This window comes from Chryseosolibacter histidinae, assembly GCF_018598225.1.
In the GTDB taxonomy this organism is placed as follows: Bacteria; Bacteroidota; Bacteroidia; order Cytophagales; family Cyclobacteriaceae; genus Chryseosolibacter; species Chryseosolibacter histidini.
In genome coordinates, this window is sequence record NZ_JAHESF010000005.1 from 57,672 (window position 1) to 114,389 (window position 56,718).

Here is a 56,718-nt window from a genome sequence, read left to right on the forward strand (position 1 = left end):
CCTGTGCTGCTCAACCGTGCTCCTACACTTCACAGGCTCGGTATCCAGGCATTCCAGCCCAAGCTGATCGAAGGAAAAGCTATCCAGCTGCACCCGCTCGTTTGTACCGCGTTCAACGCTGACTTCGACGGTGACCAGATGGCGGTTCACGTTCCGCTCGGCCAGGAAGCGATCCTCGAAGCATCCATGCTGATGCTTTCATCGCACAACATCCTGAACCCTGCTAACGGCGCGCCTATCACCGTACCTTCTCAGGACATGGTGTTGGGACTGTACTACCTGACCAAAGGCCGCAAAGGCACTCCTGAAGTGGCTGTGAAAGGAGAAGGAAAACGTTTCTACTCTGCCGAAGAGGTGATCGTAGCCTTCAACGAAGGCAAGCTCTCCAAGCATGCCATCGTTAAAGTAAGGGTGAATGTAAAAGACAAGAAGACCGGTGCAATTGCTTATAAGCCCGTTGAGACCGTAGTAGGTCGCGTGCTCTTCAACCAATATGTTCCGGAAGAAGTAGGCTTTGTGGATGAGCTCCTCACTAAGAAGAAGCTTCAGACCATCATTGCCGACGTATTCAAATATGCAGGCCTTTCGAAGACCGCCAAGTTCCTCGATGATATCAAAGAGCTCGGTTTCCAGATGGCTTACAAAGGAGGTCTTTCCATGGGTCTTAACGACGTGAAAGTACCTGCCGAAAAAGAGAAGCTCGTGGCCAATGCCCAGGAAGAAGTTGATGCCGTTTGGAACAACTACATGATGGGTCTGATCACAGACAACGAACGTTACAACCAGGTGATCGATATCTGGACGAGGACCAACACGTTGCTGACCAACACGCTGATGAAGCAGTTGGAAGAAGACAACCAGGGCTTCAACTCGATCTACATGATGATGCACTCCGGTGCACGGGGTTCGAGGGAACAGATCCGTCAGCTGGGCGGTATGCGCGGTCTGATGGCCAAGCCTCAGAAAAACCTTGCCGGATCAGTAGGTTCCATCATCGAGAACCCGATCCTTTCAAACTTCAAGGAAGGTCTGGACGTACTCGAGTACTTCATCTCTACGCACGGTGCACGTAAAGGTCTTGCCGATACAGCGTTGAAAACCGCTGACGCAGGTTACCTGACCCGCCGTCTTGTAGACGTGGCACACGACCTCGTGATCACGGAAGAGGACTGCGGAACACTGCGTGGTCTGAAAGTAACAGCGCTGAAAGACAACGAAGATATCGTGGAGCCGCTGTCTGAAAGGATCGTAGGCCGTGTAACTGTACATGCTGTGTATGATCCGTTGACCGACGAGCTGATCGTTGATGCCAACGAGGAGATCACAGACGAGATCGCCAAACGCGTTGAAGAAACTGCAATTGAAGAAGTGGAGATCCGTTCGCTGCTCACCTGCGAATCGAAGATCGGTGGATGTGCAAAATGCTACGGCCGTAACCTGGCTACTGGCAAGATGGTACAGACCGGTGAAGCAGTAGGTGTTATCGCTGCACAGTCGATCGGTGAACCTGGAACCCAGCTGACGCTGCGTACCTTCCACGTGGGTGGTACTGCATCGAACATCGCGGTGGAAGCCAACATCAAGGCCAAGTTCCCCGGTGTTGTTGAGTTCGAAGGTATCCGTATCATCGAGACCACAGACAATGAGAACAATCCTGTACGTGTCGTAATGGGCCGTACCGGTGAAATTAGAATTACAGATAAAGAGAAGGGCAGAGTGCTGATCACCAACAACGTGCCTTATGGCGCTTTCCTGAAAGTGAAAGATGGCGAGAAAGTTGAAAAAGGTGATGAGCTTTGCTTCTGGGATCCTTACAATGCGGTGATCCTTTCAGAGTTCGACGGTACCATCGAGTACGAGTCGATCATCGAAGGTGTTACTTTCAAGGAAGAATCTGACGAACAGACCGGTCACCGTGAAAAAGTGATCACTGAAACCAGAGATAAGACCAAGAACCCGGCCATCGTTGTAAAAGGTAAGACCGATACCAAGGGATACAACATCCCGGTAGGCGCTCACCTTGCGGTGGATGAAGGCGAGAAGATCAAGGCTGGCCAGGTGCTGGCGAAGATCCCTCGTACAATGGGTAAATCAAGGGATATCACCGGTGGTCTGCCCCGTGTAACAGAATTGTTCGAGGCACGTAACCCGTCTAACCCGGCCGTGGTAAGTGAGATCGATGGTGTTGTAACCTATGGCGGTATCAAACGTGGTAACCGTGAGATCTTCATCGAATCACGCGACGGTGTTCAGAAACGTTACCTCGTACCGTTGTCGAAGCACATCCTTGTTCAGGATAACGACTTTGTGAAGGCTGGTCAGCCGTTGTCTGATGGCTCGATCACACCTTCTGACATCCTGCTCATCAAAGGACCTACAGCCGTACAGGAATACCTGGTGAACGAGATCCAGGAAGTGTACCGTCTGCAGGGTGTGAAGATCAACGATAAGCACATCGAAGCCATCGTAAGCCAGATGATGCAGAAGGTAGAGATCATCGATCCGGGTGATACTAACTTCCTGCCTGGTGAATATGTAGACAAGTTTGCTTTCCGCGAGGAGAACGACTCGGTGATCGATAAGAAAGTGGTAGTGGATGCAGGTGATTCTGCAACGATGAAGCCTGGCCAGATCATCACAGCACGTGAGTTCCGCGACGAGAACTCGCTGTTGAGAAGAAAAGACCAGAAACTTGTTGAAGTTCGCGATGCACTGGCTGCCGTTTCAAGGCCTACGCTGCAGGGTATTACCCAGGCGTCTTTGAAAACTGAAAGCTGGTTGTCAGCCGCTTCCTTCCAGGAGACTACCAAAGTACTGAGCGAAGCTGCTATCCGCGGTAAAACTGACTGGTTGATGGGTATGAAGGAGAACGTGATCGTAGGTCACCTGATCCCTGCCGGTACAGGCCAGCGTAAGTTCAACGACATCATTGTTACTCATAAAGATGAGTACAATGCCCTGACCGCCGGTGCCGAAGCAAGGGCCAGAGACAGGGAGAAAGAGCTTCAGGACTAATCACCTGATGTGACAATACAGGTGCGGATGAGCTGATCAAAAGGCCATCCGCACTTTTTGCTTATAAAAACAACATTTATGGCAGAGGACAAGAACAAGCAACAGCAGGCCCAAAACCAGATCAACATTGAGCTGACGGAGGAGATTGCGGAAGGGATCTATTCGAACCTGGCCATGATCGCCCATTCCAACAGTGAATTTGTGATCGATTTTATCCGGCTGATGCCGGGTGTTCCCAAAGCGAAGGTCAAATCCAGGATCGTGATCACTCCGGAGCATGCCAAACGCTTTTTGCTGGCCCTGAAAGACAATATTGACAAGTATGAAGCTTCCTTTGGCCAGATCAAAAGAACGGAGGATATGCCCAAATTCCCCATGAATTTCGGGGGTACGATGGGAGAAGCTTAGGGCTTCGGAACCTCAGAAAAGGGCATTGTAAGCCGATAACGGTACAAAAATCTTGCTAAAAGGCTTTGTATCCTTTATTACTTATAATACCTTTGCAGTCCTAATTTCAGAGAGGTCTTTTTCTAATTAGAAAATCTTCCAATTGGAAGGACTTGTAATTCGAAAGACCAATAACGAGAGAGATTTATAAATTAAGTATATAAATGCCTACCATTCAGCAACTTGTAAGAAAAGGACGGAAGAAGCTGACCTTCAAGTCTAAGTCTCCTGCCCTTGATTCCTGCCCTCAGCGCAGGGGCGTATGTACACGTGTGTACACTACTACGCCTAAGAAACCCAATTCAGCCATGCGGAAAGTGGCGAGGGTTCGTCTTACCAACGGAAAAGAAGTCAACGCTTATATCCCCGGCGAAGGTCACAACCTTCAGGAGCACTCAATTGTTCTCATCCGTGGTGGCAGGGTGAAAGATCTTCCGGGTGTTCGTTACCACATCATCCGTGGTGCACTGGATACTGCAGGCGTGAATGGTCGCAAGCAGGCCAGGTCAAAATATGGTGCTAAAAGGCCGAAAGCCGGTGCAGCAGCTGCAGCGCCAGCAAAAGGCGGTAAAAAATAATCAGATAAAGTCATGAGAAAGACAAAACCTAAAAAGAGATACTTACTTCCCGATCCTAAATTCCAGGATACGCTGGTAACGAAGTTTGTAAACTATCTGATGGAACAAGGCAAGAAGAGCGTGGCTTATAACATCTTCTATGATGCCGTAGCACAAGTTGAGAAGAAGACCAACGAGCCCGGTATCGAAGTATGGAAACGCGCCATGAACAACCTCATGCCTGCTGTAGAAGTAAAAAGCCGCAGGGTAGGTGGTGCTACATTCCAGGTGCCTGTAGAGATCAGGCCTGAAAGAAAGATCAACCTGAGCATCAAGTGGCTTATCGAATATTCAAGGATGCGTGGTGAAAAGACCATGATGGATAAACTGGCGGCTGAGATCATCGCAGCCTCAAAAGGTGAAGGTGCTGCTATCAAGAAGAAAGACGATACACACAGAATGGCCGAAGCCAACAAGGCATTCTCACATTTCAGATTCTAATAAAGCATTAAGTAATGGCAAGAGATTTAAGATTCACCAGGAATATAGGTATTGCGGCCCACATCGATGCCGGTAAGACTACTACCACTGAACGTATTCTTTACTACGCTGGTGTAAACCACAAGATCGGTGAAGTGCACGAAGGCGCTGCAACCATGGACTGGATGGAGCAGGAACAGGAGAGGGGTATTACCATTACTTCTGCCGCTACCACTGTACACTGGAAATACCGCAATAACGACTATCATATCAACATCATCGATACACCCGGTCACGTGGATTTCACTGTTGAAGTGAACCGCTCACTGCGTGTGTTGGACGGGCTGGTGTTCCTTTTCAGCTCTGTTGACGGTGTTGAACCTCAATCTGAGACCAACTGGCGTCTTGCCGACAACTATAAAGTTGCCCGCATCGGTTTCGTGAACAAGATGGACCGTGCCGGTGCAGACTTCCTCGACGTTTGTAAACAAGTGAGAGAGAAGCTGGGAAGCAAAGCAGTTGCCCTGCAGCTGCCCATCGGTGCTGAAGATAATTTCAAAGGCGTTGTTGACCTCGTTAACAACCGTGGCATTATCTGGAACGAGCACGATAAAGGTATGACCTACGAGGTTGTGCCGATCCCTGAAGAAATGAAGGCTGACGTTGCTGAATACAGGGAGAAACTCCTGGAAGCAGTAGCTGATTACGACGAAACTTTGATGGAGAAATTCTTCGATGATCCGAACTCCATCTCTGAAAAAGAAATATTGACGGCCCTTCGCAAGGCTACCATCGATATGAAGATCGTGCCGATGGTTTGCGGTTCATCTTTCAAAAACAAAGGTGTGCAAACCATGCTCGACTACGTGATGGAGCTGTTGCCTTCTCCTATGGACAAGGACAACATCATCGGTACCGATCCTGACACCGATGCAGAAGTGACCATCAGACCTGATGAAAAAGAGCCATTTGCAGCTTTGGCTTTCAAGATCGCTACCGACCCGTTCGTAGGCCGTCTTTGCTTCATCCGCGCTTATTCAGGCGTGCTTGAATCAGGTTCTTACATCTACAATACCCGTTCAGAAAATAAAGAACGTATCTCCCGTGTGTTCCAGATGCACGCCAACAAGCAGAACCAGATCGAAAGACTGTCTGCCGGTGACATCGGTGCCGTGGTAGGTTTTAAAGACATTAAAACAGGTGATACCCTTTGCGACGAAAAACGCAAAGTGGTGCTGGAATCAATGATATTCCCTGAGCCTGTGATCGGTTATGCCATCGAGCCCAAGAAACAAGCTGATGCCGATAAGCTCGGTATGGCTATCGGTAAGCTCGTGGAAGAAGATCCCACGCTGCGTGTTAACACAGACCAGGAAACAGGCCAGACCATCCTCCGTGGTATGGGCGAGCTTCACCTGGAGATCATCATCGATCGCCTGAGACGCGAATTCAAAGTAGAGATCAACCAGGGTGCACCCCAGGTGGCTTACAAAGAAGCGCTTACCAAGTCGGTTGAGCACAAAGAGGTTTACAAGAAGCAGACCGGTGGTCGCGGTAAGTTTGCCGATATTGTGTTCGAGCTTTCACCTCGTGGTCCCGAAGAAAATGGCATCGTAAAAGACGGACTGGAATTCGTGAACGATATCGTAGGTGGTGTGATCCCCCGCGAATTCATCCCCGCGATCCAGAAAGGTTTCGAATCAGCGATGGTAAACGGTCCGCTGGCTGGCTACCCTATCGATTCAATGAAAGTAAGGCTGTTCCATGGTTCTTACCACGATGTTGACTCTGATGCGTTGTCATTCGAATTGGCAGCCCGCATCGGCTTCAAAGAAGCTGCTAAGAAAGCTGCTCCTCAGTTGCTCGAGCCTATCATGTCGGTTGAAGTAATGTCACCCGATGAATATACAGGTTCAGTAACAGGTGACCTGAACAGAAGAAGGGGTTCATTGAAAGGTATGGACACCAGGGCAGGTGCTCAGATCATCAAGGCTGATGTGCCGCTGGCCGAGCTGTTCGGTTACGTGACTGACCTGCGTACCATTACTTCAGGACGTGCTTCTGCATCACTTACCTTCTCTCACTACGCTCCGGTTCCTAAGAACTTGGCTGATAAAGTGATCGAAGACGTGAAAGGTGCAGCAGTTGCCAAATAAGACCTGAATTAAAGGATTTATAGGATTAACAGGATTTTTAACATAGAATAGGATTTAGACGATCTCCTAACCAAGACAACATGAACCAGAAAATCAGAATAAAACTTAAATCTTACGACCACAACCTGGTTGATAAATCTTCTGAGAAGATTGTAAGAGCTGTAAAGGCAACAGGTGCCGTTGTGAGCGGTCCCATTCCGCTTCCTACTGAAAAGGAGAAATTCACTGTACTCCGTTCGCCCCACGTGAACAAGAAGTCACGTGAGCAATTCCAGCTCTGCACTTACAAGCGTCTTGTAGACATCTACAGCAACAGCGCTAAAACCGTAGATGCACTTATGAAGCTTGAGCTTCCCAGTGGTGTGGATGTTGAGATCAAAGTGTAGTTAGAGAGATATCAAAAAAATAAAAGAAGCCGCTTGTTATCAAGTGGCTTTTTTGTTTTTAACCGGAAAATCCAATGATCAGGCTTGCGCGGCAACCGGGGCCTGGTTCACGGCTGAGATGATCTCACCGGTAACATTCTTTCCGCCCCGCAGGTTGTGATAAAGACTTCCGATGCTGTAGATCGGACCCCAGGGAATACCCCACCAGCCGAAGACAAGTGTTATCAGGGTGAAGGGCAGTCCTTTCAATACCCCGCTCTCGCCCGCGCGCACAAAATATATGTCAGACGATCTTCTGAAAGTCATGACAATAATGGAGAAGGTGAATTGATAGATCACAAATTTGGCTCCATGTGCCAGCTCGCGGTTGATCTGTTCGGTGGTTAGACCTTCGGTGTTTTTGATAGGTGTCATAAAGGAATTTTTTTTACTTACCCGAATTTACCTTTTACAGGCAGCGAAGCGGCTTTATTCCGGCAGGCCCGATACACGTGTAAGAAAAGCGCGATTTTTGAAAGTTGCGAGCCGCTAGCCGTAAACTTCTGGGAAAATCCCCATCCTGTCTCGTAGCTCGTAGCTTAAGGCTCGCAGCTTATGATCACTTTGATCGCTTAAAACGCTCATAGTCTTCAGGTGTGTCCAGGTCGATCTCGCCTTGGGGAAAAGGCTGCAGTGTAACATCCCCTGAATTTTGCTGGATCACCTTTTTGGCGCCCTGTTCGTCTTTGAGCTTCATCAGCTTCCCGAAATATACCTTGTGAAAAAATACCGGTACACCCGAAGTGGCAGCGTACCCGGAGGCAACGATGGGTTTGGAAGTTTCTGTGTGTTTTGTGACCAGTTGCCGAATATGATCAGCAGTAAGCAGTGGCTGATCGCAGACGAGCACCACAATGCCTTCCAGGGAAGGATTTAGATCAAGCAATGCGCGCAACCCCGTTTTAATGGAGCTACCCATTCCTGTCTCCCACCGTTCGTTGAAAACGATCTCTACTTTCAGATCGCGGATAAGGTCGCGGTGTGCTTTTTCATTCGCACCCAACACCACAACGATCTTCTGTGCTCCTGAAAGGATGGCAGCGTTAACGGATCTTAAAAGCAAAGGTTCTCCCTTTACCGGGAGCAGTTGCTTGGATTGCCCCATGCGGGTAGAGGCGCCAGCAGCGAGCATGACAATCCCAAACTCTTTCATGATGTCGGGTGAGTTAGAGAGACGATGCAGCCAGAAAATCCTTTTCGGAGACCGATCCACCTTCGGAGGAGTCGGTGTCGACCAGTATTTTCCAGACTCCATTCTCTTTTCGGAGCACCACATGGAATCGGCCATAGAAACTGCGGGCTATTCCATCGGGGCTGATATTGGTGGTCTTGTAGATGCCTACTTCAACGGCCTTGTCTTTGCCGGCAATACGTTCGGCGAACCTGAGCTCCAGCGTACGTTTGGCGCCGGATGATTTTGCACGCTGATCTCCACGCTCCATCTGCTGATTGTATTCATCCCAGCTCAGTACTGATTTTCCATCGCGGGGCGAACGCACTACGTCTTTTGAATGAACAGCCATAAAACCTTTTGTGTCGTGATCGTTGAACGATTGGATAAAAGGTTTCCATACCTGGTCATTGATCTCCTGTTGTGAAGTCTGTGCGAACACGTTGATCACGCAACAGGTCATAAAAAAGACGAAGATATTTTTCATACCAGTTACCGGTTGGCGGATTTGGACTCGTGAGGTGATGCGAGATACACCTGTTTGAAGACCTGGTCGCTCTTCTGATCACGCTGGTGGATAGGAGCATTCCTGTATTTCAAAAAACCTCCGGAGCGGTTGGCGAACTTGCCCTGGATCTCGGCGATGATGCTCACAGCGATCTCGTCAGGGGCTTCGGCACCAATATCCAGGCCGATGGGTGAGTGAATTCGATGCAGGTCGTGATGTGTCAATGTTATTCCTTGCGTGCCGAACTCTTCGGTCATCTTGTCGAATCTTTTCCGCGGACCCAGGATCCCAATGTACGGTGTGGGAGAGCCCAGTAATTTTTTCAACACATCAAGATCATACTCGTAGTTGTGAGACATGAGCACACAAGCGGTGTATGGCGTGATGTCGAAGTCGCGGTCTATGAAGTCCCGCTGGCATAACGATAGCTTGTCGGCGGTAGGAAAGAACACGGGGGCGATATGCGCCACACACTCATCGGTGACCATCACCTGCCATCCCAGCGATTTCGCCAGCTGGCTCACGGGGCGCGCATCAAAACCTCCCCCGAAAATGATCAGTGACACGGCGGGTTGTATGAGCTCGATAAAAACCTCGAAGCGTTTATCGCCTACCACATATTCTTTCGCTTCTGACCTTTGTGTTTCAAAGACCTTCAGCAGGTCGGAGGTGACGAGCTCATTCAATCCGGCTTCTGAGAATGTCGCGCGTTTCTCCTTGTCTGCGGTGATCAGCAGCTTTTCTCCCGTCAGGTGAGGAGAGGAGAATACGGTTGCCAGGGCGAGTGGTTCTTTGATGTGAAGCAGGTTTTCGAAAAGACGAACCGCGTTGCTTTCATCCGCGGGATCGGCAGGCTCGATCAGCACATCGATCACACCGTTGCATCCCAGGCCGATGCCCAGGTTCTGATTACTTTCTTCACGCGTATCGTACGTAACCGTCAATGGTTTTTTATCCTGCATTACCTGGCGGGCTTTTCGCAGGGCATCTCCTTCCAGGCAGCCGCCACTGATAGAGCCTATCCACTTTCCGTCGTCAGTGATCAGCATGCGGGCACCGGGACTGCGGTAAGACGATCCTCTTACTTTTACAACGGTAGCCAGCGCAGCTTTCCGAAGTGGGAATTCCACATTTTTAAAGGCCTCGACAATTGCTCTCTGCTCCTTCATGTCAGTGAATTAAGCGCTCATTAAATTAGAAAAAAATCGGCAATTTATTTCCCCCGGGCAGCCGCTGCTTCTTCAGGTGTGATCGCGGCTCCTTTGTTTCCCCACGAGTTCCTGATGTAGTTGAGTACGTCGCTCACTTCCTGGTTGGTGAGATCAAAAGCCGCCATCTCGCCGTTATAAGTTTTTCCGTTCACTTTGATCTCGCCGGTGATACCGTGCAACACCTGCTGAATGGAACGTTTCTTGTCGGCCATCAGGTAATCAGATTTTGCCAGCGGCGGATAGAGGTCTGCAATGCCTTCGCCCTCAGATTGGTGGCAGGCAAGACATTGCGCGACGTAGATCTCCTGGCCACGGGCAATGCTGGCCTTGAGGTCGAATTTGGGTTTTTGCTGAAAGGCGAAGAAGCTGATGGTGGAAATGATCAGGGCCGAAAAAAGAATAAGTTTCTTCATGAGTTAAGAAAAGTGATTTTGATTTATTTAAAAAGTGTGAAGCAATCTTCTGAAAGATTGCTTCACTTCTTTATTGTTGTACGTGTTCTTTATACTTCATCAAGATTGAAGGGCAGTTTCCGGATGCGCTTGCCGGTGAGATCGAAGATGGCATTGGTCAACGCCGGTGTAAAAGGAGGTAATCCCGGTTCACCTACGCCGCCGGCCTTTTCTTCATTGTCCATGATATGAACTTCGATGTCGCCGATGTCTGTGATGCGTGGCATTTTGTACGTATCGAAGTTTTTCTCCACGGCTTTTCCATCTTTGAAGTTGGTGGCATGTTTCGTTGCTGCACCCAATGCCATGATGATGCTTCCTTCCACCTGCGCGCGAATGATGTCGGGGTTCACATACCAGCCGCAATCCATCACGGCCCACACCTTATCGATCTTGAGCTTGCCATCAGGCTTTTTGGAAACCTTCACCACTTCACCAACAATGCTGGAGAAACACTCTGTGATGGCTACACCATAACCTGAATTTTTACCGCGGCTCTTCCATCCGCTCACTTCTTCGAGCTTGGTTACAAGCGCGTGATAGCGGTCGTCCCACAAATGTTCCTTGCGGAATTCCAGCGGATCTTTTTCACCCAGCACGGCGAGCTCATCGATGAAGCTTTCGAAAGCAAAAGCATTGGTAGAAGAGTAAACCGAACGCCACCACATCACGGGTATCGGTGAGTCGAGCGGATAATCTCCGAAGCTGTAATTGGGAATACTTTCCAGGTATGTTTCGAGGAAGCCTTCCGTAACGCTGTCGTTGTAGCTGGTCTTGTCAGAACCTGGCCATTGATGGTTCATGTTCTGGCCGGCCATTTTGGTTTCATAGCCGCGGATGCGTTTTTGATCGTTGAGCGCACCTTTGCACTGGTACACCATACCGGGCCTGAACGGTCCTTGTGTGGTATCGTCTTCGCGTGTCCATACCACCTGCACCGGCGCTTTGATCTCTTTCGAGATCACGGCAGCTTCGTGCGGATAATCGGTAAATGCTTTGCGACCGAATCCTCCGCCAAGGAAGGTCATGTTCACCGTTACATTTTCTTTAGGGATGTTCAGTTGTTTGCTCAGGTCATCCTGGATCCAGTCAGGTCCTTGTATCGGCCCCCAGATCTCGCATTTGTTTTCTGTTACATGGGCGATGCAGTTCACAGGTTCCATACAGCTGTGCGACTCGTAGGGTGTCTCATAAACAGCTTCCAGTTTCTTGGTGGCTTTTTCGTACACCGCGTCGAAGCTACCCTTGGTCTTGAATGAGATCGGCTCTCCTTTGAGAAGCTCGTTCATTTTAGTGTACAGTTGATCGGTGCTGTGGTGTTCAAAGCCAGAATCATCCCACTCAACCTTCAGCACTTTTCTGCCCTGCATGGCGGCCCAGAGGTTGTCAGCAACTACCGCAACGCCTTCACGCTTGGTTGTAAATACATTCATCTGCACTTTGATCACGTGCTTCACGCCAGGTACCGTCTTCGTGGCTGAGTCGTCGAAGCTTTTTACTTTGCCGAGGAACCGCGGATTGCGTTCAACCACAGCATAGAGCATGCCCGGCAGTTTTTTATCGAGGCCAAAGACCGCTTTGCCATTCACCTTCAGGGGGGTATCCTGGCGTGGCAGCGGCTTGCGAAGAATCTTGTAATCTTTCGGGTCTTTCAGCTCCACTTCTTTCGGAGGCTCGAGCTTCGATGCTTCTGCTACAAGGTCGCCATAACCGAGCTTTTTGCCTGTGGGCCTGTGGATCACCTGCCCGTTCTCGGCGTAACAATCTGAAAGCGCAGCACCCCATCGCTTCGCAGCCGCCTGCTTCAGCATTTCACGCGCAGAGGCACTCAGCTTGAGAAGCTTTTTGTAGGTTCCCCGCACAGTGGAGCTTCCGCCGGTTATCTGGCTTCCATATTTTGCGCTGTTGCCAACACCGAAAATGATATTCACATTGTCGAGGTTTACTTCAAGCTCTTCGGCAATGATCTGCGGAACAGCCTGGAATGAGCCCTGGCCCATTTCAGAACGGTGGTTGACAATGGTAACTTTTCCGGAAGAGTCGATGGTGATCCATGCATTCAGCTCGATGCCCAGGTCGCCGGCGGCTTCGGTTTTTAAGATCTCGGCTTCTTTACCTTTCGCAGGGAAATAAAAACCCAGTGACAAAGCCGCGCCAGTCATACCGGAGAGCCTGATGAAATTTCTCCTGCTTATATTGTTAGCGATCATAAAATTAGATTTGAGATGTGAGACATGAGATATGAGACCCGGGACTGGAGATTTGAGAAAGACGTTGTCTCAAATCTCACATCTCCTATCCCATATCTATTTTTATCTATTTAACACTTGCTTTCTGAGCCATTAGCTGTGCTGCGGATTTGATGGCCTTTCTGATGCGCGGATAAGTTCCGCACCGGCAGATGTGGCCCTGCATGGCACTGTCGATATCTTTGTCAGTAGGGTTGGGGTTGCGTTTCAGCAGCGCCGTGGCAGCCATGATCTGTCCTGACTGACAATAGCCGCACTGCGGAACCTGCTCGGCGATCCACGCCTGTTGAACGGGATGTGAATTGTCGTCCGACAACCCTTCTATGGTAACAATGTTCTTGTTGGCCGCTACCGAAACGGGAACGGAGCATGAGCGAACCGGATTGCCCTCCAGGTGTACCGTACATGCGCCGCATTGCGCAATGCCGCAGCCATATTTGGTGCCGGTGAGTCCAACTATATCGCGAATAGCCCAAAGCAGTGGCATCTTCGGATCCGCGTCTACAGTATAACTTTTACTGTTGATTTTAAGCGTTATAGAAGCCATGAGATAATGAATTTGTAACTATGAAAGTTACTAAATACTTCCGATTCAGCTTGGCGTTCGGACGTTATAGCGGGTGTGAAATTGCTGAAATGCGGCGATTCTTTCACCAATGGCATCACGCAGGGTATAAAAAGCCGTTTTATCCCCACAAAAATTGTCCGGTCTGGTTTTCTAACAGCTGATCGTTGAAATTATACGGTTGAGAAAGATGTAATTTCGGCCCTGCTTCGATCGTTCGATCTTTGATTCAAAAAAAGAAATGAAAACAAAGTACGTGTTTTTTGGGATCGTTTGCCTGCTGGCTGCTTCCAGGGCTATAGCCCAGTCGACACTTGAAGTTACAGTCAAAAATATCAGGGAAGCGAAAGGTTCTGTCCGCATAGCCCTGTTTACAAATGAGCAGGATTTTTTAAAAAAGGCTGCCCATGCGAAAGTGGTGGACGCAACAGGGAAGGAGATCAAGGTTGTATTCGAAGGTCTCACGCCCGGTGTATATGGCGTGAGCGTTTTTCATGATGCGAACGGCAACGGGACGCTTGACAAGAACCTGATGGGAATGCCAACAGAGGGTTTTGCTTTCGGTAACAATGCTATGGGGATGTTCGGGCCGCCGTCTTTTGAAAAAGCCCAGGTAACGGTCGGGCCTGGCGCGAGCAGCCATGTTATCGATCTCAAGTATATGTGATCATTCAGAAGGCGGGCATGCATTCAGGATCATGCTCGCCTCTTTTACTTCAACAATGCCGCGCTGATGCGACCAGGTGTTATAAATGTATGTGGCAATTTCGGCGATCTCCAGGTCGGTAAGCGCAGGGATGCCGGGCATGGGCTGGTGAAAGTTCACATTGTTCACGGTGAGCTCGCCCTTCTTACCATTTCGCATCAGGCAGATCACATCGTTAAAATGATTGTCCATGTAATCTGAAACATTCAATGGCGGGTAGACACGTCCCAGTCCCGCGCCATCTTTCTGATGACAGTTGCTGCAATACTTCTGATACAGCTGCTCCCCCTGATTATAGTACTGCGTGAACTTCGGAGACGAATCCACCGGCTTATTATTCTCCGCCCTTCCCCCGCATGCAAATGCCATCAAACAGAAAACTATTACTAGACTCGATAACGCAACCCCTCCTGACTCCTGACTTCTGACTTCCTTGCCCGCCGTAGCCTTGGCAAAGGTGGGTGGCTCCTTCTCCTTCTCCTTACTCCTTACTCCTTGCTCCTTACTCCCTTTATTTCCCTGCATACTCATCCTTGAGTTTTGCAATATCTCCCAGCAACCGGTTCACATCTTCCTCCTTCGTTCCATCATACTTTCCCCTGATCCGTTGTTCCTTGTCGATCAGTAAAAAAGCACCGCTGTGAATGAAGCCATCGGGCTCTGCCTTGTCTTCCATCGCTGTGGCGAAGTAGCTTCGCTGGGCGATGTTGTAGATGGAGTCTTTTTCACCAGTTACAAAGTGCCACTTGTTACTTTTTACGCCCAGGCGGTCTGCAAAGTCGTGAAGTAGCCCAACGGTGTCGTATTCCGGATCTATGGTATGCGAGAGGATGAGCACATCGGGATCATTTTCCGTGGCCTCGTAAACACGGAGCATCTGCGTTTTCATGATGGGGCAGATGGTGCGGCAGGAGGTGAAGAAAAAGTCGGCAACGTAGATCTTGTTCCTGAAGGTTTCGTTCGTCACCTCCGCGCTATCCTGATCTACGAACCGGAAGTTTGCAATTTTGTGATACACCGTATCAGTACCTACCACTTCGCGCTCTCCGAAGATGGGAAGCCGTGCTTCTTTTTTTTCGGTGCAGGAAGAGATCAGCAGGCACAACGTGAGTGCCGCCAGGATCTGAGCCTTATAGCTATTGGAGCCTGAATATGAGATCTGAAATCTATTTGTCATTTTCTGTATCGCTTGTAAAGTTTGATGCCTGCGAGAATTGAAAAAGTTACAGCGAGCAGGCCGGCCAGTCCCCATACCATGCTCAGTGCATTTTTCAGTACAATGATAAAAACAATGCTGATGAGAAATAAGGTCGCTACCTCGTTCCACATCCTTAATTTTTGTGACGAGTACCTGACCATGTCTTTTTTCAGGAGGTTGAAGATGTGCTGCAGCGAGAAGTGGTAAAGATAAAGCAGGAACACCAGGGTAAGTTTGATGTGCATGAACCCCTGCTGCAGAAAACCCGGCTGACTGACGATGAGGCTTGTGCCCATGGCCAGGGTAATAATGGCAGACGGCCATGTGATACCAAACCAGAGGCGAGAGGCCATCATTTTGAACTGCTTCAGCAGGATCGATCTTTCAGGCTCCGGTTTTTCATGGGCTTCGGTCATATAGATGAGGAGCCGGGGCATATAGAACAATCCTGCAAACCATGTCACAATGAAAATGATATGGACAGCCTTGAGGTAAAGAAAAGTCATGGCGCAAAAATCAGCACTGGGTGTTCAACGGCCAACAGTTTGGGCAGGTTTAATTCAGCGTGATCTTGTCGCCAACGGAGATCTCGGTATGGTCAAGCGCCACAACGTTCTGCCCGAAATAGATCTTGTTATCCCTTTTCCGGTATTTAGACAGGGTGAGGAGAGGTTCAACGCCCTTTTCTGCGGTATCCTGATTTACGGTGGTGAGCACACACCGGTCGCAGGGTTTTACACCGGCAAACCTGTTTCCTCCGATGGTGAATTTTTTCCAGGTATCTTCCTCGAACGGCGCTCCGCCGGTGAATACGAGGTTGGGCCGGAAACGGTTCATCGGCAGCGGTTCATTCAGCCTGGCGTTGAGGTCATCGAGCGAGCTCTGTCCGATGATGAGAAAAGGATAGGCATCGGCAAGGCCTACGTGTTCATTGTTGATGCTATACTTTGGATTTACCGGCCTGGGATTTTTTTCGGGGAAGCTTACCAGCCTGCAGCGCATGCCGAGCTGCGTTGTGAACCAGTCGCTGACCTTGTCAGAAACTTCTGTTACGGTCACTTCATCGTCCCACACTTTGGATCGGAACTGTTCTCCCAATGGAGGTGTGCTCAGGCTGAGACTGACGGAGGCATGATCATTAACAGGATTGAGCTTGGTGATCGTAAGGGTATCGCCGTTGATGGCAGGTCTGAAAAGTGCCATTTTCGGATAGACGCGCTGGGTCATAAAAGCGCCGTGCTCATCCGTTAACATCCAGCGGCGGTCGTGCAGTAATCCCTTTTCCATTACCCTGGCCGAGGTAACAGATATTCCGCCCAATGACTTAACAGGATAGATCCAGATCTCGCTTAAGCGCAGTTCGCTCATGAAAAGGTGCTTTTGAAGCGTGAAGATAAGAAAAAAGTCCACAGACCACGGTCGACAGACCACGGCTGAACGGTGTGAAGTCACCTGATCGCACTTCGTATCCCGATGCTATCGCAAGCAATGTGCAAGGGCTGTGATACGCCGATCCGAAACTGCACGGCTGTGGACTGTCGACTGTGGACCGTGGACTCTTCTATCCACTTAAGCCTGTACGCCGGCCAGCGCGGCCTGCTTGCTGTTCACGGTCTCCTCAAAAGGGAAATGATAAAGTTTCTGGTAGTATTCGTCTGCCATACGTCCGGCGTCGAAGAAGGGGAGTACATCCCTCATGCTGGACTTGACGATCTCGAGCCATTGATCCGGTTTTTCGTAATAAGCCGGAATGATCTCGTTCTCCAGCAGATTCAGAAGATTCTGTGCTTCGATCTTGTCTTTTTCTTCGTTCGGAAGCGCGTCATTCGCTGTTTCGATCAGGAAGCTGTTCTTGCCGTGTTTGGCGAATTCCGGAACCCATCCGTCGGGGATCGATAAATTGATGGAGCCGTTCATCGCCGCGGTCATGCCAGAGGTGCCTGAAGCTTCATGGTAAAGTTTCGGGTTGTTCAGCCACAGGTCTGAGCCTTTTTTCAGGTGGCCCGAGAGCCACAGCTCGTAACCCGTTACAACCGTACAGTTGCGCAGGTCTTTGGTTTTCCAGTAGATCTCGTTGAAGATGTTGATAGCACCGAAATCTTCCGGGTATGGTTTGCCCGCCCAGATCATCTGAACAGGATATTTTTTGTTATTGGCGATCTTGAGGAACCTGTTGAAATCCGACATGATCAGGTTAGCGCGTTTGTAGCCGGCAAACCTCCTGGCCCATACTATGGTGAGCACGTTCTCATCGAAGAGTTTTCCGGTCTGGTTCGCCACCACCCTGAACAGTTTATGTTTCAGTTCTTTTTTGCGTTTTACCAGCGCCTTGTTATCATCTTTTTCGAGCGCAGCATCCAGCTCTTCATCGCGCCAGTAGGTTCTGTTCTGGGCGTTGGTGATGGCCGTGATCTCGCAGATGCCTTTGTAACCATTCCACATCTTTCTCGATACCTCGCCATGAAGCTGAGATACGCCATTGGCACGTTTGGCCATGCGCAACGCCGTCAGCGTATAGTTCAGCACACCGTTCTCGGGTGCAACATATTCCTGCACCTGTTGTGTGGTAAGGCCATTGAAGAAGCTCATGTTGTTGAGCAGGGGTACGCTGTGCTCTTCATTGCCCGCCTTTTCAGGGGTATGGGTGGTAAACACCACGCGTTTCTTCACTTCGTTGATATCCCTGTATTTGTCGAGCAGGTAGAAGCAAAGTGGAAGGGCATGGCCTTCGTTCATGTGGTAGATCTCTGTTTCCCTTTCCAGGATGTCGAGCAGTTTGGCTCCGCCTGCGCCCAGCAAGATGGATTGGGCAACACGTGTGGTTTCGTTGGGATCGTATAAGCGGTGACTGATCGTCTGCGCCAGGTAATCGTTTTCCGGTATATCAGTGGTGAGCAGGAACAACGGAACCGTGTTGAATACCTCAGGTCTCAATAAATAGGCTTTCACATATACCCGTGCCCCGTGTATCGTGATAGGGAAAAGGATCTTTGTGTCTGTAAGAAAGTGATAGTCCTTATCGCGGAAGCTAACCCTTAAGGTTTGGTCCTGGTTTCTCTCCTGGTCGTAATACCCCTTCTTCCAGAGGATACCGATGCCGATAAGATTTTGCTTCAATTCGTAAGCACCGCGCAAGTGCGAGCCTGCAAGGAAACCGAGGCCTCCGCTGTATATCTTGAGGGGCTGGTCTACAGCGAACTCCATGGAGAAGTACGCAACAGGTTTGGAGTACCTGTTGTCGAATTTATAGGGGAAAAGATCTGATACATTGAACATGGCCGGTAAATACTTTGGGTTAAGGCTGCAAACTAACAAATGCATGCCAAACGATTTTATGAAAAACCCTCAAAACTTACCCGGGTAGATACGCAAACGATTGATTGACAGTGAACGCAGCCTAGGGATATCGGCAGGCTGCGCAGATCACTCACCATATACTGTTCCAATACCGGAAGAAAGGCACGATGCAGGCCTGGAGAATATAGAAAAATATAAGAGCGTTTCTATAAAGTCTGTGTAAGGTATCTGTAAGGACTGGGTAGACTGAGTAAAGTCATGCATAAGATCTCACACAAAATGAAGAAGTGATCTATGTGTTAGTAGCGGTTGACATGGATAACACAAAAAATACATCGCTGTGGCTGATGTTTTAAATAGAGATCCCGTGGATCAGCTCAGCCAGTGAGCGGACGTTATGCAATGTGCCATCCTGCTTAACCTGCCATTGAACTGTACCTCCTTCGAAGGTTATCGATATTGAAATGGAAGCATTTTCATCGGTCACCAAAAAACCATTGCGTTCCAGCGCGTTTTTGGTCCACAGGTGTTCGGGGCCTTCGCCTTGTAACTGAACGTTGATTCCCTTATGGGCTTGATGCTGAACTTTGCCCGTCTTCAGGTCAAATCCCTTGAATTGAAAAATAGCATCGAAGGCGCCATTGAGAACAAGGTCTTCGGGCATGCCGGTGAGCATATTTTTATCGCGGCCTGTAAGCCAGATCCAGTCCGCCATTTGAAGCGCGAGGTCGAGCTCATGCGTAGCCACAAGAATTGCTTTGTTCGTAGTTTGCGCCAGCTGCTTCAGCAGTCTCATGATCTCCACGCGGTTGTTAAGATCGAGGTGCGCGGTGGGTTCATCCAGAAGAATAATAGGAGTGTCCTGCGCCAGCGCCCGGGCTATCATCACCATCTGCAGCTGGCCGTCGCTCAGCTGGTTTAATTTATGGCTGGTAAGGTGACGGATATGTACCTGTGCGATCGCCCGGTCGATAATGTCAAGGTCCGATTGGCTTAAGCGGATGTTCCAGTCGAGGTAGGGATAACGGCCGAATGCCACTACTTCTTCTACGGTCATATTCACTGCTGTTATCCGGTCCGTTAGCACAACGGAGATCTGGCGGGAGGTGTCTATGGTTCCGGCTTTGATGATGATGTTTCCCGATAAGGGTTTCTGCAGTCCGGCCAGTGTTCGGATCAGTGATGATTTGCCCGCACCGTTAGGTCCCATGAAGCAGACAAGCTGACCGGGAAATAATTCGAGACTCAAGTTATCAAACAACCGGTTTTCCTTTTGATTACTCCGGTATCCTATACAGAGTCCTGAAGTTGATAAGTGTGATGTTTTACCGCTTTGCATATTCATCAGGATCGAACCACCTTATTTCTCAAAATCACCCAGATCACCACCGGCGCACCGATCAGCGCGGTGATCGCATTGATGGGCAACACATTGATGCTTCCGGGAAGTTGCGCCAGAATATCGCAGCCCAGCAGCAACGCCGCTCCTCCGATCAGTACAGCCGGTATCAGCACCTTGTGGTTATGACTTTGGATCAGCAGCTTCACCAGGTGTGGAACCGCAAGGCCCACAAAAGCTATCGGCCCGCAAAACGCTGTAACACCCCCCGTTAATATCGATGCGGAGAGAATGGCATAAAACCTTGACCGCTGCAGATCAACACCCAGGCTTTGTGCATAGTTGTTTCCCAGCAGCCATGCATTCAACGATTTGATATTAAAGAACGAGATCGCGGCGCCGGCGATTAGAATGACACTCAGTACCCGGATCTCATTCCAGTCCAGTCCGCCAAGGCTTCCGAAGGTCCATAAAACATAGACCTGCAGCTCTTCAGCCTTGCTCAGGTATTGCAGTACGCTGACGATGGACGCGGTGCCGGCGCCGACCATCAGTCCTACGATCAGTAGCGACACATTATCCTGTAAACGTTGGGATATGGCGAGCATAATAATGAATACCAGGGAACAGCCGATGCTGGCCGCGATCGCCACCGTCCAGGGGCTTTGGATCACGAACAACGTTACCCCGGCGGCATTGCTCATAAATACAAGCGATACCATCAGGCTCGCCCCGGAGCTTAGGCCCAGCACATCAGGCCCTGCCAGGGGATTGCGGAAAAGTGTCTGCATTTGCAACCCCCCGAGGGCCAGGGCGCTGCCACCTAAGATACAGGTGATGGCCTTGGTCATCCTGAAATCCCAGATAATCTCCGCCCAAACGGGGTCGCTGGCGGGTTTGCCAGTCAGGATCTTAAATATTTCTCCTACGGGGATCTGAACGCTCCCCAACGAAAGATTTAATAAAAAAAGCACCACCAGCAGCATCAGCAGCACAGCCCACCGGATCGACGTTTTTGAATGCATTTAGTTGATTTTCAGGCCGCAATGATACACATTTTAGGCATTAGGCATGGGGCGTACGCCATTAGTTTCTGCATTCCCAATGCCCAATTTCTGAATACCCGAAGCTCATTGGGCGGGATCTGAGCGTAAGAATGTGGTGGAAATGTGGAAAATTTTGAAACCCACATTTGTTAAGTAACCTTCGTTTCCTATCTTTGCAGTCCTTTTTGCGCAGAAGGCCAAAATTCTCTACATACAATGTGTTTAGAACAGCAGCTAGAAAGCGCAAAATCCTGAAAAACAAGCATTAATAGGTTTCAACCATGCCTGGCATTATAGGAAGAAAAATCGGAATGACTAGCGTATTCGGCCCAGATGGCCAGAATATCGCATGCACAGTGATCGAGGCAGGTCCCTGCGTAGTCACTCAAGTGAAAAACGAGCAAACTGACGGTTATCGTGCAGTGCAGCTTGCATTTGGTGAGAAGAAAGAGAAAAATACCTCCAAAGCTGCCTTGGGTCACTTCAAAAAAGCAAGCACCACTCCCAAAAGAAATATTGTTGAGTTCCGCGACTTCAGCACTGAGTTTGAAGCCATCGCCGAGCTGGGCAAAGAAGTTCGTGTGGAGAGCATCTTCGTTGAAGGTGACTTCATCGACGCCATTGGCACCTCCAAAGGTCGCGGCTTCCAGGGTGTTGTAAAACGCCACGGCTTCAGCGGTGTTGGCGGCCAAACCCACGGTCAGCACAACAGGCTGCGTGCACCCGGTTCTATGGGTAACGCATCATTCGCTTCACGTGTAATCAAAGGCAAACGCCTTGCCGGTCGTATGGGTAATGACCGTGTGAAGCTCACCAACCTTCAGGTGGTGAAGATCCTTCCTGAGCAGAACCTGATCGTCATCAGCGGCTCAGTTCCCGGAGCAAAGAATTCAACTGTAATCCTTCAGAAGTAATGGAAGTAGCAGTCATAAAATATAGCGGTGAGAAAACCAGCAAGAAAGTAAACCTTTCTGATGAAGTGTTTGGCATCGAGCCAAACGACCACGCCATCTACCTCGACGTGAAGAGCTTTTTAGCCAACCAACGCCAGGGTACGCACAAGTCAAAGCAGCGTAACGAGATCGCGGGTTCTTCTAAAAAGATCAAGAAGCAAAAAGGAACAGGTGGTGCCCGTGCGGGTAACATCAAGAATCCCCAGTTCAAAGGTGGTGGACGGATCTTCGGTCCCACACCCCGTGACTACTCCTTCAAGCTGAACAAGAAAGTAAAAGATCTGGCACGCAAGTCTGCCTTATCATACAAAGCAAAAGACAACTCGATCTCGGTTCTCGAAGATTTCAACTTCGAATCAGCCAAGACCAAGCAGTACGCAAGCCTGTTAACAGCCCTCAAGCTGGACGACAAGAAGACACTCCTCATTCTGCCTGAAAAGAACAAGAACATCGTTCTCTCCGGAAGGAACATCCAGAACACAAAAATTACTACAGCCGATCAGATCAATACCTACGACCTGATGCACGCTGACAATGTGATCTTTGTTGAGAGCTCTATTAGCAAGGTTGAAAACTTATTAAATAAAGAATAATGAGTATCCTGAAGAAGCCATTGGTTACGGAGAAGGTCTCTTCCCTGAATGAGAAAGGCAAATACGGTTTTATCGTTGATGCCGCAGCCAACAAGGTTGAGATCAAGAAGGCCGTTGAGAAACAATACGGTGTTAACGTGGAGAAAGTGAACACGATGAATGTGATGGGCAAACTGAAAACCCGTTACACGAAAGCCGGTGTACTGGCAGGCCGTAAACCTAACTATAAGAAAGCCATCGTAACGCTGGCTGAAGGCGAAGTAATTGATTTTTATAGCAACGTATAATTATTGAACAATGGCGTTGAAGAAATTAAAACCGGTAACCGCAGGAACCAGACATAGAATGGCTCCTTCATTCGATGACATTACGGCAAGCAAGCCTGAAAAGTCATTGGTGACAACGGTGAAGAAAACCGGAGGAAGAAACAGCAAAGGAAGGATGACCATGCGCTACATCGGTGGTGGTCACAAGCAAAAGCTGAGAGAGATCGATTTTAAACGTAACAAGTTCGGCGTTCCCGCTACGGTGAAGTCGATCGAGTACGATCCCACCCGCTCAGCCCGCATCGCCCTTCTTTACTACGCTGACGGTTCCAAGACCTATATCATTGCGCCCCAGGGCCTCCAGGTAGGACAGCAGGTTGTTTCCGGTGCTGACGTAGCACCTGAAGTAGGCAACGCGCTTCCCCTGGCGAAGATCCCGTTGGGTACAATTGTTCATAACGTTGAAATGAAACCTGGCAAAGGTGGCGCCATCGCCCGCTCTGCCGGAGCGTTTGTTCAGCTGCTGGCGCGCGAAGGCGGCTTCGCAACCTTGAAGATGCCTTCAGGCGAAATGCGCAACGTGCTGGACGTATGCATCGCAACCATCGGTGCTGCATCGAACCCCGACCACATGAACGAAAGTGTGGGTAAGGCAGGACGCAGCCGTTGGAGAGGTATCCGCCCCCGCACACGTGCTGTTGCCATGAACCCTGTTGATCACCCGATGGGTGGTGGTGAAGGTCGTGCATCAGGTGGTCACCCGAGATCACGCAAAGGCCTGTACGCTAAAGGCAAGAAGACCCGTCACCCGAAGAAGTATTCAGATAACTTAATCATATCTAGGAGGAAAAAATAACAATGGGACGTTCAGTTAAGAAAGGACCGTATGCTGACTTCCGCCTCTTGAAGAAAGTAGAGACTGCGGAAAAGTCTGGTAAAAAATCTGTGATCAAAACGTGGTCCAGGAGATCAACAGTTACACCTGAGATGATCAGCCACACGTTCGCAGTTCACAATGGAAATAAATTCATCCCTGTTTACGTAACGGAAAACATGGTTGGCCACAAGCTCGGAGAGTTTGCCCCCACCAGAACATTCCGCGGTCACTCAGGTAACAAGAAAGAAAACGCTTAGTAATCATGGCAGAAGCTACAGCGAAAAAGACCAAAAGGTCTGTCGTTAAAAGAGAAAAACGCGATGCACGCAAAGAGGCCGCAAAAACTGGCCCCGTTGTCGCAAAACTGGTTAATGTACCTACATCACCTCGCAAAATGAGGCTGGTGGCTGATCTGATCAGAGGCGAGCGTGTTAACAAGGCGCTGAATATTTTAAAGTATGAGCCCAAGGTTGGTTCGCCGAAGCTTGAGAAGCTCCTGCTGTCAGCCATTGCAAACTGGGGAAACAAGAACCAGGATGCCAAGCTCGAAGAAGCTGATCTTTATGTAAAAGAGATCTTCGTTGACGGTGGCCGTCAGCTGAAAAGGCTCAGACCCGCTCCGCAAGGAAGGGCGCACCGCATCAGGAAACGTTCTAACCACGTAACACTGATCATCGACAGCCTGAAGAAAATAGGCGCAGAAGTAGTAACAGAAGAAAAAGAAACTAAGGAATAATATAATGGGACAAAAGATTAATCCTGTAGGATTCAGATTAGGCGTTGTGCGTGGTTGGGATTCCAACTGGTACGGTGGAAAAACCTTCTCTGATAAACTTGTAGAAGATCAGAAGATCAGAGAGTACGTTCAGGCCCGTATCCCGAAAGGTGGTATCGCAAAAGTGGTCATCGAAAGAACACTCAAGCGTATCACGCTCACCATTCACACAGCACGTCCCGGAGTTGTGATTGGTAAAGGCGGAAACGAAGTCGACAAGATCAAGGAAGAGCTGAAGAAGATCACCGGTAAAGATGTTCAGATCAACATCTTTGAAATTAAACGTCCGGAGCTGGATGCGAAGCTGGTGGGTGAATCCATTGCCCAGCAGATCGAAGCCAGGATCTCGTACAAGCGCGCCATGAAGCAGGCGATTGCCTCTGCCATGCGTGTTGGTGCGGAAGGTATCAAAGTGAAAACATCAGGCCGTCTGGCAGGTGCCGATATGGCCAGAACAGAACAATATAAAGAAGGCCGGATCCCGTTGCATACCCTGCGTGCTGATATCGATTATGCGATCTCAGAAGCGCAGACCGTATACGGAAAGATCGGTATCAAAGTGTGGATCTTCAAAGGTGAGATCTACGGCAAGCGTGACCTTTCTCCTAACGTTGGCCTCGTGAGCAATGCTCCCCAGGGTCAGGGTGGCCAGGGTGGCGGTGGTCCTCGTGGCGGTGGCGACAGAGGTGACCGCAGAAGAGGCGGCGGCGGTGGTGGAAGAGGCCGTGGTGAAGGTGGCGGCGGAAGGCGCGATGGCGGAAGAGGCCGTGGTGATAACCGTGGCGGTCAAAGAAACGGATAATTAGTTAGAGCGAACGAATAAAGTCAGGTAACAATGTTACAGCCGAAACGAACCAAATTTAGAAAAATGCAAAAAGGCCGTGTGAAAGGCATGGCTACCCGCGGACATTCCATTGCTTTCGGATCTTTTGGATTGAAAGCCCTGGAAGGTGGCTGGATCACGGCACGTCAGCTTGAAGCTGCCCGTATCGCTGTGACCCGCGCCATGAAACGCGAAGGTCAAGTGTGGATCCGCATTTTCCCTGATAAACCGATTACCAGAAAACCTGCCGAAGTAAGGATGGGTAAAGGTAAAGGAGCTCCCGAATACTGGGTGGCCGTGATCAAGCCCGGCACCATCCTGTTCGAGGCCGGTGGTGTGAACCTGGCGATGGCGAAAGAAGCGCTGATGCTGGCAGAAGGTAAACTGCCGATCAAAACGAAATTCACAGTTAGAAGAGACTACGTAGAATCATAAAAAGTCATGAAGAATTCTGAAATCAAGGCGCTGAGCGTAGCCGAACTGAAAGAAAAGATCTCCAGCGAAAGAGAAGCGCTGCGCAAGATCCAGTTTGCACACAAGATCTCTTCGATCGAGAATCCGATGAGGATCAATCAGACCCGCAAGCTGATCGCTAAACTCAATACTGAACTCAGGGCTAAAGAACTTCAAAAATAATTCCTATGGAAAGGAACGAACGCAAAGAAAGAATCGGGAAAGTTGTCAGCAACAAAATGCAGAAGACCATCACGGTTGCTGTTGACCGGAAGGTAAAACACCCGATCTACGGAAAATTCGTGAACAGAACCACTAAGTTCAAAGCTCACGATGAACAGAACACTGCTGGCATCGGCGATACCGTGCGCATCATGGAAACCCGCCCGCTGAGCAAAGACAAGCGCTGGAGACTAGTAGAGATCGTAGAGAAAGCGAAGTAATACCGGCGCAGCCTGAGTGAACGCAGAATTTGAGAAGTTAAAAGATATTAAGTTAAACGCGATATGATACGTACTGAAACCAGACTTACCGTAGCCGACAACAGTGGTGCAAAGGAAGTGCTTTGTATGCACGTGCTCGGCGGCACCCGCAGGGGTTCTGCTTCTGTTGGTGACAAGATCGTTGTAACCGTGAAGTCTGCTTTGCCTTCAAGCCAGGTGAAGAAAGGAACCGTTTCCAAGGCTGTAGTGGTAAGAACCACCAAAGAAGTAAGAAGAAAAGACGGATCATACATCCGTTTCGAAGATAATGCTGCCGTTCTGCTGAACGCTCAGGATGAACCCCGCGGAACCCGTATTTTCGGCCCCGTGGCACGTGAGCTCAGGGAAAAGCAGTTCATGAAAATTGTTTCACTGGCACCCGAAGTCATTTAAGCCATGGAGAGAAAACATAACAAGCAACCCAAGTTGCACATCAAAAAGGGTGACACCGTGAAGGTGATCGCCGGAGATGATAAGAGCACGGCTCAGCGCGAAAGAACAGGAAAGGTCCTCGAGGTCTTCCCTGAGAAGAACCGCGCTATTGTTGAAGGTATCAACATGGTTACAAAACATGAGAAACCTTCGGCCGGAAAACCTGAAGGTGGCATCAAGAAGGTAGAAGCTCCTGTGCATATCAGCAACCTGATGCTGATCGACCCCGCAAGTGGTAAACCTACACGTGTCGGAAGGAAACTCGACGACAAAGGAAAGCTTCAGCGTTATTCAAAGAAAACCGGAGAATTTATTAAGTAATGGCAACTCCAAGATTAAAGGACAAGTACACGAAAGACATTGTCCCTGCTTTAAAGCAGAAATTTGGTTATAAATCCGTGATGCAGGTTCCCAAGATCGAAAAGATCTGCATCAACAAGGGTATGGGTGTGGCTGTAACAGACAAAAAGCTGATCGATGTAGCGATCGAAGAGATCACCAACATCACGGGTCAGAAAGCTGTTTCAACAAAATCCAAAAAAGCGATCTCTAACTTCAAGTTAAGGGAGAATATGCCCATCGGTGTTCGTGTCACCCTTCGCGGCAACAAGATGTACGAGTTCCTTGACAGGCTCATGAACATCGCTCTTCCCCGTGTACGTGACTTCCGTGGCGTAAGTGCCAAAGGATTTGACGGCCGTGGCAACTACACCCTGGGTGTAAAAGAGCAGATCATCTTCCCTGAGATCTCGATTGAAAAAGTAAACAAGATCAGCGGTATGGACATCACGTTTGTTACCACTGCTCAAACTGACGAAGAAAGCTATGAGCTCCTGAAGGAATTCGGGATGCCATTCGCGAATAAAAATCAAAACTAAGCATGGCTAAATTATCTGTAATCGCTAGGCAGGCAAAAAGGGAAAAGCTGGTAGCTGCCAAGGCGGCTAAAAGAAAAGCATTGAAAGCAGCCGGAGACTATCTGGCGCTGGACAAGCTTCCGCGCAACGCTTCTCCGGTTCGTCTGAAGAACAGGTGCAAGCTCACCGGCCGTCCGAGAGGGTATCTGAGGAAGTTCGGCGTTTGCCGTAACGTATTCCGCCAGATGGCTTCTGATGGCAAGATCCCTGGCTTGACGAAAGCCAGCTGGTAAAACAAGCTGCAAGTGGTTAGCCACGAGCTGCAAGCCTTTGAAGATCAACAGGCTGTAGCCGAAGCGAAAGCCTGCAGTTACACTGGACAAGTAGGAATAAGCCGGAGCCAGGCAGTGGATCCCGCCCGAAAGTCAAGCCTAAAACGGCAAATCTTATTGGTTGCTGAGTATCAAGGTCGGAAAATGTGCCAAAACGCATTAAAAAACGCCGAAACCAGATAACAGTTTGAATAATTGAAATTGTTCGATATCTTTGCAGCCCGGTTTTAAAAAAACACGGGCTTGCTTTTTAATAAAAGGAAAGAGAAAATGACAGATCCTATAGCAGACTACTTAACCCGGTTACGGAATGCCATCAAGGCCAACCACCGCGTGGTGGAGATCCCTGCTTCCAACCTCAAAAAAGAGATAACCAAAGTGTTATTCGATAAAGGTTATATCCTCAATTACAAGTTCGAGGATACGCAGAACCACCAGGGCAATATCAAAATTGCTTTGAAGTACAATCCTGAAACAAGAGAATCAGCCATCACCAAACTGGAGCGTATCAGCACACCGGGTTTGAGGCAGTATGTTAACGCTGCCGCCATGCCCCGCGTAATGAACGGTCTTGGTGTAGCGATCCTGTCAACTTCCAAAGGTGTGATCACCGACAAGGAAGCCCGCAACATGAATGTTGGCGGAGAAGTTTTGTGTTACGTCTATTAATCCAGAAGAGACATGTCACGCATAGGCAAAAAGATTATAACACTTCCCGCGGGGATCACCTTCAACTTCTCAAAAGAGAACCATAAGGTATCCGTTAAGGGACCAAAAGGTGAACTCCACCAGGCGATCGATCCCGATTTTACCATCAAGCAGGAGAACGGTACCCTGCTGGTTGAGAGACCTACCGATCAGAAGCGTCATAAGTCCATGCACGGCCTTTACCGCGCATTGATCGCCAACATGATCGAAGGTGTATCGAAAGGATATAAAACACAGATGGAACTTGTCGGTGTGGGCTACAAAGCCAACGCCCAATCCAATGTGCTGGAATTGAGCCTTGGTTACTCACACAACGTGTTCCTGGCCGTTCCTTCTGAGATCAAAGTACAGGCTTTCCAGGAAAAAGGTGGAAACCCTACCATCGTGCTCGAAGGTATCGACAAGCAATTGATCGGACAGGTTGCTGCCAAGATCAAGTCGCTCCGTAAAGTTGAGCCTTACAAAGGTAAAGGTATCCGCTTCACAGGTGAGTATGTACGCAGAAAAGCTGGTAAGGCTGCTGCTAAATAATTAAGAACTTAAAGCATCATAGCGAAACAACAACTATGGCAGGCAAGAATAGAGAAAGACGTGAGAGGATAAAGCTGGGCATCCGTAAGAAAGTGAACGGAACAACGTCAAGGCCCAGGTTATCTGTGTTCAAAAGCAATACCGGTATCTACGCCCAGATCATCGACGATATCAAAGGCGTAACCGTGGCTTCTGCTTCAACAGTGGAGCTCGGAAAGAAAGCGGTGAACATCGAGAACTCGAAGAACGTAGGCAAGAAGATCGCCGAAAAGGCAATCGCTTCCGGTGTTCAGGAGATCGTTTTCGATCGCAACGGGTATCTTTATCACGGCAACATCAAGGCATTTGCTGAAGGTGCCAGAGAAGGTGGTTTAAAATTCTAAAGAAATACGGCCTTCGCTGCGGTTCGCTGCAGAAAGGAGATAATAACACAAGAAATTAAAAGTATGTCTGTAAGCAATATTAGCACAGTAAAAGCCAGCGAGATCGACCTGAAAGAAAAAGTCGTAGCCATCGAGCGTGTAGCCAAGGTGGTGAAAGGTGGTCGCAGATTCAGCTTCGCAGCCATTGTTGTGGTAGGTGATGGAAATGGTGTTGTGGGTTATGGCCTCGGAAAGGCGAACGAAGTAACCGATGCCATCACAAAAGGTATCGACGATGCGAAGAAGCACCTGGTGAAAGTTCCGATCATCAAAGGAACTGTGCCGCACGAATCTTTAGGTAAATTCGGCGGTGGCTTTGTACTGCTGAAGCCTGCTTCCCCTGGTACAGGTGTTATCGCCGGTGGTGCGATGCGCGCCGTGCTGGAAAGTGCCGGTGTTCACAATGTATTGGCAAAGTCTAAAGGTTCTTCCAACCCGCACAACGTGGTGAAAGCTACCTTCAAAGCGCTGACCAGCATGCGTGATGCCTACAGCATCGCTAGAAACAGAGGAATTGCATTGTCCAAAGTATTTAACGGCTAAGAGACATGGCGAAAGTACAGATCACACAGAAAAGAAGCACGATCAAGAGGCCTCAGACCCAGATCAAAACGATCCAATCATTGGGTTTAGGAAAGATCAATAAGACCGTTGAAGTGGAGCTGACGCCCCAGATCGCCGGTATGATCAGAAAAGTAAATCATTTGATCACAGTTAAAGAACTCTAAGATGAAATTGCACACGCTAACACCTGCTAAAGGTTCGGTAAAGACAAATAAAAGGCTTGGTCGTGGACAGGGTTCCGGAGGTTCAACTGCCGGACGTGGTCATAAAGGTGCGCAGTCAAGATCAGGTTATCACAGCAAGCCTGGCTTCGAAGGTGGTCAGATGCCACTGCAGCGCCGCGTGCCGAAATTTGGTTTTAAGAACAACAAGAAAGTATATTACAAAGCAGTAAACCTCGATCTGCTCGAGGACCTGGCTGGAAAGAACACGGGCGGAAATATCAGCCTGCAGTTTTTGATTGAGAACGGTATCGTTGGCAAAAGCGATAAAGTGAAGGTATTGGGAAGGGGAGAGCTTAAATCAAAAATCAGCGTTGAGGCCCACAAGTTTTCAGCAACTGCTGCACAGGCAATTGAAAAAGTTGGTGGCACCGCTACAACAGTGAAATAATGAAACGTTTCTTTCAAACCATAAGGAACATCTTTTCGATCGAAGATCTTCGTGTCAGGATCCTGAACACCATCGGGTTCCTGATCATCTTCAGATTGGGATCATTCATCGTTATCCCGGGTATCAATCCTGATCATCCGAGTCTTGCCGACGCGGGAGATACAGACGGTATCCTCGGATTGTTGAATACTTTCCTGGGCGGATCGTTCAGCCGCGCATCCATCTTTGCACTGGGTATCATGCCGTATATCTCGGCGTCGATCATCGTGCAGCTGCTGACCTTTGCCGTACCCTATTTCCAGAAACTTCAGAAAGAAGGTGATTCCGGACGCAAGCGTCTCAATCAGTTTACCCGTGTGCTGACCATCTTTATCACAGGATTCCAGAGCTATGCTTACATCCGTGGTACGATAGACCAGGGTGCCATTATCGATCCGGGCTTCTTCTTCTACTTCTCTGCCATCACCATCCTGGTGGCCGGAACCATGTTCTGTATGTGGCTGGGAGAGCGCATCACCGATAAAGGTATCGGAAACGGTATTTCAGTGCTGATCATGATCGGCATTGTATCAAGGCTCCCCGCCGCGCTTTCAAACGAAGCGGTAAGCCGCGGAATGAACGGCGCTTTGTTGTTCATCATTGAATTGATCGTGCTGTTTGCCATCGTGATGGGCGTGATCATGCTCACACAGGCTACCCGCCGGATCCCGATCCAGTATGCCAAGCAGGTGATCGGTAACAAGCTGTACGGTGGAAAACGCGATTTCATTCCCCTGAAGCTGAACTCAGCCGGTGTTATGCCCATCATCTTCGCGCAGGCGTTGATGTTCATCCCGGTGCTGCTGGTAGGTATGTGGAGAGACACAGAATGGGGTACTTATATCGGCACAACCTTCTCGGATCCTTACTCATGGCAGTACAGCCTGGTGTTTGGAACGCTGATCCTGATCTTCACGTTCTTTTACACGGCGATCACGATCAACTCTAACGACATTGCCGATAACCTGAAAAGGAACGGTGGTTTTGTTCCCGGTGTAAAACCCGGCAAGCAGACAGCCGAATTTATCGATACAGTTTTATCAAGAATTACTTTGCCTGGTGCTTTGTTCCTCGCGGTGATCGCCATCCTTCCTGCCTTTGCAGTGAAGCTGGGCATCAGCCAGAACTTCGCACAGTTCTACGGTGGTACTTCATTGCTGATCATGGTGGGGGTTATCCTCGACACCCTGCAGCAGATCGAAAGCTACCTGCTGATGAGACACTATGAAGGTATGATGAAGTCAGGCAGGGTAAAAGGACGTTCTCAATTTGCTGCGGCTTAAACGCTGAATGGTCAACTTAAAGACTGAAGAGGAACTGGTTATTATTCGTGAGAGCTCCCAATTACTGGGAAAAGCACACGGTGAAATAGCCAGGCTCGTCAAGCCCGGTGTAAAAACCATGGCGCTCGATAAGTTGGCGGAGGAATACATCCGGGATCATGGCGGAATTCCTTCCTTTAAGAACTACAGGGGTTTCCCTGCTTCACTGTGCATCTCGGTAAACGAGATCGTAGTGCATGGCTTCCCCGGAAGTTACGAGATCAAGGAAGGTGACATTATTTCGATTGATTGCGGGGTTCAGTACAAAGGCTACCACAGTGACTCAGCTTACACTTACCCACTGGAGGGTGTAAAGCCGGAAACACTGCTGCTCCTGGAAAGAACTTACGATTCGCTGTATCTGGGCATCGCCCAGGCAAAAGCGGGTAACAGGATCGGCGATGTAGCCCACGCCATTCAGAGTTACGTTGAAAGTTTCGGATATGGCGTGGTGCGCGAGCTGGTAGGCCATGGTGTTGGAAAGAAGCTTCACGAAGATCCCGAGGTCCCTAACTACGGAAAGCGGGGTAAAGGCGTGAAGATCGTGGCGGGAATGGTGTTCGCCATCGAGCCCATGATCAACCAGGGAACAAAAAGTGTGGTGCAGGAGCGTGATGGCTGGACGATCCGTACGGCAGATAAGAAACCCTCGGCGCATTTTGAGCACATGGTTGCGATACATGCAGACAGGACTGAAGTTTTGACAACGCATCAATATATAGAAGAAAATTACAGCTATAAGTGGCGAAGCAAAGGTCAATTGAGCAAGATGGTACCATAAGCGAAGCATTGTCTAACGCAATGTTTCGGGTACAACTGGAAAACGGACATGAGGTATTGGCCCACATTTCGGGCAAAATGCGCATGAACTACATCCGCATATTGCCTGGCGACAGGGTAAGACTCGAAATGTCGCCTTACGATTTGACAAAGGGCAGGATTGTGTTCAGATACAAGTAGATATATAAACGAAAATGAAAGTTAAAGCATCCATAAAGAAGCGCAGCGCTGACTGTAAGATCATCAGACGCAAGGGCAAGTTGTATGTGATTAACAAAAAGAATCCAAGGTATAAACAAAGACAAGGTTAACAGACTATGGCACGTATTGCTGGTGTAGATATTCCTGACAATAAGCGAGGCGAAATCGGCCTTACTTACATTTTTGGTATTGGCCGCAGGTCAGCCCAAAAGATCCTTACAGAAGCCAATGTGAATTTGGATAAGAAGGTGAAGGAGTGGAATGACGAAGAGTCAAACGCGATCAGGGCTATCATTGCCGAGAAATTCAGAATTGAGGGTGTGCTCAAGTCTGAGATCCAGCTCAGCATCAAACGCCTCATGGATATCGGATGCTATCGCGGACTGCGTCACCGTAAAGGTCTGCCCGTTCGTGGCCAGACTACCAAGAACAACGCGCGTACCCGCAAAGGAAAACGTAAGACGGTAGCCAACAAGAAGAAGGCAACTAAAGGTTAATTGAACTAAAAAATAAACTTTTCAATAAATGGCAACTGCTGAAAAGAGAAAAGATAAAGCAAAAAAGAGGGTGGTGAATGTTGAGGCTGTAGGAGAAGCCCACATCAAGGCTACTTTCAACAACATCATTATCGCAATGACCAACACAACCGGCCAGGTTATCTCTTGGGCATCTGCTGGTAAGATGGGCTTCAAAGGATCGAAGAAGAACACCCCCTATGCAGCACAGATGGCCGCGCAGGATTGCGCTACCAAAGCTTATGAGCAGGGCTTGAGAAAAGTTGAGGTCTTTGTGAAAGGTCCCGGCGCAGGTCGCGAATCAGCGATCCGTACCATCCAGGGAGCAGGCATCGAGATCACCGCTATCCGCGATGTGACGCCGCTGCCCCACAACGGCTGCAGACCTCCTAAAAGAAGAAGAGTTTAATCATTGACGATTTACGATGGACGATCTGCGATTCAACAATTGCAGATCGTCAATCTGAAATCCAAAATTTTAAATACACATGGCAAGATATACAGGCCCTAAGGTCAGAATTTCAAGAAGATTTAACGAGCCTATCTTAGGCGAGAACAAGGCGTTGGCAAAGAAGAACTACGCTCCCGGTCAGCACGGCCGTGGCAAAAAGCGTAAACAGTCTGAATATGCCACACAGCTTGCTGAAAAGCAGAAAGCCAAGTACATCTACGGTCTGCTCGAGCGTCAGTTTGCAAAATTGTTCAGCGAAGCATCCCGCAAGAAAGGTGTTACCGGTGAAACCCTGCTCCAGCTTCTCGAAGCACGTCTGGATAACACCGTTTACCGCCTGGGTATTGCCCCCACCCGCAGGGCTGCACGCCAGCTCGTGATCCACAAACACATTCAGGTGAACGGCGAGATCGTTAACATTCCCTCATTCACCCTGAGACCTGGCGACCTGGTGGGTGTGCGTGAGCGTTCAAAATCACTCGAAGCCATCAACAACAGCCTGTCTATCCAAGGGGCAAAAAAATACAATTGGTTGGAATGGGATAACAACGAGATGGTAGGCAAGATCGTAAATCTTCCTCCCCGTCAGGACATCCCGGAAAACATCAACGAGCAGCTGATCGTTGAATTGTATTCTAAGTAATTTAACTGTTAATCAACATTACTATGTCAATATTAGCATTTCAAATGCCAGAGAAGGTTGTGATGGAAAAGTCTGATGATTTTCACGGACTCTTCACATTCAAACCTCTGGAAAAAGGATACGGAGTTACGATCGGTAATGCACTGAGAAGAATTCTGTTGTCCTCCCTGGAAGGTTATGCGATCACCGGTATCAAGATCCCCGGTGTACTCCATGAGTTTTCTACCATTGAGGGTGTTGTTGAAGATGTAGCGGAGATTATCCTCAACCTGAAAATGGTGAGACTCAGGAAACTTGCTGAAACGTTTGACAGCAAGATCACAGTAAGCATCAAGAAGCAGAAGCAGTTCAAAGCTGGTGACATCACCAAGTTCACTTCCGCTTTCGAAGTGCTCAATCCCGATCACGTGATCTGCAACCTGGATGAATCTGCGCATTTTGAAATCGAACTGACCATCGAGAAAGGCAGGGGCTATTTACCTGCTGAGGAAAATAAACCGACAGAACAGGTATTCGGATTCATTCCGATCGACGCCATTTTCACACCTGTGAAGAATGTGAAATACAGCGTTGAGAATACCCGCGTTGAGCAGAAGACTGACTATGAGAAACTCGTGGTTGACATCGAGACCGACGGTTCGATCCACCCCGAGAAAGCACTGGAAGGCGCTGCCCACATCCTCATCCAGCACTTCAGGCTGTTCTCCGACAAGTCTATCGAGCTCGAAACCGGCAAAGATGCTGAGATCGAGCAGGTAGACGAAGAGATGCTTCACATGCGCAAGCTGCTGAAGACACCCCTTCACGACCTCGACCTGTCTGTACGCGCATACAACTGCCTTAAAGCAGCCGATGTTAAAACCCTCGGAGATCTGGTTCAGCTCGAGATCTCGGATATGATGAAGTTCAGGAACTTTGGTAAGAAGTCACTGGCCGAATTGGAACAACTGGTAGCGGAGAAGAACCTTACTTTCGGTATGGATCTTTCCAAATATAAACTTGAAGAAGACTAGAAAACATGAGACACGGTAAGAAAGTAAATCACCTAGGAAGGAAAACAGCCCACAGACAAGCGCTGTTGTCTAACCTTGCATCTTCGCTCATTTTAAATAAGAGGATCACCACTACGGTTGCCAAGGCGAAGGCCCTGAGGAAGTATGTTGAGCCCCTCATCACCAAATCAAAAGAAGATACAACGCACTCCAGAAGGACTGTGTTCTCATACCTCCAGAACAAAGAATCTGTACAGACCCTGTTTGGCGAAATTGCCGGCAAGGTGGCTGACAGACCCGGTGGATACACCCGCATCATCAAGCTGGCCGATACCCGCTTGGGTGATAATGCTGAAGTGTGCCTCATCGAGCTGGTAGACTTCAACACCCTCTACACCAAAGAAGCTGCGGTGAAGAAAGGCAGAACCCGCAGAAGCCGCGGTAAAGGCAAAGAAGGTGTAGCTGACGCTGAAGTAGTACAGGATGCACCGGCAGCAGAAGCTAAGGCCGAAAAGAAAACCAAGAAGGCTTCTTCGAAAGAAGAACCGAAAGCTGAAAAGAAAACGACTTCAAAGTCTAAAAAGACAAAAGAATAGTGTTTCACAAAAGCATATCGAAAAAGGGATTGGATCTAAATTCAATCCCTTTTTTTGTGCTCAATCGTTACCGGAAATTTGCGCCGAAAACGCTGGCATTAGTTGAAATTCATATCTTATTTTGGTGAATCTTATGCAGAAAAAAGCTTATCTACTCCTGGAAGACGGACTGCTGGTGGAAGGCACTCCGATCGGTAAAATTGGCACATCCGGCGGCGAGATCTGTTTCAATACAGGTATGACGGGGTATCAGGAAATCTATACCGATCCTTCATACTACGGCCAGATCATCGTCAACACAACCGCCCACATCGGTAACTATGGAACGCTGGATAACGAACAGGAATCGGGCAGCACCAAAATAGCCGGTATCGTGGTGAATGATTTTGCGGAAGAGTTCAGCCGCAAAGAGGCCAAAGAGAGCCTTCAGCAATACCTCGAAAAGAACAATGTTGTAGGCATTGCCGATGTGGACACCCGCATGCTGGTTCGCTACATCCGCAGCAGAGGTGCCATGAATGCCCTGATCTCATCAGAGCTCACACCCGACCAGATGAAAGCAGAGCTGAAGAAAGTTCCTTCGATGGACGGCCTCGAGCTTTCGTCTATCGTGAGCACCAAGGAACCTTACTTCATCGGCGAGCCCGACGCAAAATTCAAGGTGGCGGCGCTCGACCTCGGCATTAAGAACAACATCCTGAAAAACCTTGCCGCGCGTGGCTGCTACATTAAAGTGTTCCCTGCCAAAACTCCCATGAAAGAAATGGCAGCCTGGAAACCCGACGGATACTTTATCTCGAACGGCCCTGGCGATCCCGCGGTGATGGACTACGCTATTGAAACCGTGAAAGGTGTTGTGAACAGCGATACACCGGTGTTCGGCATCTGCCTTGGACACCAATTGCTTGCGCTGTCATGTGGGCTGTCAACCTACAAGATGCACCACGGCCATCGCGGGCTCAACCACCCGGTGAAGAACCTGATCAGTGGCAAGGGCGAAATGACGTCGCAGAACCATGGCTTCGCGGTAAGCGACAAAGACCTCGATAAGAATAAAAATGTGGAAGTCACCCACGTTCACCTGAATGACAATACCATCATGGGCATCAGGCTGAAGAACAAGAAAGCATTTTCGGTGCAATACCACCCTGAGGCTTCACCGGGGCCACATGATTCCAACTACCTCTTCGATCAGTTTGTGTCGATGATGTCTGAAGAAAAACAAAAGGCATGATGCCGAGCAATTCAAAACCAAATCCAATATCTAAATACACCAAACTATGAGCCTAATAGAAAGCATTCATGCCCGCCAGATCCTGGACAGCCGCGGCAATCCTACCGTTGAAGTTGATGTGGTTACCGAAAGCGGCGCCTTTGGTCGTGCCGCCGTTCCCTCAGGAGCATCTACCGGAACACACGAGGCTGTTGAACTCCGCGATGGTGACAAGAAAAGATATGTGGGCAAGGGCGTTCTGAAAGCCGTAGAGAACGTGAATAGCAAGATCGCAGAAGAGATCGTTGGTTTCTCTGTATATGACCAGAACCTGATCGACAAGATCATGCTGGAGCTCGATGGTACACCCAACAAAGGCAACCTGGGCGCCAATGCCATACTCGGAACGTCAATGGCCATTGCCAAAGCCGCAGCCATGGAAGCAGGCCTTCCCCTGTACCGCTACATCGGCGGTGTGAATGCCAACACGCTTCCCGTTCCCATGATGAACATCCTCAACGGTGGAAGCCACGCCGATAACAAGATCGACTTCCAGGAATTCATGGTAATGCCCGTGAAAGCAGATACCTTCTCTGAATCGCTTCGCATGGGCACGGAGATCTTCCACACCCTGAAGAAAGTTCTTCACGACAAGCACCTCTCCACCAACGTAGGCGATGAGGGCGGTTTTGCTCCCAACATCGCATCGAATGAAGAAGCCATTGAAGTGGTGCTGATAGCCATCGAAAAAGCCGGGTTCAAAGCCGGAGAAGATGTATTCATCGCGATGGATGCCGCTACTTCCGAATTCTACGACGCAGCGAGCAACAGCTATACCTTCAAAAAATCGTCAGGCAAAAAGATCAGCTCTGACGAAATGGTTGAGTACTGGGCTAACTGGGCCAGCAAGTACCCGATCATCTCCATCGAAGATGGCATGGCGGAAGACGACTGGAATGGCTGGAAGAAACTGACAGACAAGATAGGCAAGAAGATCCAGCTGGTGGGAGACGATCTGTTTGTAACCAACGTGACACGCCTGCAGGAAGGTATCAATAAAGGTGTTGCCAACTCCATCCTTGTAAAAGTGAACCAGATTGGCTCGCTCACAGAGACCATCAACGCCGTGAACCTTGCCAAGCGCAATGCTTATAAGAGCGTAATGTCACACCGCTCAGGTGAAACCGAAGACAGCACCATCGCTGACCTCGCTGTAGCCCTGAACACTGGCCAGATCAAAACCGGATCTGCATCACGTTCAGACCGGATGGCAAAATACAATCAGCTGATCCGCATCGAAGAAGAGCTCGGCGAAATAGCATACTTCCCTGGAAAGAACTTCTAAGCGACACACAGTAATATCAAAAAAAAGCCGGGCCATTGGTCCGGCTTTTTTTTTGTCGTCGTCAGACCACTGGCCTAAGAGCAGGCCAGCCGCGCAGTGGTCCGACGACTATACCAGTCTGATCGTAGACTGAAATCAGGAACAACCACACCCGGTTAAGATATTAATATCAACACCGCATTTCCAACCCTTTACTCATCGCCTCATAACCACTACCTTTATTGAGCAACATAAACGTGCCCATGGAATCGAATCCTGTTTTTGATACGGCGGTTGACTTTGTAAACAATACGGCATGTCACATATTCCTGACAGGCAAGGCAGGTACCGGTAAGACCACATTTCTGAAATACATCAAAGAGCACACTGCTAAAAGATCGGTGGTGGTGGCACCTACTGGCGTGGCGGCCATCAATGCCGGCGGGGTAACGATGCATTCGTTCTTTCAATTGCCATTCGGACCTTATGTGCCGGTTACGCGAACAACCCATGCCGAGGGCGTTACAGACAGGCAGGAGCTTTTCAGGAACATCCGTTTCAGTGAAGAGAAACGTGAGCTTCTGCGCGACCTCGAGCTGCTGATCATCGACGAGGTAAGCATGGTGCGCTGCGATACCCTTGATGCCATTGACGCCATTCTGCGGCATTTCAGGAAAAGGCCCAATGACGTGTTCGGTGGTGTTCAGGTGCTTTACATCGGGGATCTCTTCCAGTTGCCGCCCGTGATACCGCAGAGCGAATGGGCTGTGCTGAAAACATATTATACAAGCGAGTTCTTTTTTCATGCAAAAGCCATCGAGCAGGCGCAGCCCATATACATAGCGTTGAAAAAGATCTACCGCCAGAACGAGCAGCATTTCATAGACATTCTCAACCGTGTCAGAAACGACGAAGCTACTGCGCGCGATCTTGAAGTGCTGAACGCGCGTTATGGTGCAACACCTGTTGCCGGCAAAAATTACATCACGCTTACATCGCATAACCACAAGGCAGACAAGATCAATCAACAGGAGCTGGCCAAGCTGCCCGGAAGACTGTATGAATTTCAGGGCACCGTCGAGGGTGATTTTCCTGAAAAGGCATTGCCTACCGATATGACCCTGCAGCTGAAAAAAGGCGCACAGGTGATGTTTATCCGGAACGACACCAGCGAAGACCGCAGATATTTCAACGGAAAGATCGTCACGGTGAAAGAAGTTAATGAGGAGTCGATCACGGTGATCCTGAATGAAGGAGAGGAGCTGCAGCTGGAGAAAGAGACCTGGGATAACATCCGTTACTCCTATAACCAGGTCGATGACAAGATCGATGAGGAGAAGCTCGGAGCATTTTCACAATACCCGGTGCGCCTCGCCTGGGCAGTGACCATCCACAAAAGTCAGGGGCTCACGTTCGAGCACGCCATCATCGACGCCGGAGAATCGTTTGCGCCGGGCCAGGTATACGTTGCCCTGAGCCGCTGCACATCGCTTGACGGCATGGTGCTGCATTCAAAGATCGAGCGCCACGCTATTTCAACGCACAAGGAAGTGCTTGCCTTCTCTGGCAGGGAACACGCCGCGGAAGAACTGCAGGAAACACTTCAGCGGGAGCGGCACATTTTTCTGAACCAGCGGCTGATCGAAACTTTTGATCTTCAGAAGCTGATCGAGATCGCTGAAAAGCACGTCACCTTTACACAAGGAAAAAAACTGCCCGACGTGGCCGGCGCCCTGGCCTGTGCGCGCAAGGTGCTGGATAGCATTCGTGAGCAACAAGCGGTGGCTTTGAAATTCAGGTCGCAGCTCGGGGCGTTGCTGGAAGAGAATGACCACAACAAGCTGAAGGAAAGAGTCTCCAAGGCCATCGACTATTTTTCGAAAGCACTGACCGACGGAGCGCTGCAGCCCCTCGAAGCACACATTGAATCGCTGAAGGGCGCCGCCAAAGTGAAAAAATACCTTCGCCAGGTGAGGCAGGTGAAGCTTGCTGTAAGCAGAAAGATCAACAGCATTCAGAGCGCCAGTCACGGCGAGACCATATTCAATACTGCGCCCAGGCTTTCTGTTGTGGAAGCTGAAGAGGCCCTCCGTCAGAAAGATCCGAAGCGTGAGAAAGGCGCCAGCCTCAGGGATACGCTCGACCTGTTTAAAACAGGCATTACCTTGCCGGAGATCGCTCAGAAACGCGGTCTTGCATTGGGGACCATTGAAAGCCACATTGCCTCGCTGGTGGGCTCGGGAGAAATCAGTATCGGCGAGGTGATCAGTGAAAGCAAGCTTGCTCGCATCATGACAGTACTCACCGAAATGCCAGGCTCATCGCTCACGCCGGTAAAGGCAAAACTCGGCGATGGATTTTCGTTCGGCGAAATAAGGGCTGTGATGAATCACCTGGAGCTCAACCAGAAATGAGCAAAAAGCAGCAAGGATCTACAAATGGCAGTAAGCGTGATCCACAGAATTTAGTTGGGTTCTTTGATTAAAAGCATTTTTAAAATACTGTATGGTCAGCCGTTCACGGATTATTCTTTGATCATTGGTCCGTTTTTTCATAGGTTTAGCTTTGACTTTTCAGGAGCCAAATTTTTTTTGTAATGCTTGAGATTGTAAGGCTGTCCGGTAAACCGGGTGCGTGCACGATGCGTGTAATTTTTATAGTCGGGCTGTTCTTTCTGGTTTCGGCATCAGAACAGATCACATACTAAGACCCTGCGCCAGATCAACATGATATTGGTGGTTTTTACCCGGTCGCAAAAGCATTGGTTGAAAATATATGCCTGCGGTATACTCTTATCAAGCCGCTCAATTGTCTATAGTATCAAGGACCGGTGTGGCCAGACCCGAACGTGTTGAAAAACCGGTTTCTCCCAAAAACCGATTCATATCCCGAAACTAAACCTAAAACCTATGACTATAACTTTACATAAGAACCTGACACATCAAGTTGTTGTCCACCAAGGGTGAGCAGCTTCATTGCCTGTACCCGACAGGCTATTTAAATTCCGCTTTCAACTTAAACCAAAACTAACTCTATGAATTTTTCTTTACCTCCCCAGACAGGGCGGTGGTCACGTGTGGTTTTGCAGACCAGTGAAGGGCCCACAAAAGGTGTTTCGATGCACCGGCTCTTCCACGCAGGCTTCCTCTCCGTTCTTTTTCTCTTTGCAGGCATCGGTTCGCTGCAAGCGCAGCAGATCAACGTAACCGGAAGGGTTACATCCGTTGACGACCACGGTGCTTTACCCGGTGTGAGCGTTTTTGTCAAAGGTACACAAACCGGTACCGTGACCGACGCTGACGGACGTTACACCATCAGCGTTCCTTCACCATCATCCGTACTGGTTATTTCTTTCATCGGTTATAAAACAACCGAAGTTCCGGTAGATGGAAGAAGCACAGTAGACGTGAGCATCGAATCGGATATCACACAGCTCGGTGAAGTTGTGGTGACAGCCTTCGGTATCGCCCAGGAAAAGAAAGCGCTGGTATCGGCTACGCAAGAAGTTGCTGGTAAAGATCTCGCGTTGTCAAAAGAAACCAACCTGGTGGATGCGCTCAACGCTAAAGTTGCTGGTGTCAATATCACCCGGCAGGGTGGATCTGCAGGTGCAGCCTCCAGCATCGTGATTCGCGGATTCTCGTCAGTGAATGGTGAGAACCAGCCGCTGTTCGTGGTTGACGGTGTGCCGATCAACAATGCTTACAGAACAACCGCTCGCGGTTCCAGCGTAGATGCTCCTAACCGTGCCATCGATATCAATCCAAATGACATCGAAACCATCAACGTTCTGAAAGGTCCTGCAGCCACTGCTTTGTATGGTATCCAGGCGGGTAGCGGCGTGGTGATCATCACTACGAAAAAAGGAAAGCGTTCAGATGACAAAAATGTATCTGTTAACTTCTCTTCCAATTATTCAATGGATAAGATCATGCGTAACTTCCCCGCCAACATGCGTTTTGGCCAGGGCGATGGCAGCGTATACAATACAACCACTTTTTCTCACTTCGGTCCCCCGATCACAACGCTGCGTTATGACGGCACAGACCTGAACCCGGCAGATCCAAGGGGCAGGATCGTAGATATGAATGACCCCACAGCCATTGCAGACGCCAGGGTTATTCCGGTGAACAACCAGGACAAATTCTATCAGATCGGTAAGACCTGGGATAACAACCTCAGCCTGTCAGGAGGAAACAAGAACAGCACGTTCTATTTGTCATTGGGTAACTATTCGCAGGACGGTATCATTCCCAATAACGAATATGATAGAACTAGCCTTAAGGTGACGGCAGAAACGTCGCTTCATGATAAATTCAAGATCGCCGGTTCAGCTACGTACGTTTATAGCACCAGTACCCGTTTCGGAAGAGGAGACAATCTCTCTGACGTTATCCAGGGAACTGTAAGAACGCCTCCTACTTTTGATAACTCCGCTGGTTATGTGTATCCACTCACAGGTGCACAACGCCAGTTCAGAGCTCAGCCTGACAACCCGTTCTGGACCATTAATTTCAACCCGTATAAAGATGAAGTTAACCGTATCATCGGTTATGTGCAGGCCACCTATGACCCTACATCATGGCTGAACATTATGTACAGGGTGGGAACGGACGTTGCCAGCGACAAGCGCAATCAGCAATGGGCAAAAGGAAGTACGGGTGGTGATGGTACACCCGGAGGCCGTGTGCTGCAGGATGTGTACAATGACAGGCAGATCAACTCAGACCTGATCGCTACCGCGACCAAGACGTTTGGAGACTTCAACGTTTCTCTCCTGGTTGGCCACAATTATTTCACCAGGTCAAATGGTCGTCAGTATATCGATGGAAGGAATTTACTGGTGCCTGGACTTTATAACATCGGTAATACCCAGGAAAGCCTGGTGCAGATTCAAAACCTCGAAACGAAAAAAACAGCAGCTGTCCTTTCCCGCTTATCGGTTGATTACAAGAACATGCTGTTTTTGGAGATGACCGGAAGGAATGAATGGACTTCGACGCTTCGCAGTCCTAACAACTCGTTCTTCTACGGATCTGGCGGACTTGGCTTTGTGTTTACAGAGGCATTCAACATGGATGACGGTGTTTTATCGTTCGGAAAGCTGAGAGGCGCGTATGCCGAAGCCGGCCGTGATGCAGCTCCGTATTCCGACCAAACGTTCTATAGCAGCAGGTCAGTGGTTTCGGGTGCATGGAGTACATTGTCACTAAGGTTCCCGTTGGCCGGTTCAGGCATCGGCTCGGTTGATCTTTCGAATACTGCAGGTAATCCGGCGCTCAGACCGGAGCGTACTAAAACTATGGAGTTCGGAACTGAATTGAAATTTCTCAACAACAGGATTGGATTGGATGTCACTTATTACAGAAAGCTTGACGTAGACCAGATCATTCTCATTACAACTCCCGGAAGTACTGGCTTTACGAACAAAAGGATCAACGCCGGTGAAATTGAGAACAAAGGATGGGAAGTGGTGCTCAATGCAACGCCCGTTCAACAAAACAAATTCTCATGGGATATCACCGCCAACTTTACGCGTAACAGGAACATGGTGCTCGAGCTGCCTGTTGACAGGATCGCGCTTGCCGGTTTCGGAAACCTGCGGCCTCTTGTAAAAAAGGGTGAGCCGTTCAGCGTGTTTTATGGAACTGCCTTCCTGCGTGATGATAAAGGCAACCTGATCATCGACGCCAATGGCTATCCGCAAAGAAGCCCGATCACTGCTGACAATCCTTCTGGCGACCTGAAGATCGGTGACCCGAACCCCGATTGGCTGATGGGTGTTCGTAATACATTCTCTTATAGCAACCTGAGCCTGACCTTCCTTTGGGACTTCAGAAAAGGTGGGGATGTGGCCAACATCACCAGCAACTGGCAACGGGCTACAGGTGTGCCGGATTTCACCTATGACCGCAACCACATGGTTGTATTCAATGGCGTAACAGCAGACGGATCGCCGAATACAAAACAAGTGTTGATCAACGAAGCATATTACATCGGCATTGGTAACAGGGATATAGCTGAGCGCTTTGTGGAAGATGGCTCCTGGATCAGACTGCGCGATGTTAGCCTGTCGTACGGCCTGCCTTCATCTGTGGTCAGCAAGATGAAAATGAAACGCCTCAACGTGAGCCTGTACGGACGAAACATACTGTTGTTTACCGGTTACAGCAACATCGATCCGGAGACCAACTTCTCAGGACCTAACTCCTCAATCGGTGTGGATGCTTTCGGTACCCCGACATCGCGTAGCTACGGCGTTAGCCTGAATGCAACTTTCTAATGACTGCTCTTTAAAACATTACAGATATGAAGTTTATAAAAGATAGATTTTTAATAGCGGCAGCGGGATTACTCATGGTATGTTTGCCGTCATGCGATCTTGAAGAGGCAAATATCAATCCCAACAATACTACAGATGCTGCAGTACCTGTGTTGCTGGCGTCTACGCAAGCCAACCTGGTTTGGGCGATCAATGACTTCGCAGCCCAGAGTACCAGCACGCTCGTGCAGCAGTTGGCCGGAACACTGAACGTGCAGCTCAATGTCACCACCTACAAATACCTGCCTACGAATTTTCAGACCACCTGGAATGATCATTTCTATGCAGGAACTATGAAAGATCTCAAGACCATTATCGATAAGTCTACAGAGAACCAGGCCTACCTTCACTACAGGGGAGTGGCTAAGATTCAGATGGCGATGGCGCTGGGGTACATTGTAGATCTCTGGGGCGATGCACCTTATACAACGGCACTGGATCTTGAAGGAAACCCGAAACCAACATATGATCGTGGCGCAGACCTGTATGCAGAAATGTTCAAGCTGTTTGACGAAGGTGTGGCTGATCTGAACAGCCCGAGCGCACTCTCTCCTTCGACCAATGACCGTTTCTTTCCTGCTGCAACCGAAGCGCTGTGGCGTACCACATCGATACCGCGCTGGATCAAAACGGTGAACGCGCTCAAAGCAAGGTATCAGAACCACCTGAGCAAGATCGATGCGCAAGGTTCTGCACAAAAAGCCCTTGACGCTATCGCTGCCGGTACATTTACCAGCAATGCTGACGAACTCAAGGTATCTTTTGGATCAACTTCCGATACTGCAGGCCCTTGGTACCAATTCCTCCAGGGATCATTCGGTCTTAATAACATCGCCATCAGCCAGGAATTCATCACCATGCTGAACGATCGCGTAAGTCCCGGAGTTGATGATCCGAGGTTAAGGTTTTACGCGACTGACAATGTTGGTTCGCCGGATGCCGACGGCAATTATATCGGAACACCTTATGGTGCCACCATTCCGACTGGTGCTGCGAAGTTCGGGCCATATATAAATACGCCGGGCGCGCCAACCAATATCATTACGTATGCAGAAGTAAAGTTCATTGAAGCAGAAGCTAACTTCCGGCTGGGCAAGTTCACAGAAGCTGCGGCGGCGTTAAATGCAGCTGTCAAGGCATCTATACTACGTGTTACAGGCGCAGCAGACGCTGCCTATGAAGCGAAGTATGCCAGCGAAACCGCGGCAACCATTCAGGTAGATGGGCTTCAAAAGATCTTCACAGAAAAATATATCGCCCTGTTCCTCGAAACGGAAGCATGGACCGACTGGCGCAGAAGCATTCCTGCCGGTGCTGCCGGAACAACCAACGGAATCCCGGCCATTAAGGTACTGCCTGCCGGCGATACCGGTACAAACGGTGTATTCCCGAGAAGATTTTTGTACCCGACATCGGAGATCGATAACAACGTGGAGAACATCACTTCCACATCGATGACAGAAAGGGTTTTTTGGGATCTTTAATACTTTTGACTTATGAAAACATTCAGAAAAAATATATTGCTCAATGCCCTCGTCGTGCTGATTGGCCTTACTTCGTGCTTCGATGAGAAAGAGGAAGACTACAAGATCATCGGCGCAGTAGGCACAGTGTCTGTAATGACCGTTACTAAATCGACGCCAACCGTAGGTGAGCAGATCACAGTAAACATCCGGTACTTCTCAGAGAATGTAGCCGTGAAGCAGTTACGGCTTACGCAAACGATCGGTTCGGATGTTACGGTAGTGGCTACGAAGGATGTTACTGGTTTCGATATCAATAACTCCTATGTGGATACGTTTACCTACACCGTTCCCGCGGCTCCGCTAAATACGGTGATCAAGCTGACCACAGAGATCGAGACCGTTAACAATCTTACGAACAGCGCCAAATTTGTGAACATCACAGTGAAGTGATAAGGAGCTGAACGAGAGATACTCCATTTTAAAAAGCCGTCCCCGAATCGAGGACGGCTTTTTTCATCACAGACCGAGCCTAAAAAGCCCCGAAGGGGCTTAATGTGGATAAGGGAAGAGGCTGCCTCTTAAGCAACCTCTTGAATACCCACTCCAAACCAAAATCTTATTAATATCTACCAGACAGACGGGCTAAAAAGGCCTGCAAAAGCCCCTTTTTTCAAATATCCTGGTAACCTGAAATGCTAAGTGTTTTTGCAATATTTACCCAAGAACTGCATCTTTAAACGGCAAATTCCGGCATTTTGATTCGGTGATTTGACTGAATTTGCAATTTTTTGCTGCATTTTGTTTTAGTTCGGTTAATTTTTTTTCCGATGGATAAGATTTCTGATTATAGGGTTTTAATTCCTATGCTCAAGGAAGAACGACATGACTTTATTCTGAACGAGGTAAAAGTCAGGAACCGCGTCCTCTTGACTGACCTGGCTGTGAAGCTTAACATCTCCGAAGACACCGTCAGGCGTGATCTCAAATACCTTGACGAGCAGGGCAAGATCAAGAAGGTTCACGGTGGCGCGATCTCCACTTCTTACCACCTCTATACTTATAAGGAACAGGAGATCTATGCCCACGAGAACAAATCCGTTATTGCGCAGAAAGCCCATGCGCTGTTGAGAGAAGGGCAGGTGATCCTCATCAGCGGGGGCACTACAAACCTTGAGTTCGCCAGGCTTTTTCCGAAAAACATTAAGGCCACCATCTTCACCCCGAGCCTGCCCGTGGCCATGCAGTTGCTGGAGCACCCCAACGTGCAGACCATCTTTATCGGGGGGCGTCTCTCTCACGAAGCCCAGATCGCGCTGGGAGGCGAGACCATTCAAACCATCTCACAGGTGCGGGCCGACCTCTGCTTTCTCGGTACCGGACAGCTCGATCCTGTGCATGGCCTCACAGAATTCGATTGGGAAGTAGTGCAGCTGAAGAAAGCCATGATCCTCGCTTCCAAAAAGATCGTGTCACTCACCATCTCTGAAAAGATCAACTCCATCCAGGTGTATAAGGTCTGCGATGCCCGCGCCATCCATACGCTCATTACCGAGCTCAACCCCGGCGATCCGTTCCTCGATCCCTTCAAACAACTGGGACTGGAAATTTTATGACGCATAAAACATCCTGTGTGTATCAACGTTAATGTGATTGGTAGCTGAAATCTCGGCAGGGGCACAGCTTTAGTAGGTGATAAAATTAAAATCCGTATCTTAGTCCATCATTTTTTAAGCTTATGTTCAAGAAACTACCGAAGATCTTCCGCAATTTTTACGTAGTAACCCTGGTCATTTTTTTGCTGTGGATGCTGGTGCTCGATTCCAATAACCTGATCGCCAGGTTCCAGCTCGGCGCCAAGCTCAGCTCACTGGAAGATGAGAAGGAATATTACGAAGCCAAGATCAAAGAAGTGCAAAAAGATCACGACGAGCTTTTTGGCGACCGAGAATCGATCGAAAAATTCGCCCGTGAGAAATACCTCATGAAAAAAGAGTCAGAAGACATTTTCATCATTGAAGAAAAATAAGAACCGGCCATGAAAAAGTTGCTGCCCCTGTTATTGTTGACCTGTTGCTGGATCAGTGCCTTTTCGCAACGTGACGTGGATGAACGCACCAGCTGGTCTATAAAAGACCGTGGTTACCTGGGTCTGGGTTTCGGCGGCCTCGGCTTCGGCACCAACAGCCAGTACGGAAATTATTTCTCCATCGGCCTTTCTCCGCAGGCAGGCTACATGCTCACCAAAAATCTTTCTTCTGGCCTCGCGTTCGAATATCAGTACACAAGCTATTCAGACCTGAAGCTCAAGAACCACATGTATGGATGGTATCCCTTCGTGCGATACAACATCAGGGATTTCTTCCTGCAGGCAGATTACGACTGGTATAGCCTCGATAACGTTTTCACCCCCGAAACAGACCGGGTGACTTTTGACCGGTTCTTTGTAGGAGTGGGTTACGCTTCAAGAGGCGGAGGCAGAAGCGCTGTAAATTTCCTGGCTCAGTATGACCTGCTCTATACCAATACAAGCCCCTTCAACTCACCACTCTCCATCCGCATTTTCATGACATTCTGATAACTGGTAGTCGGCCATCGGTATTTGGTAATCGGTTTTAAGAAGTCTACCGACTGCCATGACTCAGGGATTCCGTACTTCGTACCCTCGTATTTCGTACCTACTGTGACCGGTTACGAAAACTGAACGTTGTACTTTGAAGCAACTCCAACCAGGTCTTCCACTACTTTATCGATCAGCGGAATTCCATTCTTGGTCCGCGCTTCGCTCATCTCACGTTCGGGGTCGCCGGGTATCAGCACACGCGGTTCACCGTCAATGGTTTTCGCAGACCTGAACCTGCCGATCCAGTTATCCATGTGATCTTTGAACTCGTTGGCAGGCCTGAATGCATCTACGCGCAGTGCTCCGAAGAAATGGCCGATGCCATCGCCCACAGGGTCTGCCGGAGGCGAAAGGAAGCTCACGAACGGAGGCACCCACGGACCATAATTTGCGCCTGAAAGCACTGCCGAAAAAATATCTACCCAGGCACCGAGGCAATAACCTTTGTGGCTTCCGTGCTCACGGTCGCTGCCCAGTGGTATCAGTGCGCCGCCATCTTTCAGCTCATGCGCATTGGTGGAAGGTTCACCGTTCTTCTTCTGGATCCATCCCACGGGAGCGTCAAGGTTTTTGCGTTGTAGTATTTCGAGCTTGCCATTGGCTGCGGTGGTGGTGGCAAAGTCGGCCACAAAGGCGGGTTGCTTTCCTGCCGGAATGGCTACCGCGATAGGGTTTGTGCCCAGCAGCCTTTCCACTGCAAAAGTGGGTGCCACCAGCGGGCTGGCGTTGGTCATGGCCATGCCGATCATATCGTGTTGCAAAGCCTTCATGGCGTGGTACCCCGCAATGCCGAAGTGATTCGAGTTCTTCACCGCCACCCAGCCTGTACCTGCGTTCTTCGCTTTCGCGATGGCTATTTCCATCGCCTTGGGAGCCACCACCAGGCCCAGCCCGCCATCGCCGTCGACCACCGCGGTGCTGGGTGTTTCATGCACTACCCTGATCACGGGGTTGGCGTTGATCCGCTTCGCTTCCCAGAGGCGTAAATATCCCGAAAGGCGGGCTATGCCATGAGAGTCGATACCGCGAAGGTCTGCGCTCAGCAAAACCTCGGTGGCCAGCTCCGCCTGATCAGCAGGGCAGCCCATGCGGTTAAAAACTTCTTTCGTAAATTTCTGCAGCGACGCGAGCGAATAAACCTTATCCATACAGTTTCGTAAGATCGCAAAAGTACGTCATTGTGTTTAATACCCAAGAAGGCCGTTACTGAAATAATCAAACGGCAACAGGATATAGAATTTAAAATACAGCATTTAGGAGTTAGAATGGAGCCCCTTGATTTCACTCGAATTCTAAATGCTAAATTCTAAATTCTTTCCTGTATGGAATTTCAGCACTGCATACATCTATAGTAAAATTGAAAATGATCATGAAAAAGATTGGTTCGTTTATTGTTGCCTCCCTGCTCATCACCCTGGTGTTTGCCCAGGAACAAAAGAATGTAGACTCGAAGATCACACACGTCACCGTGTTCCTGAACCGCGCCCAGGTAACACGTGAAGCAAAAACACGCATCGACGCGGGAAAAACAGACCTTGTATTAAAAGGCCTCACCTCAGATCTCGACCAGCAAAGTATACAGGTTGCGGGCAAAGGAAACTTCACCATCCTTGGCATCGCGCACCGGCAGAACTACCTGAACGAATTCAATACACCGGCACCGCTCAAAGCATTAAGAGACTCGCTCGATTACACGCAGCGTCAGCTGGCGTTGGAAAATAGCCGCAAAGAGATCCTGAACAAAGAAGAACAGATGTTGCTGAGCAACCAGAAGATAGGCGGCGCCAATCAGAACCTTACAGTAGCAGAGCTGAAAGCGATGGCTGACTTTTACAGGAGCCGTTTAGGTGAGATCGTTACCACCCGCATGAAGCAGGATCTGCAGATCAGGAAGCTCAATGAAAAGATGGTCAAGCTGCAGCAGCAGATCAATGAGCAGAACGACCTGTACGGAAGAAATACCAGCGAGATCGTGGTAACCGTTTCTGCCAACGATGCGGCTACTGCCGACCTCACCGTCAATTATGTCGTTGCCAACGCAGGCTGGTATGCCGTGTATGACCTCCGGGCCATCAATACCAAAAGCCCCGTGCAGCTGAGCTATAAAGCCAACGTGTTCCAGGGTACCGGCGAAGAATGGAAGAACGTACGCCTGAAGCTCTCTACGGCAAACCCCAACCTCGGCGGACTGAAGCCCGAGCTCGCAGCCTGGTATCTCAACTTCTATCAGCCGAGATATGCCGCACGCGAATATAAGTCCAGGGCTGCAGGAGCGGTTCAGAGCGCTCCGGCTCCTGAAATGATGAAAGAAGAAGTAGCCATGGATTCCGCCAGTCCCGCAGAAAGTGTTGCAGACTTCGTGAGCACCATTCAAACTTCGCTGAACACGGAATTCGACATCGCGTTGCCTTACACCGTGAACTCGTCCAATAAGCCCACCCTGGTCGACATCCGCAACCACGAGATGAAGGCAGACTACACGTATTCCGTGGCGCCCAAGCTCGATGCCGATGCCTTTCTGCTGGCGCGGGCTACAGGCTGGGAAGATTTCAGCCTGCTTCCGGGCGAAGCCAATGTTTTTTTCGAAGGCACGTTCGTCGGCAAAAGTTACATCGATCCCAACAACATCAAAGACACCCTCTCCGTATCGTTAGGCCGCGACAAACGTATTGTGGTGAAACGTGAGAAGCTGAAAGACTTCAGCTCGAAGAAGCTCATCGGCTCAAACCAGCGTGAGAACTACGCATACGAGATCTCCGTGCGGAATACAAAAACCGAACCCGTAAAGCTCATCATAGAAGACCAGATTCCCGTTTCACAGAACAGCCAGATAGAAGTGATCGTAGGAGATCTTGCTGGCGCCAGGTACAATCAAAACACCGGCAAGCTCGTATGGGAGATCGCATTGCAACCCAACGAATCGAAGAAGATCGTTTACAAATTCGAAGTGAAATATCCGAAAGATAAGATCATCGCAGGATTGGAGTAGAGAAGAGTCCACCGTCCACAGTCGACGGCCCACGGCCGGGTAGTTGTCAGGCAGTGTCAGTGTTGCATCCGGACTTGTGGCCCGACGACTGCTGTCGAGGCGAGAATGTGATCCTTATACGAATCGTCTGTGGTCTGTGGACCGTGGACTGTCGACTGTTTTTCAGTATATTGAGTACAGTTACTCAAACCCTCCGCATGTCATCAAAAAAGCCCCATTTCTCATTGCTCGTATTGTCAATGAGCGCAGCCCTTTTTCTGAGCCTGGCCTGGCCTCCGCTGCCATTTGTGTTTCTTTTATTTTTCGCAATGGTGCCGTTGCTCCTCATCGAGCTTGTAACAGAACGGTTCAGGTTGCCCGCATGGACCTGCTTTTTATACATCTACCTGGCACTGGTGACCTGGCATGTCTCAACCACCTACTGGATCTACAAGACAACGGTCACCGGTGGCGTGCTGATCCATCTCATCAATCCGTTATTGCTGACCATTCCATGGCTGTTTTTCAGGTGGGTCAAACGAAGGGTGGGACCCGTAACAGGTTATGTAGGTCTTGTCTCCGCCTGGCTTGCCCTGGAGTATTTTCATCATTCGTGGCAATTCGCCTTTCCGTTTATGACGTTGGGAAATGGCCTATCGCGGTACCCGCAATTGGTGCAGTTCTATGAGTACACAGGAGTGTTAGGCGGCTCGTTGTGGATCCTGATTGTGAACATCAGTGTCTTTATCGTCATTAAAAAAGCTTTCGTTGGTCAGGAAGTATTGTTCTCGCGCATTCCCGCGAGATCATGGCTGGTCCCGCTGGCGTGTATGGTTATTCCTGCATCGGGTTCATTGCTGTTGTTCTATTCCTATGAAGAGAAAGGTGTACCGGTTGAAGTTGTGGCCATTCATCCGAACACAGATTGTTATGATGTAAAGTATGCGTCAGACCCCGGTGACCTGGTGAAACGATACCTGGCGTTGACCTTTCGGGAGATTACGCCCAATACCGACTACGTTATATGGCCGGAGACCGCCATTACCGATGCAGGATGGCTGGAAAACCTGCGCCAGGATCGACTGATCAAAAGAATTAAAGACACGCTCGCTGTCTATCCTAAAAGCAAACTGATCACCGGCGCCATTCTTTACGAGCGGTACAACGAAAGGCCGGCGCCCGAAGCGCTTCCCCATGTTCAATACTCATCTGCTTCTAAAGTATGGTATTATACCTACAATGCCGCGCTTCAGCTGGGCGGCGGCAATACTATTCCTGTGCGTACAAAAAAACAGCTTGTGCCTGTGGAGGAGACCATTCCCTACGTCAGGGAGTTTTCTGTGCTGAGGAACGTGGTCAGCTCCCTGGGCGGCTTTTCGTTTTCCACACGCAAGGTGAACAACAATGTCTTCACATCTGCCAATGGGAATATCGGCGTTACACCCATGATCTGTTATGAGACCCTCTTCGGAACGTCTGCCGCAGAATATGTTAACAAAGGATCGGATCTTTTATTCATTCTGCTCAATGAAGGATGGTATAAAGACCGCACAGGCGCCGCGCAATTTATGCATTATGCCTGCCTGCGGGCGATAGAGAACAGGCGAAGCATTGCACGATCTTCCAATGATGGCGTCTCCTGTTTCATCAATCAACGCGGTGAGTTGCTGCAAACGGTCAGCGAATATAAGCCAACAGCCATCAAACAGACATTAAGGGCTAATTCGCGGAAAACGTTATACACGTATTTCGGCGATTACATTGGCGTTGTGGCAATCTTTTCAACGGCCATCATACTGGTAATTGCCTTATGGTACCGCGTTCGGGGTAAAAAACCGGAGACGCTACTGGGAAAACAGTAAAAAAACATTATTTTAGTATCGCTGTAGGGTCATTGGGCAGGTAGATCTCTCGTTACAACGCCTAATACAGTTTACATGAAAATCCTCTCACACAGTCTCCGTGCTGTTTTGCCCTTCCTTCATGGCAGTCGATCAGGCTTTATAATCCCCATTCTTCGTTCAATACCGGTTGTTATCATTACGATTGCTCACTCACGGGTAGTCCCATCCTCCTTTTTTCAAGCATCATTTCAAATCCAACTATAAATTTTTACTTGTATGGTTAATTAAACTAAAACACCTATGAAAAAACTTTCTCCTCTTCTCATGTTGCTCTTGCTGCTCACGGTGGCCCACCAGGCCAGCGCGTGTTATGGAACCCAGATCTCCGGCCCGTCAACGGTTTACATTAACGCGAATTCACCATTTACAATAGGAGGTTTCAGCATCAGTGTCGATCCTACACTTTCACAGGTACGTGGCCCTTACCTGTACACAAGATGGCATACTTCGTATAATGGCACCGTTTATACAGGTGATGCTGTCTCCATTTATTTTTTCAGGAACCTGGCTCCATTTACCCACAATGAAACCGTTTTTGCAAACTCATATTTTACCGATGGGTCCATATGGGAGAATAACACGCAGGTGCAGGTCGTTGTGTTCAATCCACCTCTGATGCCCAGTGCTGCTGCGGGTGCCGGACCTGAACAAAGTGCAATAACCATTCTGGACGATAGAGGAAAAGTGCTCAGGGCAGCACACGGCCTTCCGGCAGATAGCCCCGTGATCACAGAAGGTTTGACGCCCGGCCTCTACATCATGGAAACCCGCGATAAGGGGTCGGTCTCGCGAAAGAAGATCTTTATAACACACTAGTGTCAGATCGTAATTCTGGTAAAGCCTACTGGATATAATTAAACAAAACCTCTTATGAAAAAACTTTCTTACCTCCTTATGTCGCTCTTGCTGATGGCGGTAGCGCATCAGGCCAGCGCTTGTTATGCCGCAAAGATCAACGGTCCATCACAGGTACTGATATATTCTTATGCACCTTATGCTATCGGGTCCTTCAGTATCGACATTGACCCCTCATTCATCAACGGCCACGGTGGTTATTTATACACAACCTGGACTACTACCATTCAACCGTACACTTATACAGGCGATGCTGTCTCCATTTATTTTTATAAAAACCTGGCCCCCTTTACTCATCTGGAAGGAGTTACTGCAACTTTACACTTTGCCGATGGGTTCACCTGGGAAGTCAGCGTTACGGTAGAAGTTGTGGTGCTCACCAATCCGGCTCCGCCTGGTGGTTTCGCTTCCAGTGGATCCGGACAAAACATGGTCACCATTATGGATGATAAAGGAAAGGTGCTGAAACAGGTGAAAGATGTATCGGTCACCGATCCTGCTGTTACGGAGGGCCTTTCACCCGGTCTATACTTCATCGAAAACAAAAAAGGAAAGTCAGTGGATCGAAAGAAGATCGTTATAAAACAATAGTCGACAGTCGACGGTCCACAGTCCACGGCCGGGTAGTGTTAAGTTCTGAGCATTTGCCTACTGCCAACTATCTGGATACGAAGTACGATAGTTGATATCACACTGCGCTGCTGTGGACTGTCGTCCGTGGACCGTGGACTCTTTCTCCTGAATTGGGACGCTCCGGTCCGGGCGGCTTACAATTCTCCCAAATTATGCAGATATTTGCTTTGGCTTTATTTATGATACCCTGCAAACCTCCTGGTTATTAGCCAGTTGATTTTCAGAACGAAGTAATGCTAAACCCCTTAATGCTATAGTTGGTATGATAAAACTCGTTGCGAGGACGGTCGCCATTGCCTTGATTTTCCCACTGACCGCCTTCTCTCAGGACCTGGACTCATTGCTGAAGATGAGCGCTTTTACAGAAGAAAGCGAGCTCCAGAAAGTACTCAATCAGAACCTTACCGTTTCGTCATCAAAAGCCCTTACAACAAGAGAGACGCCGGGCATTATCAGCCTTGTTACGGCAGAAGAGATCCGGAACATGGGAGCGCGTGACCTCACCGACATCCTGAGGCTGATCCCGGGCTTTGACATCGCGCAGGATCTGCAGTTTGTGATGGGCATCGGTCTTCGCGGCAACTGGGCCAACGAAGGCAAGGTGCTGGTGATGCTGGATGGACAGCCGTTCAACGACCTGTTGTACCAGACCGTGGCGGTGGGCAACCGCTTCCCTGTTGATGCCATCGAACGCATCGAGATCATCCGCGGACCCGGCTCTGCGATCTATGGTGGCTCGGCAGAGTACGGTGTGATCAACATCGTTACCAAAGCTGCCGAAAGCCTCAATGGTGTTGCTGTTTATGGAACAGGTGGTTTTCATTCCGATGCTGTTGGCCGTACCAATGCCGGTGTAATGCTCGCGCAAAAATCTGCGGACCTCTCATGGGACCTTTCCTTTTTCAAAGGCAAAGGTATTGTGAGCGATAATAAGGCCTATCAGGATCTCTTCCAGGATACCGTACCCCAGAACCTGATAAAAACTACTTCCGCTGACCCCATGAACATCAACGTTGGCCTGCGGTACAAAGGCTTTTCGCTCCGCACCATGTACGATCAGTTCGAAACTTCGGATCCGTTCCTCTTCATTTCATTCAAGAATTTTTATACCGATCTCCGTTACCACTGGAAGGCCTCCCCGAAGCTTACCATCATCCCCCAGGTGAAATATTACAACCAGGTGCCCTGGACCTGGGGCGCAACGCTCGACAGAGAAAAATTCTTCAACATCAGGGCCACGCGCCTGCTCTCGCAGCTTGAAGCAGTGTACGATATTTCCCGCAAGATCAATGTGAATTTCGGAGCCTTGTATTTTACGGACGAAGGCACCGACATGCTCACCGGTGATTCATTCAGGGGCGCGAAGACCTTT

The 56,718-nt window shown here is 49.2% G+C and carries 65 protein-coding genes (2 of these 65 running past the window's edge); 50 read left to right on the forward strand and 15 right to left on the reverse strand.

The window, feature by feature from the left end; genetic code table 11:
* From rpoC to rpsJ, 6 genes are all read left to right on the forward strand, one after another.
* Positions 1-3,015 carry the 3' portion of a DNA-directed RNA polymerase subunit beta' gene (gene rpoC / locus KK083_RS06515; RefSeq protein ID WP_254161800.1) on the forward strand. Its footprint begins 1,299 nt before the window's first position, so the window shows 3,015 of its 4,314 coding nt (coding positions 1,300-4,314); its start codon lies beyond the left edge, outside the window; the stop codon is at positions 3,013-3,015.
* A 78-nt stretch (positions 3,016-3,093) separates the two neighbouring features.
* Positions 3,094-3,423: a DUF3467 domain-containing protein gene (locus KK083_RS06520; protein ID WP_254161801.1), complete on the forward strand. Its 330-nt coding sequence runs from the start codon at positions 3,094-3,096 to the stop codon at positions 3,421-3,423.
* Positions 3,424-3,626: 203 nt separating this feature from the next.
* The gene (gene rpsL, locus KK083_RS06525) at positions 3,627-4,040 is read left to right on the forward strand and encodes a 30S ribosomal protein S12 (RefSeq protein ID WP_254161802.1); all 414 of its coding nucleotides are present in this window, start codon (positions 3,627-3,629) and stop codon (positions 4,038-4,040) included.
* A 12-nt stretch (positions 4,041-4,052) separates the two neighbouring features.
* Entirely contained in the window at positions 4,053-4,520 is a 468-nt protein-coding gene (gene rpsG, locus KK083_RS06530; RefSeq protein ID WP_254161803.1) for a 30S ribosomal protein S7, read from the forward strand.
* A gap of 14 nt (positions 4,521-4,534) precedes the next feature.
* A complete protein-coding gene (fusA, locus tag KK083_RS06535) occupies positions 4,535-6,655 on the forward strand; it encodes an elongation factor G (RefSeq protein ID WP_254161804.1) in 2,121 nt (706 codons plus the stop codon).
* Between the two features lie 80 nt (positions 6,656-6,735).
* On the forward strand, positions 6,736-7,041 hold the full coding sequence (rpsJ, locus tag KK083_RS06540; protein WP_079688288.1) for a 30S ribosomal protein S10: 306 nt from the start codon (positions 6,736-6,738) through the stop codon (positions 7,039-7,041).
* Between the two features lie 78 nt (positions 7,042-7,119).
* Here the strand turns inward: rpsJ and KK083_RS06545 are convergent, their stop codons facing one another.
* The 7 genes from KK083_RS06545 to KK083_RS06575 form a co-directional block, all read right to left on the reverse strand.
* Positions 7,120-7,455 (reverse strand): hypothetical protein, encoded by a 336-nt coding sequence (locus tag KK083_RS06545; protein WP_254161805.1) that lies wholly within the window; start codon positions 7,453-7,455, stop codon positions 7,120-7,122.
* 184 nt (positions 7,456-7,639) lie between these two features.
* Positions 7,640-8,233 (reverse strand): nucleotidyltransferase family protein, encoded by a 594-nt coding sequence (locus KK083_RS06550; RefSeq protein ID WP_254161806.1) that lies wholly within the window; start codon positions 8,231-8,233, stop codon positions 7,640-7,642.
* A gap of 13 nt (positions 8,234-8,246) precedes the next feature.
* Positions 8,247-8,738 (reverse strand): YybH family protein, encoded by a 492-nt coding sequence (locus KK083_RS06555; protein ID WP_254161807.1) that lies wholly within the window; start codon positions 8,736-8,738, stop codon positions 8,247-8,249.
* A gap of 5 nt (positions 8,739-8,743) precedes the next feature.
* The gene (locus KK083_RS06560; RefSeq protein ID WP_254161808.1) at positions 8,744-9,928 is read right to left on the reverse strand and encodes an XdhC family protein; all 1,185 of its coding nucleotides are present in this window, start codon (positions 9,926-9,928) and stop codon (positions 8,744-8,746) included.
* 44 nt (positions 9,929-9,972) lie between these two features.
* Positions 9,973-10,383 (reverse strand): c-type cytochrome, encoded by a 411-nt coding sequence (locus tag KK083_RS06565; RefSeq protein ID WP_254161809.1) that lies wholly within the window; start codon positions 10,381-10,383, stop codon positions 9,973-9,975.
* An 89-nt stretch (positions 10,384-10,472) separates the two neighbouring features.
* The gene (locus KK083_RS06570; RefSeq protein ID WP_254161810.1) at positions 10,473-12,632 is read right to left on the reverse strand and encodes a molybdopterin cofactor-binding domain-containing protein; all 2,160 of its coding nucleotides are present in this window, start codon (positions 12,630-12,632) and stop codon (positions 10,473-10,475) included.
* A gap of 106 nt (positions 12,633-12,738) precedes the next feature.
* Positions 12,739-13,218 (reverse strand): (2Fe-2S)-binding protein, encoded by a 480-nt coding sequence (locus KK083_RS06575; RefSeq protein WP_254161811.1) that lies wholly within the window; start codon positions 13,216-13,218, stop codon positions 12,739-12,741.
* A gap of 259 nt (positions 13,219-13,477) precedes the next feature.
* Here KK083_RS06575 and KK083_RS06580 point away from each other — a divergent pair, with 259 nt between their 5' ends.
* On the forward strand, positions 13,478-13,903 hold the full coding sequence (locus tag KK083_RS06580; RefSeq protein ID WP_254161812.1) for a DUF2141 domain-containing protein: 426 nt from the start codon (positions 13,478-13,480) through the stop codon (positions 13,901-13,903).
* Here the strand turns inward: KK083_RS06580 and KK083_RS06585 are convergent, their stop codons facing one another.
* From KK083_RS06585 to KK083_RS06615, 7 genes are all read right to left on the reverse strand, one after another.
* Positions 13,904-14,467, reverse strand: coding sequence for a c-type cytochrome (locus KK083_RS06585; RefSeq protein WP_254161813.1), 564 nt, complete (start codon positions 14,465-14,467; stop codon positions 13,904-13,906).
* On the reverse strand, positions 14,454-15,119 hold the full coding sequence (locus tag KK083_RS06590) for an SCO family protein (protein WP_254161814.1): 666 nt from the start codon (positions 15,117-15,119) through the stop codon (positions 14,454-14,456). The genes KK083_RS06585 and KK083_RS06590 overlap by 14 nt, the downstream gene beginning before the upstream one ends.
* Positions 15,116-15,646: a CopD family protein gene (locus KK083_RS06595; RefSeq protein WP_254161815.1), complete on the reverse strand. Its 531-nt coding sequence runs from the start codon at positions 15,644-15,646 to the stop codon at positions 15,116-15,118. The genes KK083_RS06590 and KK083_RS06595 overlap by 4 nt, the downstream gene beginning before the upstream one ends.
* Before the next feature lie 49 nt (positions 15,647-15,695).
* Entirely contained in the window at positions 15,696-16,508 is an 813-nt protein-coding gene (locus KK083_RS06600) for an MOSC domain-containing protein (protein WP_254161816.1), read from the reverse strand.
* Positions 16,509-16,709: 201 nt separating this feature from the next.
* Positions 16,710-18,461, reverse strand: a complete 1,752-nt coding sequence (gene glgP / locus KK083_RS06605; protein WP_254161817.1) for an alpha-glucan family phosphorylase — start codon at positions 18,459-18,461, stop codon at positions 16,710-16,712.
* 328 nt (positions 18,462-18,789) lie between these two features.
* Positions 18,790-19,686 (reverse strand): ABC transporter ATP-binding protein, encoded by an 897-nt coding sequence (locus KK083_RS06610; RefSeq protein WP_254161818.1) that lies wholly within the window; start codon positions 19,684-19,686, stop codon positions 18,790-18,792.
* Positions 19,687-19,781: 95 nt separating this feature from the next.
* Positions 19,782-20,801 carry a FecCD family ABC transporter permease gene (locus KK083_RS06615; protein WP_254161819.1) on the reverse strand — a complete coding sequence of 340 codons (1,020 nt, stop codon included), beginning with the start codon at positions 20,799-20,801 and terminating at the stop codon, positions 19,782-19,784.
* Between the two features lie 302 nt (positions 20,802-21,103).
* Here KK083_RS06615 and rplC point away from each other — a divergent pair, with 302 nt between their 5' ends.
* The 38 genes from rplC to KK083_RS06805 all read left to right on the forward strand — a co-directional run bounded on the left by rplC (position 21,104) and on the right by KK083_RS06805 (position 48,941).
* Entirely contained in the window at positions 21,104-21,736 is a 633-nt protein-coding gene (gene rplC, locus KK083_RS06620) for a 50S ribosomal protein L3 (RefSeq protein ID WP_254161820.1), read from the forward strand.
* The gene (rplD, locus tag KK083_RS06625; protein ID WP_254161821.1) at positions 21,736-22,368 is read left to right on the forward strand and encodes a 50S ribosomal protein L4; all 633 of its coding nucleotides are present in this window, start codon (positions 21,736-21,738) and stop codon (positions 22,366-22,368) included. Before rplC ends, rplD begins: the two co-directional genes overlap by 1 nt.
* Positions 22,368-22,655 (forward strand): 50S ribosomal protein L23, encoded by a 288-nt coding sequence (rplW, locus tag KK083_RS06630; protein WP_254161822.1) that lies wholly within the window; start codon positions 22,368-22,370, stop codon positions 22,653-22,655. The genes rplD and rplW overlap by 1 nt, the downstream gene beginning before the upstream one ends.
* Positions 22,656-22,665: 10 nt before the next feature.
* Positions 22,666-23,490 (forward strand): 50S ribosomal protein L2, encoded by an 825-nt coding sequence (gene rplB / locus KK083_RS06635; RefSeq protein ID WP_254161823.1) that lies wholly within the window; start codon positions 22,666-22,668, stop codon positions 23,488-23,490.
* Positions 23,491-23,492: 2 nt separating this feature from the next.
* Entirely contained in the window at positions 23,493-23,768 is a 276-nt protein-coding gene (rpsS, locus tag KK083_RS06640; RefSeq protein ID WP_254161824.1) for a 30S ribosomal protein S19, read from the forward strand.
* A gap of 5 nt (positions 23,769-23,773) precedes the next feature.
* Positions 23,774-24,247, forward strand: a complete 474-nt coding sequence (rplV, locus tag KK083_RS06645) for a 50S ribosomal protein L22 (protein ID WP_262899463.1) — start codon at positions 23,774-23,776, stop codon at positions 24,245-24,247.
* 4 nt (positions 24,248-24,251) lie between these two features.
* A complete protein-coding gene (gene rpsC, locus KK083_RS06650; RefSeq protein ID WP_254161825.1) occupies positions 24,252-25,088 on the forward strand; it encodes a 30S ribosomal protein S3 in 837 nt (278 codons plus the stop codon).
* A gap of 33 nt (positions 25,089-25,121) precedes the next feature.
* Positions 25,122-25,544 carry a 50S ribosomal protein L16 gene (gene rplP, locus KK083_RS06655; RefSeq protein ID WP_254161826.1) on the forward strand — a complete coding sequence of 141 codons (423 nt, stop codon included), beginning with the start codon at positions 25,122-25,124 and terminating at the stop codon, positions 25,542-25,544.
* 6 nt (positions 25,545-25,550) lie between these two features.
* A complete protein-coding gene (gene rpmC, locus KK083_RS06660; RefSeq protein WP_254161827.1) occupies positions 25,551-25,745 on the forward strand; it encodes a 50S ribosomal protein L29 in 195 nt (64 codons plus the stop codon).
* A 5-nt stretch (positions 25,746-25,750) separates the two neighbouring features.
* Positions 25,751-26,005, forward strand: a complete 255-nt coding sequence (gene rpsQ / locus KK083_RS06665) for a 30S ribosomal protein S17 (protein WP_254161828.1) — start codon at positions 25,751-25,753, stop codon at positions 26,003-26,005.
* 63 nt (positions 26,006-26,068) lie between these two features.
* Positions 26,069-26,437, forward strand: coding sequence for a 50S ribosomal protein L14 (gene rplN, locus KK083_RS06670; protein WP_254161829.1), 369 nt, complete (start codon positions 26,069-26,071; stop codon positions 26,435-26,437).
* 3 nt (positions 26,438-26,440) lie between these two features.
* A complete protein-coding gene (gene rplX / locus KK083_RS06675) occupies positions 26,441-26,797 on the forward strand; it encodes a 50S ribosomal protein L24 (protein WP_254161830.1) in 357 nt (118 codons plus the stop codon).
* A complete protein-coding gene (gene rplE / locus KK083_RS06680; RefSeq protein ID WP_254161831.1) occupies positions 26,797-27,354 on the forward strand; it encodes a 50S ribosomal protein L5 in 558 nt (185 codons plus the stop codon). The genes rplX and rplE overlap by 1 nt, the downstream gene beginning before the upstream one ends.
* A gap of 2 nt (positions 27,355-27,356) precedes the next feature.
* On the forward strand, positions 27,357-27,626 hold the full coding sequence (gene rpsN / locus KK083_RS06685; protein ID WP_254161832.1) for a 30S ribosomal protein S14: 270 nt from the start codon (positions 27,357-27,359) through the stop codon (positions 27,624-27,626).
* A gap of 309 nt (positions 27,627-27,935) precedes the next feature.
* Positions 27,936-28,334, forward strand: coding sequence for a 30S ribosomal protein S8 (rpsH, locus tag KK083_RS06690; protein WP_254161833.1), 399 nt, complete (start codon positions 27,936-27,938; stop codon positions 28,332-28,334).
* A gap of 12 nt (positions 28,335-28,346) precedes the next feature.
* Positions 28,347-28,904, forward strand: coding sequence for a 50S ribosomal protein L6 (rplF, locus tag KK083_RS06695; protein ID WP_254161834.1), 558 nt, complete (start codon positions 28,347-28,349; stop codon positions 28,902-28,904).
* Between the two features lie 35 nt (positions 28,905-28,939).
* A complete protein-coding gene (rplR, locus tag KK083_RS06700; protein ID WP_254161835.1) occupies positions 28,940-29,287 on the forward strand; it encodes a 50S ribosomal protein L18 in 348 nt (115 codons plus the stop codon).
* Positions 29,288-29,350: 63 nt separating this feature from the next.
* Positions 29,351-29,869 (forward strand): 30S ribosomal protein S5, encoded by a 519-nt coding sequence (gene rpsE, locus KK083_RS06705; protein ID WP_254161836.1) that lies wholly within the window; start codon positions 29,351-29,353, stop codon positions 29,867-29,869.
* A 5-nt stretch (positions 29,870-29,874) separates the two neighbouring features.
* Entirely contained in the window at positions 29,875-30,054 is a 180-nt protein-coding gene (gene rpmD, locus KK083_RS06710; RefSeq protein WP_254161837.1) for a 50S ribosomal protein L30, read from the forward strand.
* A gap of 1 nt (position 30,055) precedes the next feature.
* Positions 30,056-30,502, forward strand: a complete 447-nt coding sequence (rplO, locus tag KK083_RS06715) for a 50S ribosomal protein L15 (RefSeq protein WP_254161838.1) — start codon at positions 30,056-30,058, stop codon at positions 30,500-30,502.
* Entirely contained in the window at positions 30,502-31,824 is a 1,323-nt protein-coding gene (gene secY, locus KK083_RS06720) for a preprotein translocase subunit SecY (RefSeq protein ID WP_254161839.1), read from the forward strand. The genes rplO and secY overlap by 1 nt, the downstream gene beginning before the upstream one ends.
* Before the next feature lie 7 nt (positions 31,825-31,831).
* Positions 31,832-32,644 carry a type I methionyl aminopeptidase gene (gene map / locus KK083_RS06725; RefSeq protein WP_254161840.1) on the forward strand — a complete coding sequence of 271 codons (813 nt, stop codon included), beginning with the start codon at positions 31,832-31,834 and terminating at the stop codon, positions 32,642-32,644.
* The gene (gene infA / locus KK083_RS06730) at positions 32,605-32,823 is read left to right on the forward strand and encodes a translation initiation factor IF-1 (RefSeq protein ID WP_112748506.1); all 219 of its coding nucleotides are present in this window, start codon (positions 32,605-32,607) and stop codon (positions 32,821-32,823) included. The genes map and infA overlap by 40 nt, the downstream gene beginning before the upstream one ends.
* Positions 32,824-32,837: 14 nt before the next feature.
* Positions 32,838-32,954: a type B 50S ribosomal protein L36 gene (gene ykgO / locus KK083_RS06735; RefSeq protein ID WP_079690082.1), complete on the forward strand. Its 117-nt coding sequence runs from the start codon at positions 32,838-32,840 to the stop codon at positions 32,952-32,954.
* 6 nt (positions 32,955-32,960) lie between these two features.
* Positions 32,961-33,341 (forward strand): 30S ribosomal protein S13, encoded by a 381-nt coding sequence (gene rpsM, locus KK083_RS06740; protein ID WP_254161841.1) that lies wholly within the window; start codon positions 32,961-32,963, stop codon positions 33,339-33,341.
* Positions 33,342-33,369: 28 nt separating this feature from the next.
* A complete protein-coding gene (rpsK, locus tag KK083_RS06745) occupies positions 33,370-33,768 on the forward strand; it encodes a 30S ribosomal protein S11 (RefSeq protein ID WP_254161842.1) in 399 nt (132 codons plus the stop codon).
* 79 nt (positions 33,769-33,847) lie between these two features.
* A complete protein-coding gene (gene rpsD / locus KK083_RS06750; RefSeq protein ID WP_254161843.1) occupies positions 33,848-34,453 on the forward strand; it encodes a 30S ribosomal protein S4 in 606 nt (201 codons plus the stop codon).
* A gap of 23 nt (positions 34,454-34,476) precedes the next feature.
* A complete protein-coding gene (locus KK083_RS06755) occupies positions 34,477-35,466 on the forward strand; it encodes a DNA-directed RNA polymerase subunit alpha (RefSeq protein WP_254161844.1) in 990 nt (329 codons plus the stop codon).
* 5 nt (positions 35,467-35,471) lie between these two features.
* Positions 35,472-36,041 carry a 50S ribosomal protein L17 gene (gene rplQ / locus KK083_RS06760; RefSeq protein ID WP_254161845.1) on the forward strand — a complete coding sequence of 190 codons (570 nt, stop codon included), beginning with the start codon at positions 35,472-35,474 and terminating at the stop codon, positions 36,039-36,041.
* A 133-nt stretch (positions 36,042-36,174) separates the two neighbouring features.
* Entirely contained in the window at positions 36,175-37,275 is a 1,101-nt protein-coding gene (gene carA, locus KK083_RS06765) for a glutamine-hydrolyzing carbamoyl-phosphate synthase small subunit (protein WP_254161846.1), read from the forward strand.
* Positions 37,276-37,321: 46 nt separating this feature from the next.
* The gene (gene eno / locus KK083_RS06770) at positions 37,322-38,599 is read left to right on the forward strand and encodes a phosphopyruvate hydratase (RefSeq protein ID WP_254161847.1); all 1,278 of its coding nucleotides are present in this window, start codon (positions 37,322-37,324) and stop codon (positions 38,597-38,599) included.
* Between the two features lie 221 nt (positions 38,600-38,820).
* Positions 38,821-40,992 (forward strand): helix-turn-helix domain-containing protein, encoded by a 2,172-nt coding sequence (locus tag KK083_RS06775; protein WP_254161848.1) that lies wholly within the window; start codon positions 38,821-38,823, stop codon positions 40,990-40,992.
* Positions 40,993-41,612: 620 nt separating this feature from the next.
* On the forward strand, positions 41,613-44,861 hold the full coding sequence (locus KK083_RS06780; RefSeq protein WP_254161849.1) for a SusC/RagA family TonB-linked outer membrane protein: 3,249 nt from the start codon (positions 41,613-41,615) through the stop codon (positions 44,859-44,861).
* A gap of 26 nt (positions 44,862-44,887) precedes the next feature.
* Positions 44,888-46,384: a SusD/RagB family nutrient-binding outer membrane lipoprotein gene (locus KK083_RS06785; RefSeq protein ID WP_254161850.1), complete on the forward strand. Its 1,497-nt coding sequence runs from the start codon at positions 44,888-44,890 to the stop codon at positions 46,382-46,384.
* A gap of 12 nt (positions 46,385-46,396) precedes the next feature.
* Complete coding sequence (locus KK083_RS06790) at positions 46,397-46,816, forward strand: hypothetical protein (protein ID WP_254161851.1); 420 nt, start codon at positions 46,397-46,399, stop codon at positions 46,814-46,816.
* A gap of 377 nt (positions 46,817-47,193) precedes the next feature.
* A complete protein-coding gene (locus KK083_RS06795) occupies positions 47,194-47,979 on the forward strand; it encodes a DeoR/GlpR family DNA-binding transcription regulator (RefSeq protein WP_254161852.1) in 786 nt (261 codons plus the stop codon).
* Between the two features lie 122 nt (positions 47,980-48,101).
* Positions 48,102-48,392 (forward strand): FtsB family cell division protein, encoded by a 291-nt coding sequence (locus KK083_RS06800; protein ID WP_254161853.1) that lies wholly within the window; start codon positions 48,102-48,104, stop codon positions 48,390-48,392.
* A 9-nt stretch (positions 48,393-48,401) separates the two neighbouring features.
* Positions 48,402-48,941 carry a hypothetical protein gene (locus KK083_RS06805; RefSeq protein ID WP_254161854.1) on the forward strand — a complete coding sequence of 180 codons (540 nt, stop codon included), beginning with the start codon at positions 48,402-48,404 and terminating at the stop codon, positions 48,939-48,941.
* A gap of 113 nt (positions 48,942-49,054) precedes the next feature.
* On the opposite strand, the gene KK083_RS06810 is transcribed toward KK083_RS06805, so the two are convergent.
* Positions 49,055-50,134 (reverse strand): Ldh family oxidoreductase, encoded by a 1,080-nt coding sequence (locus KK083_RS06810; protein ID WP_254161855.1) that lies wholly within the window; start codon positions 50,132-50,134, stop codon positions 49,055-49,057.
* A 221-nt stretch (positions 50,135-50,355) separates the two neighbouring features.
* Between KK083_RS06810 and KK083_RS06815 the strand changes: the two genes are divergently transcribed.
* The 5 genes from KK083_RS06815 to KK083_RS06835 form a co-directional block, all read left to right on the forward strand.
* Positions 50,356-51,975 (forward strand): DUF4139 domain-containing protein, encoded by a 1,620-nt coding sequence (locus KK083_RS06815; protein WP_254161856.1) that lies wholly within the window; start codon positions 50,356-50,358, stop codon positions 51,973-51,975.
* A gap of 197 nt (positions 51,976-52,172) precedes the next feature.
* Positions 52,173-53,816 (forward strand): apolipoprotein N-acyltransferase, encoded by a 1,644-nt coding sequence (lnt, locus tag KK083_RS06820; RefSeq protein WP_254161857.1) that lies wholly within the window; start codon positions 52,173-52,175, stop codon positions 53,814-53,816.
* A 282-nt stretch (positions 53,817-54,098) separates the two neighbouring features.
* A complete protein-coding gene (locus tag KK083_RS06825; RefSeq protein WP_254161858.1) occupies positions 54,099-54,674 on the forward strand; it encodes a hypothetical protein in 576 nt (191 codons plus the stop codon).
* Between the two features lie 54 nt (positions 54,675-54,728).
* Positions 54,729-55,304, forward strand: coding sequence for a T9SS type A sorting domain-containing protein (locus tag KK083_RS06830; protein WP_254161859.1), 576 nt, complete (start codon positions 54,729-54,731; stop codon positions 55,302-55,304).
* A 304-nt stretch (positions 55,305-55,608) separates the two neighbouring features.
* On the forward strand, positions 55,609-56,718 hold the 5' portion of the coding sequence (locus tag KK083_RS06835) for a TonB-dependent receptor plug domain-containing protein (protein WP_254161860.1). The gene runs 885 nt beyond the window's last position; 1,110 of the gene's 1,995 nt are visible here — the first part of the coding sequence; the start codon lies at positions 55,609-55,611; the stop codon falls past the right edge of the window.

Coding starts and splice junctions, on each gene's coding strand:
- KK083_RS06520 (WP_254161801.1), top strand. CDS start 3,094: ATGGCAGAGGACAAGAACAAGCAACAGCAGGCCCAAAACCAGATCAAC.
- rpsL (WP_254161802.1), top strand. CDS start 3,627: ATGCCTACCATTCAGCAACTTGTAAGAAAAGGACGGAAGAAGCTGACC.
- rpsG (WP_254161803.1), top strand. CDS start 4,053: ATGAGAAAGACAAAACCTAAAAAGAGATACTTACTTCCCGATCCTAAA.
- fusA (WP_254161804.1), top strand. CDS start 4,535: ATGGCAAGAGATTTAAGATTCACCAGGAATATAGGTATTGCGGCCCAC.
- rpsJ (WP_079688288.1), top strand. CDS start 6,736: ATGAACCAGAAAATCAGAATAAAACTTAAATCTTACGACCACAACCTG.
- KK083_RS06545 (WP_254161805.1), bottom strand. CDS start 7,455: ATGACACCTATCAAAAACACCGAAGGTCTAACCACCGAACAGATCAAC.
- KK083_RS06550 (WP_254161806.1), bottom strand. CDS start 8,233: ATGAAAGAGTTTGGGATTGTCATGCTCGCTGCTGGCGCCTCTACCCGC.
- KK083_RS06555 (WP_254161807.1), bottom strand. CDS start 8,738: ATGAAAAATATCTTCGTCTTTTTTATGACCTGTTGCGTGATCAACGTG.
- KK083_RS06560 (WP_254161808.1), bottom strand. CDS start 9,928: ATGAAGGAGCAGAGAGCAATTGTCGAGGCCTTTAAAAATGTGGAATTC.
- KK083_RS06565 (WP_254161809.1), bottom strand. CDS start 10,383: ATGAAGAAACTTATTCTTTTTTCGGCCCTGATCATTTCCACCATCAGC.
- KK083_RS06570 (WP_254161810.1), bottom strand. CDS start 12,632: ATGATCGCTAACAATATAAGCAGGAGAAATTTCATCAGGCTCTCCGGT.
- KK083_RS06575 (WP_254161811.1), bottom strand. CDS start 13,218: ATGGCTTCTATAACGCTTAAAATCAACAGTAAAAGTTATACTGTAGAC.
- KK083_RS06580 (WP_254161812.1), top strand. CDS start 13,478: ATGAAAACAAAGTACGTGTTTTTTGGGATCGTTTGCCTGCTGGCTGCT.
- KK083_RS06585 (WP_254161813.1), bottom strand. CDS start 14,467: ATGCAGGGAAATAAAGGGAGTAAGGAGCAAGGAGTAAGGAGTAAGGAG.
- KK083_RS06590 (WP_254161814.1), bottom strand. CDS start 15,119: ATGACAAATAGATTTCAGATCTCATATTCAGGCTCCAATAGCTATAAG.
- KK083_RS06595 (WP_254161815.1), bottom strand. CDS start 15,646: ATGACTTTTCTTTACCTCAAGGCTGTCCATATCATTTTCATTGTGACA.
- KK083_RS06600 (WP_254161816.1), bottom strand. CDS start 16,508: ATGAGCGAACTGCGCTTAAGCGAGATCTGGATCTATCCTGTTAAGTCA.
- glgP (WP_254161817.1), bottom strand. CDS start 18,461: ATGCATTTGTTAGTTTGCAGCCTTAACCCAAAGTATTTACCGGCCATG.
- KK083_RS06615 (WP_254161819.1), bottom strand. CDS start 20,801: ATGCATTCAAAAACGTCGATCCGGTGGGCTGTGCTGCTGATGCTGCTG.
- rplC (WP_254161820.1), top strand. CDS start 21,104: ATGCCTGGCATTATAGGAAGAAAAATCGGAATGACTAGCGTATTCGGC.
- rplD (WP_254161821.1), top strand. CDS start 21,736: ATGGAAGTAGCAGTCATAAAATATAGCGGTGAGAAAACCAGCAAGAAA.
- rplW (WP_254161822.1), top strand. CDS start 22,368: ATGAGTATCCTGAAGAAGCCATTGGTTACGGAGAAGGTCTCTTCCCTG.
- rplB (WP_254161823.1), top strand. CDS start 22,666: ATGGCGTTGAAGAAATTAAAACCGGTAACCGCAGGAACCAGACATAGA.
- rpsS (WP_254161824.1), top strand. CDS start 23,493: ATGGGACGTTCAGTTAAGAAAGGACCGTATGCTGACTTCCGCCTCTTG.
- rplV (WP_262899463.1), top strand. CDS start 23,774: ATGGCAGAAGCTACAGCGAAAAAGACCAAAAGGTCTGTCGTTAAAAGA.
- rpsC (WP_254161825.1), top strand. CDS start 24,252: ATGGGACAAAAGATTAATCCTGTAGGATTCAGATTAGGCGTTGTGCGT.
- rplP (WP_254161826.1), top strand. CDS start 25,122: ATGTTACAGCCGAAACGAACCAAATTTAGAAAAATGCAAAAAGGCCGT.
- rpmC (WP_254161827.1), top strand. CDS start 25,551: ATGAAGAATTCTGAAATCAAGGCGCTGAGCGTAGCCGAACTGAAAGAA.
- rpsQ (WP_254161828.1), top strand. CDS start 25,751: ATGGAAAGGAACGAACGCAAAGAAAGAATCGGGAAAGTTGTCAGCAAC.
- rplN (WP_254161829.1), top strand. CDS start 26,069: ATGATACGTACTGAAACCAGACTTACCGTAGCCGACAACAGTGGTGCA.
- rplX (WP_254161830.1), top strand. CDS start 26,441: ATGGAGAGAAAACATAACAAGCAACCCAAGTTGCACATCAAAAAGGGT.
- rplE (WP_254161831.1), top strand. CDS start 26,797: ATGGCAACTCCAAGATTAAAGGACAAGTACACGAAAGACATTGTCCCT.
- rpsN (WP_254161832.1), top strand. CDS start 27,357: ATGGCTAAATTATCTGTAATCGCTAGGCAGGCAAAAAGGGAAAAGCTG.
- rpsH (WP_254161833.1), top strand. CDS start 27,936: ATGACAGATCCTATAGCAGACTACTTAACCCGGTTACGGAATGCCATC.
- rplF (WP_254161834.1), top strand. CDS start 28,347: ATGTCACGCATAGGCAAAAAGATTATAACACTTCCCGCGGGGATCACC.
- rplR (WP_254161835.1), top strand. CDS start 28,940: ATGGCAGGCAAGAATAGAGAAAGACGTGAGAGGATAAAGCTGGGCATC.
- rpsE (WP_254161836.1), top strand. CDS start 29,351: ATGTCTGTAAGCAATATTAGCACAGTAAAAGCCAGCGAGATCGACCTG.
- rpmD (WP_254161837.1), top strand. CDS start 29,875: ATGGCGAAAGTACAGATCACACAGAAAAGAAGCACGATCAAGAGGCCT.
- rplO (WP_254161838.1), top strand. CDS start 30,056: ATGAAATTGCACACGCTAACACCTGCTAAAGGTTCGGTAAAGACAAAT.
- secY (WP_254161839.1), top strand. CDS start 30,502: ATGAAACGTTTCTTTCAAACCATAAGGAACATCTTTTCGATCGAAGAT.
- map (WP_254161840.1), top strand. CDS start 31,832: ATGGTCAACTTAAAGACTGAAGAGGAACTGGTTATTATTCGTGAGAGC.
- ykgO (WP_079690082.1), top strand. CDS start 32,838: ATGAAAGTTAAAGCATCCATAAAGAAGCGCAGCGCTGACTGTAAGATC.
- rpsM (WP_254161841.1), top strand. CDS start 32,961: ATGGCACGTATTGCTGGTGTAGATATTCCTGACAATAAGCGAGGCGAA.
- rpsK (WP_254161842.1), top strand. CDS start 33,370: ATGGCAACTGCTGAAAAGAGAAAAGATAAAGCAAAAAAGAGGGTGGTG.
- rpsD (WP_254161843.1), top strand. CDS start 33,848: ATGGCAAGATATACAGGCCCTAAGGTCAGAATTTCAAGAAGATTTAAC.
- KK083_RS06755 (WP_254161844.1), top strand. CDS start 34,477: ATGTCAATATTAGCATTTCAAATGCCAGAGAAGGTTGTGATGGAAAAG.
- rplQ (WP_254161845.1), top strand. CDS start 35,472: ATGAGACACGGTAAGAAAGTAAATCACCTAGGAAGGAAAACAGCCCAC.
- carA (WP_254161846.1), top strand. CDS start 36,175: ATGCAGAAAAAAGCTTATCTACTCCTGGAAGACGGACTGCTGGTGGAA.
- eno (WP_254161847.1), top strand. CDS start 37,322: ATGAGCCTAATAGAAAGCATTCATGCCCGCCAGATCCTGGACAGCCGC.
- KK083_RS06780 (WP_254161849.1), top strand. CDS start 41,613: ATGAATTTTTCTTTACCTCCCCAGACAGGGCGGTGGTCACGTGTGGTT.
- KK083_RS06785 (WP_254161850.1), top strand. CDS start 44,888: ATGAAGTTTATAAAAGATAGATTTTTAATAGCGGCAGCGGGATTACTC.
- KK083_RS06790 (WP_254161851.1), top strand. CDS start 46,397: ATGAAAACATTCAGAAAAAATATATTGCTCAATGCCCTCGTCGTGCTG.
- KK083_RS06795 (WP_254161852.1), top strand. CDS start 47,194: ATGGATAAGATTTCTGATTATAGGGTTTTAATTCCTATGCTCAAGGAA.
- KK083_RS06800 (WP_254161853.1), top strand. CDS start 48,102: ATGTTCAAGAAACTACCGAAGATCTTCCGCAATTTTTACGTAGTAACC.
- KK083_RS06805 (WP_254161854.1), top strand. CDS start 48,402: ATGAAAAAGTTGCTGCCCCTGTTATTGTTGACCTGTTGCTGGATCAGT.
- KK083_RS06810 (WP_254161855.1), bottom strand. CDS start 50,134: ATGGATAAGGTTTATTCGCTCGCGTCGCTGCAGAAATTTACGAAAGAA.
- KK083_RS06815 (WP_254161856.1), top strand. CDS start 50,356: ATGAAAAAGATTGGTTCGTTTATTGTTGCCTCCCTGCTCATCACCCTG.
- lnt (WP_254161857.1), top strand. CDS start 52,173: ATGTCATCAAAAAAGCCCCATTTCTCATTGCTCGTATTGTCAATGAGC.
- KK083_RS06825 (WP_254161858.1), top strand. CDS start 54,099: ATGAAAAAACTTTCTCCTCTTCTCATGTTGCTCTTGCTGCTCACGGTG.
- KK083_RS06830 (WP_254161859.1), top strand. CDS start 54,729: ATGAAAAAACTTTCTTACCTCCTTATGTCGCTCTTGCTGATGGCGGTA.